Source organism: Acetobacter thailandicus, from assembly GCF_011516655.1.
In the GTDB taxonomy this organism is placed as follows: domain Bacteria; phylum Pseudomonadota; class Alphaproteobacteria; order Acetobacterales; family Acetobacteraceae; genus Acetobacter; species Acetobacter thailandicus.
Map to the genome: position 1 here is coordinate 459,488 of NZ_WOSV01000001.1, position 57,671 is coordinate 517,158.

46 protein-coding genes and 1 tRNA gene are annotated in these 57,671 nt (G+C 49.2%); 23 read left to right on the top strand and 24 right to left on the bottom strand.

All coding sequences use genetic code 11. The annotated features are described in order from the left end of the window. Positions 1–49 precede the first annotated feature (49 nt). Positions 50–1,846 (top strand): allophanate hydrolase, encoded by a 1,797-nt coding sequence (gene atzF / locus GOB58_RS02115; RefSeq protein WP_173559186.1) that lies wholly within the window; start codon positions 50–52, stop codon positions 1,844–1,846. A gap of 637 nt (positions 1,847–2,483) precedes the next feature. Then, positions 2,484–3,890, top strand: coding sequence for an OprO/OprP family phosphate-selective porin (locus GOB58_RS02120; RefSeq protein WP_173559187.1), 1,407 nt, complete (start codon positions 2,484–2,486; stop codon positions 3,888–3,890). A 114-nt stretch (positions 3,891–4,004) separates the two neighbouring features. Here the strand turns inward: GOB58_RS02120 and GOB58_RS02125 are convergent, their stop codons facing one another. The 7 genes from GOB58_RS02125 to GOB58_RS02155 form a co-directional block, all read right to left on the bottom strand. After that, positions 4,005–5,543 carry an efflux transporter outer membrane subunit gene (locus GOB58_RS02125; protein ID WP_173559188.1) on the bottom strand — a complete coding sequence of 513 codons (1,539 nt, stop codon included), beginning with the start codon at positions 5,541–5,543 and terminating at the stop codon, positions 4,005–4,007. Positions 5,544–5,565: 22 nt separating this feature from the next. Continuing rightward, a complete protein-coding gene (locus GOB58_RS02130; RefSeq protein WP_173559189.1) occupies positions 5,566–8,907 on the bottom strand; it encodes an efflux RND transporter permease subunit in 3,342 nt (1,113 codons plus the stop codon). Further along, positions 8,908–12,075, bottom strand: coding sequence for an efflux RND transporter permease subunit (locus tag GOB58_RS02135; protein WP_173559190.1), 3,168 nt, complete (start codon positions 12,073–12,075; stop codon positions 8,908–8,910). Continuing rightward, a complete protein-coding gene (locus GOB58_RS02140; RefSeq protein ID WP_173559191.1) occupies positions 12,072–13,265 on the bottom strand; it encodes an efflux RND transporter periplasmic adaptor subunit in 1,194 nt (397 codons plus the stop codon). The genes GOB58_RS02135 and GOB58_RS02140 overlap by 4 nt, the downstream gene beginning before the upstream one ends. A gap of 23 nt (positions 13,266–13,288) precedes the next feature. After that, entirely contained in the window at positions 13,289–14,665 is a 1,377-nt protein-coding gene (locus GOB58_RS02145) for an ATP-binding protein (protein WP_173559192.1), read from the bottom strand. Positions 14,666–14,672: 7 nt separating this feature from the next. Further along, positions 14,673–15,431: a response regulator transcription factor gene (locus GOB58_RS02150; RefSeq protein ID WP_086635666.1), complete on the bottom strand. Its 759-nt coding sequence runs from the start codon at positions 15,429–15,431 to the stop codon at positions 14,673–14,675. 136 nt (positions 15,432–15,567) lie between these two features. Continuing rightward, positions 15,568–16,473 carry a GntR family transcriptional regulator gene (locus GOB58_RS02155; RefSeq protein ID WP_086635667.1) on the bottom strand — a complete coding sequence of 302 codons (906 nt, stop codon included), beginning with the start codon at positions 16,471–16,473 and terminating at the stop codon, positions 15,568–15,570. 535 nt (positions 16,474–17,008) lie between these two features. Between GOB58_RS02155 and GOB58_RS02160 the strand changes: the two genes are divergently transcribed. From GOB58_RS02160 to nfsB, 5 genes are all read left to right on the top strand, one after another. Continuing rightward, complete coding sequence (locus tag GOB58_RS02160) at positions 17,009–17,299, top strand: putative quinol monooxygenase (protein WP_086553782.1); 291 nt, start codon at positions 17,009–17,011, stop codon at positions 17,297–17,299. A gap of 53 nt (positions 17,300–17,352) precedes the next feature. Then, positions 17,353–18,522 (top strand): L-dopachrome tautomerase-related protein, encoded by a 1,170-nt coding sequence (locus GOB58_RS02165; protein WP_173559193.1) that lies wholly within the window; start codon positions 17,353–17,355, stop codon positions 18,520–18,522. 135 nt (positions 18,523–18,657) lie between these two features. Further along, complete coding sequence (gene galE / locus GOB58_RS02170) at positions 18,658–19,644, top strand: UDP-glucose 4-epimerase GalE (RefSeq protein ID WP_173559194.1); 987 nt, start codon at positions 18,658–18,660, stop codon at positions 19,642–19,644. A gap of 150 nt (positions 19,645–19,794) precedes the next feature. Beyond that, positions 19,795–20,970: an MFS transporter gene (locus tag GOB58_RS02175; RefSeq protein ID WP_173559195.1), complete on the top strand. Its 1,176-nt coding sequence runs from the start codon at positions 19,795–19,797 to the stop codon at positions 20,968–20,970. A 47-nt stretch (positions 20,971–21,017) separates the two neighbouring features. Further along, positions 21,018–21,668 carry an oxygen-insensitive NAD(P)H nitroreductase gene (gene nfsB, locus GOB58_RS02180; protein ID WP_086553786.1) on the top strand — a complete coding sequence of 217 codons (651 nt, stop codon included), beginning with the start codon at positions 21,018–21,020 and terminating at the stop codon, positions 21,666–21,668. A gap of 48 nt (positions 21,669–21,716) precedes the next feature. Here the strand turns inward: nfsB and GOB58_RS02185 are convergent, their stop codons facing one another. Further along, positions 21,717–24,560: a glycosyltransferase gene (locus tag GOB58_RS02185; RefSeq protein WP_242005183.1), complete on the bottom strand. Its 2,844-nt coding sequence runs from the start codon at positions 24,558–24,560 to the stop codon at positions 21,717–21,719. A 478-nt stretch (positions 24,561–25,038) separates the two neighbouring features. On the opposite strand from GOB58_RS02185, the gene GOB58_RS02190 reads away from it, so the two are divergent. Both GOB58_RS02190 and GOB58_RS02195 read left to right on the top strand, forming a co-directional pair. Beyond that, positions 25,039–26,451, top strand: coding sequence for a beta strand repeat-containing protein (locus GOB58_RS02190; RefSeq protein ID WP_173559197.1), 1,413 nt, complete (start codon positions 25,039–25,041; stop codon positions 26,449–26,451). 108 nt (positions 26,452–26,559) lie between these two features. Continuing rightward, on the top strand, positions 26,560–29,310 hold the full coding sequence (locus GOB58_RS02195; protein ID WP_173559198.1) for a glycosyltransferase: 2,751 nt from the start codon (positions 26,560–26,562) through the stop codon (positions 29,308–29,310). 3 nt (positions 29,311–29,313) lie between these two features. Here the strand turns inward: GOB58_RS02195 and GOB58_RS02200 are convergent, their stop codons facing one another. From GOB58_RS02200 to GOB58_RS02215, 4 genes are all read right to left on the bottom strand, one after another. Then, the gene (locus tag GOB58_RS02200) at positions 29,314–29,574 is read right to left on the bottom strand and encodes a hypothetical protein (RefSeq protein ID WP_173559199.1); all 261 of its coding nucleotides are present in this window, start codon (positions 29,572–29,574) and stop codon (positions 29,314–29,316) included. Then, positions 29,571–31,247 carry a PepSY-associated TM helix domain-containing protein gene (locus GOB58_RS02205; protein WP_173559200.1) on the bottom strand — a complete coding sequence of 559 codons (1,677 nt, stop codon included), beginning with the start codon at positions 31,245–31,247 and terminating at the stop codon, positions 29,571–29,573. The genes GOB58_RS02200 and GOB58_RS02205 overlap by 4 nt, the downstream gene beginning before the upstream one ends. Beyond that, positions 31,241–33,457 (bottom strand): TonB-dependent siderophore receptor, encoded by a 2,217-nt coding sequence (locus tag GOB58_RS02210; RefSeq protein WP_242005184.1) that lies wholly within the window; start codon positions 33,455–33,457, stop codon positions 31,241–31,243. Before GOB58_RS02210 ends, GOB58_RS02205 begins: the two co-directional genes overlap by 7 nt. A gap of 119 nt (positions 33,458–33,576) precedes the next feature. Next, a complete protein-coding gene (locus tag GOB58_RS02215) occupies positions 33,577–34,464 on the bottom strand; it encodes a rhamnan synthesis F family protein (protein ID WP_173559201.1) in 888 nt (295 codons plus the stop codon). Positions 34,465–34,626: 162 nt separating this feature from the next. Between GOB58_RS02215 and GOB58_RS02220 the strand changes: the two genes are divergently transcribed. Beyond that, entirely contained in the window at positions 34,627–34,896 is a 270-nt protein-coding gene (locus tag GOB58_RS02220; RefSeq protein ID WP_086553793.1) for an HU family DNA-binding protein, read from the top strand. A 152-nt stretch (positions 34,897–35,048) separates the two neighbouring features. Here the strand turns inward: GOB58_RS02220 and GOB58_RS02225 are convergent, their stop codons facing one another. The 6 genes from GOB58_RS02225 to GOB58_RS02250 all read right to left on the bottom strand — a co-directional run bounded on the left by GOB58_RS02225 (position 35,049) and on the right by GOB58_RS02250 (position 38,944). Continuing rightward, on the bottom strand, positions 35,049–36,302 hold the full coding sequence (locus GOB58_RS02225) for an MFS transporter (protein WP_173559202.1): 1,254 nt from the start codon (positions 36,300–36,302) through the stop codon (positions 35,049–35,051). Between the two features lie 161 nt (positions 36,303–36,463). Then, a tRNA-Gln gene (locus GOB58_RS02230) sits at positions 36,464–36,538 on the bottom strand. A 52-nt stretch (positions 36,539–36,590) separates the two neighbouring features. Next, positions 36,591–37,247, bottom strand: coding sequence for a TetR family transcriptional regulator (locus tag GOB58_RS02235; RefSeq protein ID WP_086636079.1), 657 nt, complete (start codon positions 37,245–37,247; stop codon positions 36,591–36,593). Positions 37,248–37,288: 41 nt separating this feature from the next. After that, positions 37,289–38,107: a pyrroline-5-carboxylate reductase gene (gene proC / locus GOB58_RS02240; protein WP_173559203.1), complete on the bottom strand. Its 819-nt coding sequence runs from the start codon at positions 38,105–38,107 to the stop codon at positions 37,289–37,291. 1 nt (position 38,108) lies between these two features. Then, positions 38,109–38,609 carry a type III secretion system chaperone family protein gene (locus GOB58_RS02245; protein WP_086553797.1) on the bottom strand — a complete coding sequence of 167 codons (501 nt, stop codon included), beginning with the start codon at positions 38,607–38,609 and terminating at the stop codon, positions 38,109–38,111. Positions 38,610–38,683: 74 nt separating this feature from the next. Further along, positions 38,684–38,944 carry an accessory factor UbiK family protein gene (locus GOB58_RS02250; RefSeq protein ID WP_086553798.1) on the bottom strand — a complete coding sequence of 87 codons (261 nt, stop codon included), beginning with the start codon at positions 38,942–38,944 and terminating at the stop codon, positions 38,684–38,686. Positions 38,945–39,208: 264 nt separating this feature from the next. Here GOB58_RS02250 and GOB58_RS02255 point away from each other — a divergent pair, with 264 nt between their 5' ends. Then, positions 39,209–39,385 carry a hypothetical protein gene (locus GOB58_RS02255; RefSeq protein ID WP_173559204.1) on the top strand — a complete coding sequence of 59 codons (177 nt, stop codon included), beginning with the start codon at positions 39,209–39,211 and terminating at the stop codon, positions 39,383–39,385. Continuing rightward, a complete protein-coding gene (locus GOB58_RS02260; RefSeq protein ID WP_086553799.1) occupies positions 39,382–40,290 on the top strand; it encodes a DnaJ C-terminal domain-containing protein in 909 nt (302 codons plus the stop codon). Before GOB58_RS02255 ends, GOB58_RS02260 begins: the two co-directional genes overlap by 4 nt. 3 nt (positions 40,291–40,293) lie before the next feature. Here the strand turns inward: GOB58_RS02260 and GOB58_RS02265 are convergent, their stop codons facing one another. After that, on the bottom strand, positions 40,294–40,710 hold the full coding sequence (locus tag GOB58_RS02265) for a hypothetical protein (RefSeq protein WP_086553800.1): 417 nt from the start codon (positions 40,708–40,710) through the stop codon (positions 40,294–40,296). Positions 40,711–40,882: 172 nt separating this feature from the next. Here GOB58_RS02265 and GOB58_RS02270 point away from each other — a divergent pair, with 172 nt between their 5' ends. Then, positions 40,883–41,131, top strand: a complete 249-nt coding sequence (locus tag GOB58_RS02270; RefSeq protein WP_173559205.1) for a hypothetical protein — start codon at positions 40,883–40,885, stop codon at positions 41,129–41,131. 2 nt (positions 41,132–41,133) lie between these two features. Here GOB58_RS02270 and GOB58_RS02275 read toward each other — a convergent pair whose 3' ends face one another. From GOB58_RS02275 to GOB58_RS02295, 5 genes are all read right to left on the bottom strand, one after another. Further along, a complete protein-coding gene (locus tag GOB58_RS02275; protein WP_173559206.1) occupies positions 41,134–41,880 on the bottom strand; it encodes a 2OG-Fe dioxygenase family protein in 747 nt (248 codons plus the stop codon). Positions 41,881–41,882: 2 nt separating this feature from the next. After that, positions 41,883–44,285 (bottom strand): mechanosensitive ion channel family protein, encoded by a 2,403-nt coding sequence (locus tag GOB58_RS02280; protein ID WP_407651728.1) that lies wholly within the window; start codon positions 44,283–44,285, stop codon positions 41,883–41,885. Between the two features lie 197 nt (positions 44,286–44,482). Then, positions 44,483–45,121 (bottom strand): RDD family protein, encoded by a 639-nt coding sequence (locus tag GOB58_RS02285; protein WP_173559208.1) that lies wholly within the window; start codon positions 45,119–45,121, stop codon positions 44,483–44,485. A 47-nt stretch (positions 45,122–45,168) separates the two neighbouring features. Next, a complete protein-coding gene (gene argJ, locus GOB58_RS02290) occupies positions 45,169–46,413 on the bottom strand; it encodes a bifunctional glutamate N-acetyltransferase/amino-acid acetyltransferase ArgJ (RefSeq protein ID WP_173559209.1) in 1,245 nt (414 codons plus the stop codon). A 79-nt stretch (positions 46,414–46,492) separates the two neighbouring features. Then, on the bottom strand, positions 46,493–47,440 hold the full coding sequence (locus GOB58_RS02295) for a peptidylprolyl isomerase (protein WP_086553805.1): 948 nt from the start codon (positions 47,438–47,440) through the stop codon (positions 46,493–46,495). Between the two features lie 244 nt (positions 47,441–47,684). On the opposite strand from GOB58_RS02295, the gene secA reads away from it, so the two are divergent. The 10 genes from secA (at position 47,685) to tolB (ending at position 57,480) form a co-directional block, all read left to right on the top strand. Further along, the gene (gene secA / locus GOB58_RS02300) at positions 47,685–50,390 is read left to right on the top strand and encodes a preprotein translocase subunit SecA (RefSeq protein ID WP_086553806.1); all 2,706 of its coding nucleotides are present in this window, start codon (positions 47,685–47,687) and stop codon (positions 50,388–50,390) included. A 38-nt stretch (positions 50,391–50,428) separates the two neighbouring features. Further along, complete coding sequence (locus GOB58_RS02305; RefSeq protein WP_086553807.1) at positions 50,429–51,178, top strand: YebC/PmpR family DNA-binding transcriptional regulator; 750 nt, start codon at positions 50,429–50,431, stop codon at positions 51,176–51,178. 2 nt (positions 51,179–51,180) lie between these two features. Then, a complete protein-coding gene (gene ruvC, locus GOB58_RS02310) occupies positions 51,181–51,687 on the top strand; it encodes a crossover junction endodeoxyribonuclease RuvC (RefSeq protein WP_086553808.1) in 507 nt (168 codons plus the stop codon). Beyond that, positions 51,684–52,298, top strand: coding sequence for a Holliday junction branch migration protein RuvA (ruvA, locus tag GOB58_RS02315; protein WP_173559210.1), 615 nt, complete (start codon positions 51,684–51,686; stop codon positions 52,296–52,298). The genes ruvC and ruvA overlap by 4 nt, the downstream gene beginning before the upstream one ends. Further along, positions 52,295–53,374, top strand: coding sequence for a Holliday junction branch migration DNA helicase RuvB (gene ruvB, locus GOB58_RS02320; protein ID WP_086553810.1), 1,080 nt, complete (start codon positions 52,295–52,297; stop codon positions 53,372–53,374). The genes ruvA and ruvB overlap by 4 nt, the downstream gene beginning before the upstream one ends. Then, positions 53,371–53,784 (top strand): YbgC/FadM family acyl-CoA thioesterase, encoded by a 414-nt coding sequence (locus tag GOB58_RS02325; protein WP_194299586.1) that lies wholly within the window; start codon positions 53,371–53,373, stop codon positions 53,782–53,784. The genes ruvB and GOB58_RS02325 overlap by 4 nt, the downstream gene beginning before the upstream one ends. A 125-nt stretch (positions 53,785–53,909) precedes the next feature. Continuing rightward, on the top strand, positions 53,910–54,629 hold the full coding sequence (gene tolQ / locus GOB58_RS02330) for a protein TolQ (RefSeq protein WP_086553812.1): 720 nt from the start codon (positions 53,910–53,912) through the stop codon (positions 54,627–54,629). A gap of 2 nt (positions 54,630–54,631) precedes the next feature. Beyond that, complete coding sequence (gene tolR, locus GOB58_RS02335) at positions 54,632–55,066, top strand: protein TolR (RefSeq protein WP_086553813.1); 435 nt, start codon at positions 54,632–54,634, stop codon at positions 55,064–55,066. Positions 55,067–55,094: 28 nt separating this feature from the next. Next, positions 55,095–56,087 carry an energy transducer TonB gene (locus GOB58_RS02340; protein ID WP_173559211.1) on the top strand — a complete coding sequence of 331 codons (993 nt, stop codon included), beginning with the start codon at positions 55,095–55,097 and terminating at the stop codon, positions 56,085–56,087. Between the two features lie 25 nt (positions 56,088–56,112). Next, positions 56,113–57,480: a Tol-Pal system beta propeller repeat protein TolB gene (gene tolB, locus GOB58_RS02345; RefSeq protein WP_173559212.1), complete on the top strand. Its 1,368-nt coding sequence runs from the start codon at positions 56,113–56,115 to the stop codon at positions 57,478–57,480. Positions 57,481–57,671 lie beyond the last annotated feature (191 nt).

A 57,671-nucleotide genomic window follows, 5' to 3' on the forward strand; every position in this document is an offset into this window, starting at 1 on the left:
CCGCATAATAATTTATTTCTTTTGCAGCAGTAATAAGGATATAAAAATCATGTCATTTCCTGCAATGTTACAGATTACGCCCCTTCTTACTGCCTGTCGCAATGGTGCGCTCACCCCGACAGATATTGTGCGTGAGGTGCTGGCGCGTATCGACGCTTATCATGCAGTTGATCCTGCAGTGTGGATTACGCGTGTCTCACCTGAACGTCTTCTTGCAAGAGCCGCTGAGCTTGAGAGTTTATCAGCTGATGATCTGCCGCTTTATGGGGTTCCTTTTGCGGTAAAAGATAATATTGACGTAGCTGGTTTGCCCACGACTGCGGCCTGTCCGGCTTTTGCTTATGAAGCGAAAGAAAGTGCAGAGGTGGTTAGCCGCCTTGAGGCTGCCGGGGCTATAGTAGTAGGCAAAACCAACCTTGATCAGTTTGCGACTGGTCTTGTCGGGATGCGCTCGCCTTACGGGCAGCCTCATAGTGTCTTTAGTGCAGAGCATGTGTCAGGAGGCTCAAGCTCAGGCTCAGCCGTTGCTGTTGCAGCCGGTCTGGTATCTTTCGCTCTGGGCACTGATACGGCAGGTTCAGGACGAGTACCTGCTGCTTTTAACAACATTGTCGGGCTTAAGCCGTCACGCGGCGCACTGAGCAATTATGGTCTGGTGCCTGCCTGCGCTTCAATCGATTGCATTTCTGTTTTTGCAGCATCGACAGCTGATGCCTGGTGTGTTGAACAGTGTGCCGCTGCTCCTGATGCTCGCTCGCCTTACTCACGCGCTCTGGCTCCGCGTGCTTTGCCAGCAGGGCCCTTTCGTTTTGGTGTACTGCGTGAGCAGGATCGTTTTTTTGACGGTAATACATATAATGCTGCTTTGTATGAGCAGGCGATTTCTCAGCTTAAAAAAATGGGTGGTATTGAAGTTGAGATTGATTTCACACCGCTTAAAGAAACAGCAGAGCTTCTTTACAGTGGCCCGTTTGTCGTTGAGCGTTTAGCTGCGGTTAAAGAATTTTATAAAAATAACCGACAGGATATGGACCCTGTCGTTGGTAAAATTATTGACGGTGCCGCTCATTATTCAGCTACTGATGTGTTTGATGGTATTTATCGCCAGCACCAGCTTAAACAAATTGCAGACCGGATGTGGAAGCAGTTTGATGTAATGGTCGTGCCAACAGCGCCACGCATTGTAACAAAAAAGGAAGTGATTGATCAGCCTGTTGTAGCGAACAGTATGCTTGGCACCTACACTAATTTTGTAAATCTGCTTGATATGGCAGCCTGTGCGGTGCCGGCAGGTTTTTCACCTGATGGTATGCCTTTTGGTGTAACATTTATTGCACCTGCTCTGACGGATTGTGATCTGGCATCTCTTGCCGGGCGTTTTCATAAAGAGGCTCAGCATACAACGGGTTTGTCCGGCACACATTTAATGACAGCTGACGACAATGCCGCACAGCCTGCACCTGGTAATATTCTGGTTGCTGTTGTTGGTGCGCATCTGAAGGGCTTTCCCTTGCACTGGCAGCTTGAGCAGGAGCAGGCGGTGCTGAAAGCGACGACACGCACTGCGGCAGATTATCGTTTATTTGCTTTGCCCAATGCGACGCCTCCTAAACCGGGTCTGGTGCGTGAGAGGGGCTTTTCAGGGCCTGGTCTTGAAGTCGAGGTTTACGAGCTTTCAGCCGGAGGTTTTGGTCGTTTTGTTGCTGGTCTGCCTCAGCCAATGGCGATTGGTAAAATTTCACTGGCTGATGGCAGTGAGGTTTGCGGCTTTTTGTGTAGTGAGGCGATAGCACGTAGTGGAAAAGAAATTACTGCGAGTGGTGGCTGGCGTTACGCTAAAATTTAATATGTTTTTGCGTTGTTTCAGAACTTGCCTCGAGAAGTTCTGAAACAACATAATTTTTATATTTTATATTTTATATTTTGTTTTTTATATTATTTTTATGATTATCTTTTTGAATTTTTCATGATACAGAAAGTAAAAATAAATTTTTTCACTTTTAAATTCTTTCTTATATATTTCTCATATGCAGAATCGTTTAGTGTAATCTTTTAACGTCTTTCTCCTTATTCTATATTACAAAATTATAAAAAAATGTAATATATTTGTCAGTAAGAGTTTGTAACTTAATGATATTATTGAGATAAATAAAAATATTTCCTGAAAGTTATTTTATCACAAGCGATTGATATAAGAGCGAAATGATTGACATGAAATCACTTTGCAATTCAGCTATTCCAGAAATGCAACAACTTTTCAGAGGAACATTCTGCTTTGTCTATCAATAAACTGACTCTATCAAAAAATAAATAATATAGTTATGATCAAAAATAATAATAAAAAATTAGTATCGCTAATTGTATTTTCATTTTTTATGGCTGCGCCAGCTTATGCTGGTCAAAGTAAGTATGATGACAAAATATCTCAGTTAATTGCTATTATAAATAAACAGTCACAACAGATTCAGTCTCTTGAAAAGCGCATGGGGCAAATAGAGTCCCGTAAAGTTTATGTTAAAAAAGTAACCTACAATAAAAAGCAGAATGAAGATGCGAGTGTTGTAAGGCGAATAAATTATTCCGGAACACCAGAGGAAAGTATCAGGTTTCATGATCCTTATGCAGAAAGAGCAGAGAGTAATAATTATTTTGAAAAATTATTTGGTTATTCAGCAAGAGATAATAAAAGCACGACACAGGTCAATGGTCTGATCCTGAAGTGGGGAAATGGAATTCCCGCCATTACGACAGAGAATGGTGATTATTCATTCCGTCTGAGAGGCAGGATCCTGGCTGATTATGGGTCTTCTTTTGGTAGTCGTTTTCATAATCTGAATGTTTCCAGAACGATGATGCGTGCTGCGCGTATCGGTGCTGAAGGTCGAATTAAACAACTGTCATGGGTTATCGAGAGTGATTTCTCAAGCAACTCACTTGTTCTGATGAGTGCTTATGCGACATGGACAACAAAAACATTCGGTCACGTTGCTGAATATACGCTTGGGCATAAATTTTCAGAACGTGGCTTTGATGGTTCGACAGGTTCATATAATACCGTCTTTCTGGACCGCGATTTAGTTGCTACGACACTGGTGCCGGTTATGGGGTGGTATGGTCTTGGCGGGGCTTATAAAATATATGGTAATAACTGGCATGTGGCGACACAGATAGCTGGTGATCAGGTTAACAACGTTAACATGAAAAATAATATACGTGACGATATTACTTATTTAGCAAGAGCACATTATATTCCATTCAGAAACAACACATATCTTTTGCACCTGGGGATATGGGGTTACTATGAAGATGTTAAACCGGCACAAAATTTTACGCAGGATATAGAGGCACTTAGTCGTACAAATAATAACTTTAATTTGCAGTTTGGCCCAACAGCTCCTCTTGCACATTCATTTGCCGGGGGGCTGGAACTTTTCGGTATGAGGAAGAGTATGTGGGCTCTTGTTGAGTTCGGTGCACGTCGTATGACATTGCGGCGTACTTCAGGGATAGCTTCGAGTTCGACTGATTTTGCCGGTATGACAGGCACAGTCAGGGCATTTAGTGCTCAGTATGGTGTTTTTCTGACAGGTGAGAAGCCGAACTATATGCCACGTAATGGCGTGTGGGGTCTGCCACATGTCCTGCATCCGGTGATTGATGGTGGTATGGGTGCGTGGGAGCTGGCTTTCCGCTGGGACTGGGCAAATTCGTCTCATGTTTTCTCAGGAGCAGATGCATGGACGTTAACCGCTGGTCTTAACTGGTATCTTATGAGCACAGCGCATCTGATGTTTAACTATACGCACGCTCATGTTTATAATGCGACGGGAGATTACATCGGTAGTAATAGTGGTGATACATTTGGTGCCAGGGTTGCTGTTATATTTTAATCTAATTTTTTTAATAGTTCATAACTATAATATATAAAAATTATATATTATATATCCCTCTTGGGTAAAAAATAAATCTGTCAGAGAGAACTTTCTGACAGATTTTTTATTAAGTTATTTCTGGAGACTATTTTCAATAAATGCTGGAACCAGAGGGTTATGACGTTGCAGATAGTTTTTTGACGGAAGTTCGTCGATATTCCAGCCACCCCCCATATCAGCAATCAGCTTAACACTGGCAAGTAAACGATTTTGCTGAATTTGTAAGGCTGTTTGCTGACTACTGAGCGCACTACGCTGGCTTGTAAGTACGGTTGTATAAATAGCAGTACCATATTTATACTGACTGACAGAGACATCAGCTGCGTGAATAGCTGACTGCACAGCATGTTTCTGCTCTTCAGCCTGTTGTTTTAATATCCTCAGACTGGATAACTGATCTTCCGTATCCTGAAGGGCCGTAAGAACAGTTTGTCTGTAAGTTGCGACAGCACTGTCATAATCTGCATTGGCTTCTTCAACAGCTGCTGTGCGTGCACCACCGGCAAAAATAGTTTGTGAAGCCGATGCACCAAGAGACCATATGCGGTTGCTAACCTGAATGAGTGACTGAACAGGGTTGCCGCTGTATCCATAAGCGGCGGACAAGGAAAGCTGAGGATAGAAGGCGCCAATTGCAACACCAATCTCAGCATTATACTGTTCCATGGCTCTTTCAGCCGATGCAATATCAGGACGACGTTGCAGTAAAGATGCTGGTATAGAAACAGGAATTTCCGGAATGGAAGCAGGAAGAGTGTTTCGTGACAGCGAAAGTTCGGCTGGAGGTCTGCCTATAAGCACAGCAATGGCATGTTCATATTCTGAACGTGTAACGTCTGTTGCTGTTGCATTGGCGCGCGCAGCATCCAGCTGGTTCTGAGCCTGCCATACATCATTACCGTTCATTGTGCCGCCCTGGTGCTGAGCCTGTACAATAGCAAGTGTGTGCTCGTATAACGTGATATTACGTTCAAGTAGTGCTTTGAGTGAGTCCTGGTAGCGCAACTCAAAATAATCCTGAGCCAGCTGTGACTGGTAAGAGAGGCGTGCATTAGCCAGATCAGCAGCACTTGCCTGTGCGGCTGTAACCTGTTCCTGGATCTGACGGCGGATTTTACCCCAGATATCAACGGTCCAGTCTGCTGACAACTGTGCGGCGTAGGTATTGCGTGTTCTGCCTGTGCTGTATTGTGTTCCGCTTGTTGATGTTGCTGTGCCCCCCTGACTGTTTCGTGAAAAATTAAGCCCTCCAGTAAGGGTTGGGTAAAGGTTGGCCTGAGCAGCCATGACAAGAGCCTGAGCATTGCGATACTGGGCTTCGTATTTTTTAAGATTCTGGTTGGAGATTGAAACCTGTGATTCCAGTTCATTCAGAACCGGATCGTTATAAATTGTCCACCAGGTACCCTTGGGAATAGCAGCCATATCCGGCTGCGCTTTTGACCATCCAGGTGCCGGCTGTGTTTCTTTGAATTTTGCAGAAAGCACAGCTTTGGGGCGTTTATAATTCGGCCCGACCAGAATACAGCCTGATAAAATTGTGGGGGTAATCAGCGCAGCCATTGTCTTGAGCAGAGACCGACCGGAAAGTGAAGAGCGGGAGAGTGTCATGGCAACAATATTCCGAAAGAGGTCAGGAGCGACGGATACGTATGGAACGAAGAGGTTTCAGGATAGCATGTACAACAGCGGGAATAGCTTTGCGTCCCCACATGCCAAGTCTGTCCAGGTAAATATACACAACCGGAGTGGTGAAAAGTGTTAGTACCTGACTAAGTGCAAGGCCACCAATGATAGCAATGCCAAGAGGTCGGCGTAGTTCTATGCCATAACCATTCCCCAGTACGAGCGGTACTGCACCAAGAGCTGCGGCTAGTGTTGTCATGAGGATAGGGCGAAAGCGCAGCATGCAGGCCTGATAAATAGCATCATGAGCCGAGAGGCCATGTTCACGCTCTTCAGTGATTGCAAAATCTACGAGCATAATAGCATTTTTCTTAACTATACCTATCAGAAGAATAACGCCGATAAGTCCGATAAGATCAAATTCCTGTCCGCTCAGATAAAGTGCAAGCAGGGCTCCTGCGCCGGCAGAGGGCAGGGTGGATAGAATGGTAATCGGGTGGACATAACTTTCATATAAAATGCCCAGAACAACATAAACAGCGAGCAGTGCTGCGAGAATAATTAAAGGCTCGTTACTGCTTTCCTGCTGCAGGCGAGCCGTTGTTCCTGCAAATCCACCATGGACAGAGGATGGTATTTTCAGATTTGCCATATCATCGGCAATAATACGTGCCGCATCATTTATAGATGCTCCTGCAGTCAGGTTGAAAGATAACGTTGCAGCAATGGCCTGTCCCTGATGATTAATGTTCACTGGTGTGGTGCCGCGTGACATATGAGCAATAGCGGATAGTGGTACCATAGTTTCAGCATTAGAAGAGACAGCTGAGCCATTTGATGCACCACTTCCTCCAGCGAGGCTGTTAGCAATCTGGTTTTTAAAAGACTGGCTGTTTTGTGCAGATGTTGCATCATCGACATCAGATGATGATGAAGATGTAGTTGTTGTACCAGATGAGCGGATTGTATTACTTTGCGTGCTGCCGCTTGCGGTGCCACCTGCTGTGCTAACCCATGTCATTTGCAGCATATCTGCATTTTTCCAGAACTCTGGCTTAACATTCATAACAACACGATACTGGTTAAGCGCATTATAAATAACTGATGCAGCCCGCTGACCATAGGCATCATAAAGTGTGTTAGCTACAAGTTGTGCTGTCAGACTGGTTCTGGCTGTACTGTCACGGTTAATATTAACATTTTCAGCCAGACCTTTTTGCTGAATATCTGTCGAAATATCAGCTAATTCAGAATGCTTTTGTAAAGCCTGCTGAAGCAGGGGCATCCAGTGATAGAGAGTGGCGGCATCATCGCTCTCAAGTGTGTACTGATAGGCCGCATTGCCTGAGCGTGGGCCACCAGGCAGCAAACTTGGCACACTGGAAAGAAACTTTGCTCCTGCAATATTATCTGTACGTTGCCTGAGGTCAGCAACCGTTTTATCAACTGATACTTTGCGTTGATCTTTCTCTTTCAGTTCAATAAAAATCATAGCCTGGTTAGCTGAGTCACGACCACCCAGGAAGCCGACAACACTATTAACTTCTTTGTTGCTCAGTATACGATTTTCAACGTCCTTAACTTTACCTATCATGCTTTTAAAAGAAATAGACTGATCGGCGACCAGATGAGCCATCAGTGATCCTGTATCACTTTCAGGAAAAAGACCTTTGGGCATAATAATAAAAAGTATACCCATAATAACAATAGTTGCCGGAAGTGAGAGAAGTACGAGAACAGGATGTTTAAGCGAGCGGTCAAGCATGTGACCATAACTGTCATGAAGAAGGTTAAAACCATTTTCCAGAAAAGCAGAAATTTTGTTTAGCCAGTTTTTGTTTCTGATACTTTCTTCATGATCCATTTCCTCTTTTGATTTGAGCATAAAGGAACACATCATGGGGGTAAGGGTGAGTGACAGCACCATTGACACCATGACGGTAATTGAAATGGTCATAGCAAATTCATGGAGCAGGCCGCCAAGCATGCCCCCAAGCATCGTAATGGGAAAGAAAACGGCAACCAGTGAGAGTGAAACTGAAAAAACAGTAAAAGCGACCTCTTCTGCCCCTTTCAGAACAGCTTCTTTGTGTGGCATGCCATTTTCGATATGACGACTGATATTTTCAAGTACAACAATGGCATCATCCACAACAAATCCTGTCGCAATGGTCAGAGCCATCAGAGAGAGACTGTCGAGGGAGTATCCCATCAGTTTCATTACGCCAAAAGTCGTTATGAGAGATGAGGGAATAACAACAGCAGGGATCATAGTTGTACGTGGTGATCGTAGGAAAAGCAGAACTACAGCGATAACCAGAATAACAGAAAGAACAAGAGTGCGCTGTGTGTCTTCAAGTGCAGCACGAATGGTGACAGAACGATCGCTGCAGACATGTAGCTCTACATCAGCAGACAAAGCTGAGTGTAATAGTGGAAATTTTGCACGGATCTCATTAATTGTTTTGACAACATTTGTACCGGATCGTGGAAAAACGATGGCCAGAACAGCAGGTGTCTGATTATAAAATCCACCTGTTTCGACATTTTCTACACTGTCTGTTACATCTGCAACATCAATAAGGTGAACCGGGCGGTTGCTACGGTAGGCAACGATCAGACCTTTCAGGTCTTTTGCTCCATGTACCTGGTCGTTTGTCTGCAGAATAAGGCGCTGTTTACCACGAGTGATAAATCCCTTGGGAGTATTCGCGTTAGCTGATGCCAGGGCTGCACGGATATCTTCAAACCCGATTCCATATTTGTAGAGTTTGAGAGGGTTCATCTCAACGCGAACGGCAGGCAGAGCACTGCCACCAAGCTGAATGTCACCAACACCGCTTACTGAATCAAGATGCTGAGCCAGCACATTTGTGGCTTCATCATAAAGTTGTGCTGGTGTACGGGTTTTTGATGTCAGTGCCATAACGAGGATAGGCATGCCTGATGTATTGGCAATGCGGTATGATGGATCCTGTCGCAGGGTTGTTGGCAGGTCTGTACGGGCTGCACGAATGGCGGCCTGCACATCTCTGGCGGCACTGTTGACATTACGTGATGAAACAAACTGGAGTGAGATACTGACCTGCCCTGTGACGGAGCGTGAAGTCATCGCATTCAGCCCTGAAATCGTCCCAAGATGCCGTTCAAGAGGTTCCGCAATAGTGCTCGCCAGTTCCTCAGGTGTCCCGCCTGATTGCTGAGCGGAGACCTGAATCATGGGCATATCAATGGCTGGCAGGCTTGCAACCGGCAGCATTGTATACCCAATGAGACCGGCCAGTATCATACCAATAACGATAAGTGTTGTGCCTACCGGGCGTTTGACACACAAAGCAACAGGAGACATTTATAATTCTCCTGAAGAGCTGGATGCAGATTTTTTGTGCCTTTGCTGCCATGAAACGACACGCTGGCGCATATATTCCATTTTCAGGTAAATAACCGGGGTGGTGAATAGTGTCAGAAGCTGACTGACCAGCAGTCCACCGACAATAGCATAACCCAGCGGGCGGCGTAGTTCAGAGCCAACCCCGGTGCCAAGGGCCAGTGGCACAGCGCCGAGCATAGCTGCCAGAGTTGTCATCAGAATAGGACGAAAGCGTAGCATCGCTGCCTGAATAATTGATGCTTCAGGTGATTGTTTTTCAATACGCTCGGCTTCAAGAGCAAAGTCGATCATCATGATCGCGTTTTTCTTGACGATACCAATCAGCAGAACAATGCCGATAACCCCCATAATATCCAGTCCTGCTCCTGTGATCCATAGCATCAGAAGAGCACCGACAGCAGCTGAGGGTAGTGTTGACAGAATTGTCAGTGGATGAATGAAGCTTTCATATAAAACACCCAGAACAATATATACAGCGGCGAGGGCAGCAAGAATTAACCACATTTCGCTCGACATGCTACTTTCAAAAACCTGTGCGGTTCCCTGAAAGGATGTCCGCATGGTATCAGGAAGATGTAAGGCAGAACGTGTTTTGTCGATAGCTGTTACGGCATCTCCCAGTGAGTATCCCGGCGTGACATTAAACGAAATTGTTGCTGCAGGAAATTGCGCTACATGGGTAATGAGCAGAGGTGCTGTTGATGACGTGATTTTTGCAACTGAGCCTAATGGTACGAGCCCCGATGTCGGGTCACGTTCAGGGCCGGTTGTGTCGCTCCCGCGTGATGCGCTTCCTGCCATATAAAGCTGGTCAAGTGCTGAAGGATTTTTTTGTAACTCAGGCAGTGCTTCAAGAATAACACGGTACTGATTTGCCTGCGTGTAAATAGTTGTAATCTGACGCTGCCCGAATGAGTCATATAACAGGTTATCAACCGTCTGCGGTGTAATTGAAAAGCGTGCACCGGTAGAGCGGTTAAGTGTGACGTCAGCGGCCAGTCCTTTTGCCTGAAGGTCAGATGTTACATCAGAAAGAGAGGGAGCTTTTTGCAGCGCACTGATCAGCTGAGGTACCCATGATGTCAGACGGTCTACGCTGGTGTCTTCAATCAGAAACTGATAGCGCGTCGCTGATACGGTTGTGTTCAGTGTAAGGTCCTGCACAGGCTGCACATATAGTCGTGTGCCTGGTATCTGCTGGGCTTCTTCCTGCAGGCGCAAGGCAATTTCACTGGCTGTCAGCGTTCTCTTATTATGTGCTTTGAGGTTAATTTCAAAACGTCCGCGGCTCAGTGTTGTGTTATCACCATCTACTCCGATATAGGAAGAGAGACTTACTACATCGGGGTCTTTAAGCAATGTGGCTCCAAGTTTGCTTTGCAGCACTTTCATTTCATCGAAAGAGATAGAGCCATCCATTACTGAAATGCCCTGTAAAACACCGGTATCCTGTTCAGGGAAGAGTCCTTTAGGGATGGTTATAACAAGAGCTGCAGTTGCAATCAGCGTTATACCGAAACAGAGCATTGTAAGTGTCTGATGGCGTAACACCAGGTGAAGACCCTTGCCGTAAGCTTCTATGACGCGGGTAATAAAGTGGTCAGTGGCTGTTGCCCATTTGGGTTTTTCTCCACTGTGATCATGATCTTTTAACAGGCGTGCGCAAAGCATAGGTACCAGTGTCAGTGATACAGCTGCCGAAATAATAATTGTCACAGCCAGAGTTACTGAAAACTCGTAAAAAAGCCGGCCAATGACATCGCTCATGAACAGCAGAGGAATGAGCACGGCGATCAGTGAGACCGTCAGAGAGATAATGGTAAAACCAATTTCACCAGAACCCTCAACAGCCGCTTTATAGCGGCTTTCTCCTTTTTCAACATAGCGTGCGATGTTTTCAATCATAACAATCGCATCGTCAACGACAAAGCCTGTTGCGATAGTGAGAGACATGAGGGAAAGGTTGTCGAGAGAGAACCCGGCCAGATGCATTACGGCAAGTGTGCCGATAATTGACAATGGTACAGAAAGGGCCGGAATAACAGTAGCTGACGGGTCGTGTAAAAAAACAAAAATAACGGCAACTACCAGAATCAGAGAGAGGATAAGTTCAAACTCAACGTCAGCAACTGAAGCCTGAATAGTGGTTGTACGGTCTGTCAGTATCTTGATTTTTACACCCGCGGGGAGTTCGGTTTCAAGTTGTGGCAGTCTTTGTTTAATGGCATTGACTGTACTCAGGATATTGGCTGAAGGCTGACGCCTGATGTTGAGAATAATTGCAGGGTCTGTGTCAGACCAGCCTGCCAGTTCATCATCTTCTGCCCCTTCTGATACCGTAGCAATATCACGTATCCGTACAGGGCCCTTGCTGGTAGCGGACCAGCCTATAACCTGGTTGAGAAGCTGCTCAGTGTCTGATATCTGCCCCTGGAAATTTATGGTTCGGTTCTGATATTCACCGTTAAAACTGCCTGTGGGCGTATTTACATTAATATTATTAATGGTTGTACGCAGCGTATCGATATCAATACCGTATGATGTCATTTTAGGAATATTGACGCTCACGCGGTAAGCTTTTTTATTCCCACCGGAGAGAGAGACTTCTCCGACGCCTGATATCTGGCTGATTTTTTGTTCAAGACGCGTGGCAACGTAATCCTGCACTTCAGGGAGAGGAAGGGTCGCTGAAGTTACACCAAGAATAAGAATGGGCGTATCAGCCGGGTTAACTTTTGAATAAATTGGTGGTGCAGGCAGGGCAGATGGTAACAGGGAGTTGGCTGAATTGATTGCAGCCTGAACTTCCTGTTCAGCGACGTCGAGTGATGTTGAAAGTGAAAAACGCAGTGTCACTACGGATGCGCCGGCAGATGACTGTGAGGTCATCTGGTCAAGGCCGGGCATTTGCCCCATTTCACCTTCGAGAGGTGCTGTTACTGATGTCATCATGACATCAGCACTTGCCCCCGGGTAGAAAGTGCGTACCACAATTGTCGGGTAGTCTACCTCAGGTAACGCTGAGACAGGCAGGAAGCGGTAACTGATAAAACCGGCCAGAAGAATAGCTATAGAAAGCAGGGTGGTCGCAACTGGCCGGTCGATGAAAACCCGTGAGAAATTCATTGTCCGTTTCCGCTGGCTTTTGCTGGTGAGTTAGCCGGAATACTGATCCGTGAGCCGTTTCTCAGATGGTCGACACCTGAGATAACAACTTTGTCCCCTTCTTTGAGACCATCTGTTATGACAACGGTGGTATCCTGACTGGTGCCAAGCTTTACATTTTGTACATGCACGGTGTTGTTTGCATCCGTGAGGTATACGTAAGAACCATCTGGCCCGGTTTGTACGGCAGTCTCTGGCATAAGCAGAACATTGTGCTCTGTTCTGATAATCAGGTGTGCATTGACAAACTGGTTGGGGAAAAGGTTTTCATCAGCGTTGGGCAACAGGGCGCGTAATTTGACGGTACCTGTTGAAGTGTCGAGTTCACTGTCGAGACTACTGACCGTGCCATCAGCCAGCTTTTCGGCATTCTCGCTATCCCATATTTGTACAGGCAAAGTTTTCTCTTTGCGCAGGGTTTTCCATACCGTGCTGAGCTTATCCTGTGGTACGGTAAAAATAACAGAGATAGGCGACATCTGTGCCAGTGTTGCCAGCCCGTTAGTTTGTCCGGCGGCGACATAATTGCCCCGGTCAACAGCACGGATACCAATGCGACCTGAAACAGGAGCGTAGATATGGCAATATTCAATATCGAGTTTATAGGTTTGAATTAGTCCTTCATCAGCCTGTACAGTACCTTCCAGCTGTTCAACTTTGTACTTCTGGTCCTGGGCTGTCTGTGTATCAATAGCATCATGTTTTTGCAGTTTCAGGTACCGTGTATAATCCATACGGGCCTGTGCCAGCTGTGCCTGATCAGCAATGAGCTGACCCTGATATTGTTTTAGCTGCGCTTCATAAGGGCGAGGGTCAATTAATTCCAGCAAATCGCCTTCTTTGACTTCCTGTCCTTCTGTATAAAGAACTTTCATAAGGTAGCCCGAAACGCGGGTCTGTACTGTGACATTTGTAATGGGGATAACCGTGCCTAGTTCTGTAAAGATAACAGGCATATCTCCGCGTGTGACAGCGGCAACAGCAACGGGTGTAGTCTGATCTGCAGTAAGATGCGTTGTGGTGTGACGGGTTGAGAAACGCCACAGCCCTGCACCTGCAATGATAATAACAGCACCTATCAGCAGCATTTTTTTAGATGATGAGCGTTTTGTCTGTGTTTCAGACGTTTTGGGGTGAATCGGATCTGACATGATACTATCCTAAAATCGTCTGTTTAGTGGTGTGGAAGAGAAGTTAACTGTGGTCGATGGGAAGAGATACTGTGCCCGCTGACAGGAAGGGTGATTTGCACAAGAAGCCCTTCTGGTAAATTATCAAGCAGCGCCATAGTGCCTTTGTGCCGGTCAATAATCTGCCTGACGATTGAAAGGCCCAGACCAAGCCCGGCAGGAGATGAACGAGCCTGGTCCATACGTGTAAATGGCAGTTGCATGGCCTCTTTACTTTCTGCGGGAATTCCCGGGCCATTATCGCTGATGCTGATAATGGCTTTTTGCTCTGACGCCTGCAAAATCACGGTGACATCACCACCATATCTCAGGCCATTTTCGATCAGGTTGTTCAGAGCGCGTGAGAGGGCAACGGGCTGGCAGCAGCATACCACCTGGTCGCCCGGAGTGTAGAAGACAGGCTTTCCCGTATCTGAAAAAGCGGTGCACAGACTTTCGATAAGAGAGTCAAGATCGGTAGTTTCTTCAGGTTCTTCGTCATTCTGGCCGCGCAGAAAAGACAAAGCACCATTGAGCATATGGGTCATCAGACTGACATCACGGCGCAATGCATCGGCTTTAAGAGTGCTTTCTCCAAGTTCTACCCGCATTGCCATGCGGGTGAGGGGGGTTCGCAGGTCGTGTCCAATTGTCATGAGCATACGTGTGCGTTCTTCAACATGCTGCACAATACGTGTTTGCATACGGTTATAGGCCATTGCCAGGCTTTGAATTTCTGCCGGACCATTTTCGTCAAGCGGTGTCGGGCTGATGTCATAACCAAAGGTATCGACGCGTTCAGCCAGGTCGCTCAGAGGTCGGTTAATGCGCCGGACCGACCAGAAAGACAAAGTGATGACCATCAGGGTAAGAGATGAGAAAGCAACGATTAATGGCATTGCTACATGCAGAACATGAGGCCAGTAAGAGTTCATTCTGTTATTAATAAGTGCAATATACCGTCCACGGTCAAAGCTGACATAACTTACTGTTGTACCCGGGTCATCAGTGCTGCAGGTTTTGACGCTGACAAGTGTGTCAGCATGTCGGCTTTGTAGTATGCGGCGTAAGCCTTCAGTGGAGAAAGCACTGGCTTTTTCCTGACATGGAACATTTTCATTGACGAAAAAACTGAGGTCAGGATTGGAAATTTTTCTGGCAAAAACAGGTTGCTCAGCCTCAGGCATACTTTCTATAGCAGTAAAGCCTGTTTCAAGGGCCATAGTGCTCGCCCATGGGCCATAGGGTACAGGAGGCACATAAGGCCTGAAAATAGTCAGAAGACAGGCGATGATGAACAATGTTGTCAGCATACAGATGATAAGAATAGCCGACATCTGAGTGGAAATACGACGTGGCCAGAGTGTGTAACGGACTGTCATGAGAAGGCTAGCCTTCTGAGCGCTGTGTTTGAGGCTGAAAAATATAGCCTTCACCACGGACTGTACGAATAAGCTCGAGCTGGCCACCTTCTTCTGAAAGTTTTCGTCTTAATCTGCTAATAATCAGATCAATGGCACGAGGTTCAAGTTCATCAGCATCCCCTTTCAGAGCTTCAACCAGCATGGCGCGGCTCATAAGTATTTCAGGGTTGAGACAAAATTCCTGTAGTAATTTAGTTTCAGCACCCGTCAGAGTAATCCGCACACCCTTTTGACTATAAAGTATGCTTTTGCGTGGCAAAAAAAGCCATGTACCAAAACGATACTCCTGAGGCAGGCCGGTATTCTGATTGCGTCGAAAAACAGCCCGAATACGTGCCTCAAGCTCACTTGGGTCAAAAGGTTTGGCAATATAGTCGTCAGCACCAAGGTTAAGGCCGGTGATACGGTCGCTGACTTCTGAAAGAGCACTGATAATTAATAAGGGGAGATTAGTTTTTTCTTTAATGTAACGACACAATGTTCTGCCGTCTTCCTTGGGAAGCATGAGGTCAAGAAGAATGAGATCAACAGGATCTCTTGCAAAAATAAGCTCGATGCCTTCCATGTCGGTCGCTGCTGAGGTGACGTACCCTTTTTGCGACAGATATTGTTCGAGCAGTAATCTGATTTCGTCATCATCTTCAACGATCAGAATATGTGGCTGCCGCGTTGCATGGTGAACAATGTTTTCTTTAAGGTTATAAAGTGATTGCGGTTCAGGCACGCAGCAGACCCCTGCATATGAAAGTGGGATAGTGCTGAGGATATTGAACGCAAATAGTGCAGCAGGAAAGAGTGTTGTCTGATTTATGTCAGAATGAAAAAAAACAATTTTAAATATTTTGGTTTTTATGAGGTTATTATTTTTCTTTTGCTATACTCATGAGGGAGTGAGATTTGAAAATCATACCTTTTGTAATGTGATTTTTAAGTAATGTTGCGCCTGCTTTGATATTTTTATTTAAAAGGGCATTTATAACGGCAATATGCTCCAGGCAGACACGTTGTATAAATTTATGATCAGGAGGTAGTCCGTACTCCATAAGGCGTCGTAGCTGGTTAGCGCGTTTCAGAGCGCGTATAAAAAAACGGTTGCCAGTCATTGTGGCCAGAGTTTCATGAAACTCTGCATCAATCTGAAAAAATTCTATAGAACTGAGGAATTTGTAGCCTTCATTTTTAACAAACTCCTGTTTTTCTTTGAGGCGTAGCAGAATAAGATCATCGGGGTAAAAGTCTTCACTGCGCATAAAAGCGGGTTCTAACGTTGCCCTGAAAAGGTAATTTTCTTTATAGGCATCGACGTTATCTATCAGTGTCTGAAATGCCCATCCATTGCCTGACCTGCGCTCCGCCCAGCCTTCGGATGCTATTCTTGTGAGTACATGCAGCATCCTGGCGCGCGATATATTGTAACGGCGCACCAGTTCACTCATACTGACTGTATCAGGTAAGGTATGTTTCAGGCGATCAAGGGCTATTTTCTGGTATATATCATTTTCGTCTGCTGCAGATATATCATTTTTTTCTTCAAAAGGATTTATTTCCGGGTTTTTAACATAAAAGCCCTTCTGTGGTCTTCGTTCCAGAAAATCTGCTTCTGCAAGATAAATAAGAGCGCCTCTGACAGGGGTCCGTGAGGTGACCAGAATGTCGCTCAGGGCATCTTCAGTCAGATGATGGCCTGTTTGCCAGCTTTCCATACGAACAAGTGAGACGATTTTTTCAGCCAGTCGGATCTGAAGTGCTGAAGGAGTATTACCCATAAGTTAGAACCATCAGAAAGAAAATGAGATGATATTTATCTCTGCAAGAACCTTATTCGGTTGATATATCACATAAATTTTTTTTCTGCATCTAAATGAAAAATATATTTCAGAAAGGTATTTTTATGAAAAATTTATATATAGAAATAACTTTTTGACTATTAATAAAAATCAATGTTTGTGTTGTGTTTATATTGCTTCACAAAAAAAAATCTTCATCAGATCACGCACTCGTTATTTTTTATACAAAACAGATCATAATTTTGTTATTGCAGCGTCAAATTTCTATAATGTGAGCTGCTCGCGTTGTTATTTTTCCCGGAAAAATATGGTCTGTTATCTGAAAGAGGCATTCCTGCAATGCGTATCTTCTGGCGCACCATGTCGGTTATTAAAGTATTTTTTCAGGTATAGTAATGCGTTAAAATTTTCGAAAATTTTTATACAGAAGTAAGATGTGCCGCTGTTTTGTATTCTTTTAGCCGAGGTATTATAGTTCTTCAGTGTCGTTATGAGCTGAGAAGGAAAGTACCTTATGTCACAAATTGATGTTGTTGCACTTGTCAAAGCAAAACCAGGTAAGGGTGCTGCTGTTGCTGCGGCGATGAAGGCATGCATTGTTCCTTCGCGGGCAGAAAGCACAAACCATCTTTATGTGCCGCATCAGGACCTTGATGACCCGGATTCATTTGTTTTTATCGAAAAGTGGGATAGCCGTGAAGCACTTCAGGCCCACCTTGAAACGCCTCATTTTAAAGAGCTTGCACAGACACTTGAGCCACTTCTGGCTGCCCCGATTGATGTGAAGATTCTTCGGCCGCTCTGAAGGCTGATCTTTTCGTTTATGCACAGCAACGAGTTTAAGGTGAGGTTGGACGAATGAAGAAGCACTATCAGGCTCTGCTTGTTGCTGTGAGCATGGCGGCTGTAAGTTCTCAGGCTCTGGCTGCCGCTGATTCTGCCAGTTCGGACACTCATGTGAGCGTTGCGGCAGACACACTGCCTGCAGGGCAGATGGAGATTATTGCCGCTTTGCCTGAGCCTGGTCCTTCAGGTATCGCGGTGACTGAGGGAGGAAGGGTGTTCCTCACTTTTCCCCGTCACGCCACGGATCATGACAAACCTTCGCTGGGAGAGTTGCGTGACGGAAAAATTATTGCCTGGCCTGATGAGAATATAACGCGCGAGACGTCTCTGCCCGTTACGCAGCGGCTGGTGTCGCCTCATGGCCTGACACTGGATACAAAAGGCCGGTTATGGCTGATCGATGACGGAAAAGTTGCTGGTCACCCGATAGAGCCGGGTGCGGCAAAAATTGTTGGATTTGATGTAAAAACAGGTAAAGAGATAGCGAATATCCCTCTTCACGCGCCGGCTATGTTGCCCGACAGTCATATGAATGACCTGCGGGTTGACCTGACACATGGTAAAGCCGGTACCGTTTATATAGCAGATTCTTCTTTCGGAACCTCCCCCGGTCTGGTGATTGTTGATATTGCAACCGGTAAGCAACGGCGTGTGCTGACGCATCACCCGTCTGTTCTGGCAGAACCAGGCTTCGAGGCAGTTCTCGAAGGGCGTGTGCGGTGTTATGACCCGCATCACCCTGGTTTTCCCATCGGGGGCATTGATAGCATTACCCTGAGTAATGATAGCAAAACGCTTTATTACTCCCCTCTTACAAGTCGCAGGTTGTATAGTTTGCCAACTGCATTGCTGGCTGACCCCGCCGCTACGGATGATAAACTTGCGTCAGCAGTTACTGATCTGGGTGAAAAGGTGATGACAGACGGGCTGGCGACGGATGCCTGGAATCGTATTTATCTGACCGCGGGAGAGCATGATTCGATCATGCGCAGAAGTCCGGATGGACAAATTGACGTTATTGCCCGCGATCCTCGTATTATCTGGCCTGATGGTATTTTTGCGACCAGGACACATGTTTATTATGTACTCGGCCAGTGGAACCGCCTGCCCGGGTTTAATGACGGGCATAATTTACGCAAACCACCTTATCTGATTGCTCGTACACCGATTACACCTCCCTGAAACGGGGGATTACATGCTACGGACTGTTTAATAGTTATTTACAGCATGACTCTGTAAGATCCTGCCTTCGTTTCGTAAGAGGGAGGCGGGGCAGAGGTAAGAGGCATGTTGTTCAATCAGATAAAGGATGAACGGATGCGTTATCTTGTAACCGGTGGTGCTGGTTTTGTTGGCAGTCATGCGGTTCTGGCACTTCTTGATGCTGGCCATGATGTGACGGTGCTCGATAATCTTAGTACCGGCCACCGTGGTGCGTTGCCTGATGATGTTGAGTTCCATCATACTGATCTGCTTGATGCTGATGCGACAGAAAAAGTTGTTTCCAGCCGCTCATGGGCGGGTGTGTTGCATTTTGCAGCTCTTTCCCTGGTCGGGGAAAGTATGACAGATCCTTTGCGTTATTTTCGCCAGAATTATCTTACGGCGTTAAACCTTATTCAGGCTTGTGTGAAAAACGACGTCAGCAAGCTGGTGTTTTCTTCAACTGCAGCTCTTTTTGGCGGGCCTGAACGTTCGGCTCCTATTCCTGAAACAGCAGATGTACAGCCCGGTTCACCCTATGGTGAAAGCAAATATATGATTGAGCGGGTGCTGCACTGGGCCGGTAATATTTATGGCCTGCACAGTGCCTGCCTGCGTTATTTTAATGCTGCAGGTGCTGACAGTCAGGGGCGTGCGGGGGAAGATCACAGGCCGGAAACTCACCTTATTCCCCTGACAATTGACGCGGCTCTGGGCCGCAGACCGGCACTGAAACTATTTGGTACAGATTATCCGACGCGGGATGGTTCGTGTGTACGTGACTATGTGCATGTGACTGATCTGGCTGATGCCCATCTGCGCGCTCTTGATCAGATTAACGAGCGGAGTGTGGCGTATAATATTGGCAACGGCCAGGGTTACTCTAACCTTGAAGTGATTCAGTCTGTCGAGCGTGTGAGCGGCAGAAAGGTGCCCTGGGAGCCAGCTCCGCGCCGTCAGGGAGATCCGGCGATGCTGGTTGCTGATTCACAGACACTGCGCGAGGAAACTGGCTGGACCCCGCGTTTTGCTGAAATTGACCAGATTGTTGAAACGGCATTACGCTGGCGAGTGGCACATCCTGAAGGGTATAATAGTTAATTAAGCTATTGTGCCGCATGCGCTGTTAACTGATTATTATATATTCTCTGAGATTTTATAACGGGCTATGTCATGCTTCAGAGTATGACATAGCCTGCAGAGGCCTGCGTGTCTCTCACCCTCCCTGACAGAGGATTAGAAATATTTTATATGCCTGAAAAACAAATTTCTTCAGCGTTTGCTCTGTTTGCTTTGGCATGTGGGGCTTTTGCTATTGGTGTGACAGAATTCACCCCCATGGGCCTGCTGCCTGTTCTGGCGGCTGGTGTGCATGTCAGTATTCCAACAGCAGGAGGGCTGGTCAGTGCTTACGCTTTTGGGGTTATGGGCGGTGCGCCGGTTATCACATTGCTGCTTGCACGTTACCCGCGTAAATATTCTCTTATCGGGCTGATGTTACTTTATGTTGTAGGCAATCTGACATCTTCTGTCAGTGCAACTTACACACAGCTTCTGCTGGCTCGTGTGCTGACCAGCATGGCTCATGGTGCTTTTTTTGGCCTTGGGGCGGTTGAGGCTGCCAGCCTTGTCCCCGCAAACCGCAGGGCCAGTGCTGTTGCCAGTATGTTCATGGGCCTGACAGTTGCCAACATTTTCGGTGTGCCTGCGGCTACGTGGATGGGGGATACCCTGGGGTGGCGTATGGCATTTGTTGCTATTTCTGTCCTTGGGCTTGTTGCAGCCGCGGCATGTCTGGTTGCCTTGCCTTTTGCGGAGGCCGGTCCACGCCCTGATGCAGCAGCCGAACTTAAAGTGATGACCCGGCCTAATGTGCTGATGGCTCTGGGCGTGACGGTCGTCGGAGCCGGAGCAATGTTTGAGCTTTATACCTATATTGTACCGATGCTTGAACAGATTACTAAAGCAGGGCCTGGGCTTATAACTGTAGCCCTGATGCTGATTGGTGTTGGGTTTAGTATAGGTAATGCTATTGGTGGCCGTGCAGCTGATAAATCACTTGTTGGTACATTGCTGGTGGTGTTCCCTGTTCTTGGTCTGATTATGCTGGCTTTTCCTTTTGCTGCGCGTACGCCTGTCGGTGCACTGGTGGGGGTACTTGTCTGGGGTGTTGCCAGTTTTGCTATGATGCCAGCATTGCAGATGCGCACCATGACAGCAGCGCATGCAGCTCCTGGTCTGGCTTCATCGGTGAATATTGGTGCGTTTAACCTGGGCAATGCTCTGGGTGCAGCGCTGGGCGGGGCTGTACTGTCATGGGGCTATGGCTACAGTATGGTTTCTGCTGCAGGTCTGGGTTTAGGTCTTCTCGGGGCTGTGATGGTATTATTGTCTTATAAAGGACGTCTTGCCCCCGAAGCGTCTTAAATAGCGGCAGAGTCACAACACTTTGTTCAACAAAGGTGAATAGTTTCATGGATCTTATTAAAACTCTTCAGACGCGTTATACTACGAAGTCCTATGACGCCAAACGCCGTATTCCTGATGACATTGCACATCAGCTGTTTGAAGCTTTGCGTTTAAGTCCGTCTTCAGTAAACAGCCAGCCATGGCACTTTATTGTGGCTGATGATGCCGCAGGCAAAGCACGGGTTGCTAAAGCAACGTCAGAGCGTTTTGATTTTAATACGAACAAAATTCTTAATGCCTCTCATGTTGTGGTTTTGTGCTCACGTTCTTCTCTGCCTGCGTCTTATCTTGAGACTGTTCTTGAGCAGGAGCAGGCTGACGGGCGTTATGCTGATAAGGCTGCACGTGAAGCTGTTGCCGGTGGCCGCGCTTTCTTTGTTGGTGTGCATGAGAAAGCAGGTGACGTGCAGACCTGGGCTATGAAGCAGACTTATATAGCACAGGGCTTTTTGCTGTTGTCAGCAGGTTTGCTGGGTGTTGATGCAACCCCTGTTGAAGGTTTTGATGCGGAAATCGTTGATAAAGAGTTTGGCCTGGCAGAAAAAGGGCTGACCGCAACTGTCATCGTTGCTCTGGGCTATCATGCCGAAGCTGACTTTAATGCAAAGCTGCCAAAGTCACGTCTGCCTTATGGAAGCGTTTTCTCAAAGGCATAAGGTTTTTTAGACGAGAGCGTGTAGCGCGCTCTCGTCCGGTTTATCATTTTAGCGGGTTGTCCGGGTTTCTTTCTGCACGAGGCTGATCCACGGGTGGCGTTTTTCAAGCAGTGCAACAACTTTCTTTTTATGCTCAGCCTTCTCAGTCACACTTGTGGTCATTGACCCGGAGTGTACCCGATATTCAGCCAGTATCTGTTTAACATGCGTGCCCTGCAGGCCCATTTCGGCCATTGAACACCAGAGGTCGTAGTCTTCCCAGCCCATAGCATCGCGCTGAACATAATAGCCGCCACAGGCTGCCCAGGCCCATTTGCCAATAAGAGCCATAGCGTCAATGTAATTGCCTGATTTTAGTCGCATGGGGGTGTAGTCAGCTTCTCCCAGTAAGGTGTGTACTGCAGGTGAACCAAACTGTTGCTGTATCGGGTAAGCGTAGGCTGTCACTGGTGTCATTGTAGCCAGAAGTGTTGTGCAGGCTTCGGGTAGAAGGCGATTATCGGCATCAAGTGGTAGAAAATAGTGACTTTCAGCCCAGGAAACACCGCAGTTTCGCGCGCCTCCCAGCCCGACATTGTAAGACGTTTTGAGTAAGATAAGGCGGTTAAAGCGTTCTGAATGGCGCTTCATCCACTCCCTGGTCAGAGTGACGGAGGAATCTGATGAACCATCATCCACAACAATCAGGTCAAGGTTTTCTATAGTCTGAGAGCGGACAGACTCGAGTGCTTCCAGAAGAAAGTCCTCATAGTTGTAGCTGGTGATGATGACCGTTATATCGGATGTGATCAGAGCATCTTTCTCATAAAGTAAAGTACAGGGCGGAATATCAGGCAGGTTGCGGGCAGGGCAGGTGCCACGTGCAAGCTGTATTTCGGCCTCCTGGGTTGCTGCTTCTTCATTTTCCAGGCTGTGAAAAATGCTTTTAAGAAGTTTTGCCTGTTTTTGCGGGCCAAAGTGCCACAGACAACTATGATAGGCATTGCGTGCCAGTGTTGCACGCAGCTCAGCATTTTCGATAAGCTGAGACAGGGCGTCATGCCACTCTTCAGGGGTCTCTGCCAGCATGCCGGTTTTGCCGTGTTCTATGCACTCACGGTAAGGGTGTGTGGGAGAGACGACGGAGGGCACACCTGCCAGTGCAGCCTCAAAAAACTTCAGTTCGCTTTTTGCGTTACAGTAGATATTTTCAGCTTCAAGAGGGGCAATCGCAATGTCAAAGCGTGCCAGTTCAGCTGGCAGATCAGGAAAATCGACGAGATCGCGCCACTCAATCTGGCTGGCTACCTGGCTGAGTTCGGGAAATTCATTGATGATGACGGTTGGGCTGAGTGTATCTTTGTGACGAAAAAGCACCAGGCGCAGATGCGGGATCGTTTTCATCAGTGCGGTAAGAGTTGGTACGATGCGTAAAAAATCCCGCTGATGCGTAGGTGTGCCAGCGGGGTATCCGATACGAATGATGTCTGTTTCAGCAAAAGCACGTTTTTTGCGCGCTGCCAGCCGGCTTAGTGTCAGTGCTGCTGTGTCGTAGGTGTTAGGTACCGTATAGCCCAGCGGACGATGTGCGCGCATCAGCTGACTTAGAAAGTTTGTCGGTGCAAAGCACAGGTCAGCGTTAACCATGGTGCGCCAGTTGTCGTGAAAGAAAACTTCCAGTCGCTCTTCTGAGACGCCAATGGTGCGGATGCCATCTATAATATCGGTACGGGCCAGAGAAGGCATAAAGGTGATGTCATCAGTGTCAAATATAATTTTAACATTATACTCGTGTGCGACCTGAATAATGGTTTTTACGTGGTCGCTGAATTCAACCCGCCATAAAACAATCGCATCAGCCCACTTCAGATCATCCGGGTTAACCTCGGCGCATGGTTTCCAGCGGCCCTGGTATCCGGCCATCGTTGTCGCTGCTGCATTACGTATGCAGCGATACCATACACCTGGAGAATCTGGCTCTCCGGCAATAAATAAAATATGCGAGCACGGATGATGAGCCGCAGCCGTATGATGTGATGCACGGGTTTCGGTTTGCTCGAGCTCCGGGGTTTCGGTCTGATATGATGATTTCAGGGCTGGGGAGCGGAGAGGAAGAAGGAGTTTGCGAACGGCCCTTGAGAGTGGGTTGATTTTTGTTTTTTCGTTTATGCGATGAGCTGATAATATTTCAGGGATTTTTTCTTCTTTTTTAATTGAGTCTTTGTGTATTGATATTTTTTTTATAATTTCTTTGTTTTCATTTATAAGTATTTTATTTTTAATTTTAAACTCTTTATTGTCATTTTCTATTTCTGTTAATTTATTTTCTATTAATTTATTTTTCCAGTAATCTGAAAAAAAATAGCATTTATTTGTAAATGAAATTTTATTTTTACGTTCTTCGCCTGTGAGTGAGTTTTCGTTCTTAAAAAGAAGAGTTTTGCTCAGAATACATGATGTTCTGGTAAGCAGGCCGAGTCCTTTGCCATAGTCATAGGTAAAGGAGGGGAAGGAGTACTTAAGTAAATGCCATGTTTCCGATGCGCCAGGTAAAGTTATTCCCTCAATTATAATAAGTGCATCATCAGTCAGTGTATTGACCCAGTTTAAGAATGCTGCCGGAGAGAGCAGACCATGCATTCCACAGAAATAGACAGGGCGGCGTAGTTCGGGAGAGTGTTCGTACGATGTCCACTCTTTTATATACAGAGGGTTATTTCTGGCCTGTGTTGTGCTGCGAAGAGTTTCTCTGCTTGTTTCGTCTGTATGGATGAGAACCAGATTCTCAGGTTGAGCAGCATCAAGAATCCAATGAATTAATGGCAAAAAAACAGCACTGTCATCATGTCCGGGCACCAGGTTCACATGTAAAAAAAAAGAATTAAAACCAGTGTTGCTTATATCTGACAGCATATTATTTGCCTGAGTGGAAAGATCCTGCATTGGGTAAAAGATGCACCTGATTGGTTAATAGAGTTTGTAATTAGTGGGTTTTTTCGCTGGTTAGTAAAGTACATGACATATAATTAATAATTTATTTATAAAAAAATAAAAAATAAAAAATGATAAAAATAAGCTTTTCATATGTTTTTTTGGTTTTTTATAGAGGTTATCCTGTAATGAATAGAGGTTTGATGAGAGTATTAGAGAGATTTGTTTGGATTTTTTTTATGTAAAGAAAAAGCAATCATTATATTTTTTTGGCTTGATTTTCTTTGTGACGATGTTCATATTTCATGAAACGATTTTAAATTTCTTATTAATGCTTGCTTTTTGTTTTTTGCTTGTTCTACAAGCAGGCAAGATATAAATTAACCAGAGTCATAGCTTGTGGGATTTCGAAGTCTCCTTAGTTTCTGTGACATGATGCTTTGAGAGTGAGGGTAAACATATGGCGATTATCACCGTTACCGGTGCGTCAGGAAGCAGTGTTCAGGTTACCGTTGATGGTTCTCAGCAGTCATCGCTTGTTCAGCACGCTTCGAGTGTTGCTGCGCAGTTAAGTGGCGATCTTGCAAACCTTGATATACGTGATCTGACCTCCGGTTCTGATAGTTTTAGCAATCAGCGAGGGTACGGCGTCATTACGGCTGCCGGTTCTTATCAGGTCAGTGGTAATGCTTCCTGGCTGACCGTCGGTGGTATCAGCGATACCCTGGCAGGTGCTGTTTCAGTCGATGCCACGGGCGTGACCCATGCCCTGACCGTTCTTGGCGGAGCCGGGGGGATTAATTTCACCGCTGGGTCTCAGGGTGGTCAGTTTACGGCTGGTGCCGGCAATAATACCTTTAATGGTAACTCTTCTGGCGGTAACTGGGATATCAGAACAGGTGACGGTAACGATACCATCAACTCTGGTAATGGCGATAACACCATCAATGCTGGTGGCGGTGCGAACCAGATTATCCTGGGTAGCGGCGTAAACAGTGTTATCTCTGAAGGTCAGGATACGATTACAGCGTCTTCCGGCACACAGAGCATTACGCTGAACGGAGCAAGTTCTACCGTTGATGTTGGTGATAATTCGCTGGTTACCAGCAATGCACCACTGGGTGGCGAGAACATTACTGTTGGCAGCAACAGTACAGTTTATGGCAGCAACAGCACCATCTCTGGTGCAAAAGGCGACACGATCAGCCTTTCTGGTTCAACCGGTACTGTTTTCGGTGGCAATCAGGGTACAATTGGTGCTGGTCAGGGTAACTTCGTTGTTAACCAGGCTGATAACGCGAATGTCAACATCGCTGGTGACCTGATATTCCGTGGTGGTACGGGCGAAACGACGATCTCTGCTGGTAAGAGCACGGTCTTTGGTGCCGATGGTCTTGATGTTACCATGGATGCGACCTCAGCAAGTTCGCTGTTTGTTGCTACCGTAGGTAACGAAACACTGAATGCTGCATCTTCAGTATTTGGTATCCATGCCTTTGGTGCTGATTCTGGCACAACGCAGCAGACTATGATCGGTGGTACCGGTGCTGATACGCTTGTAGCAGGCACAGGTAATGCGACACTGACCGGTGGTTCTGGTGCAGCTAACGTATTTGGTTTCCGTAATGGTGTGGCTGGTGCCGACTATACGATTACCGATTTCGGTAGTGCTGCTGGTAACCAGGTCCTGCTGGTTGATTATGATAAATACTATGGTGGCAGCAACTCTTCTGCTTTCCAGAAAGTACTGGATAACGCTGAGCACAGCACAAAAAATGGTGTTGCAAGCACGACCATTACGCTGGCTGATAACAGCAAAATTACGTTTGATGGCGTCAGCTCTCTGACAGCAAAAGACTTCACAGGTTTCTGATCTCTGATCATTTCCTTTTTGTTGATCTTTTAAGAAGCCGGGTTTTTTACCCGGCTTTTTTTTTGACAAGTGCGTTAAGTTCTCCAGCAGCATAAAAGAGAACAGAGTATGAATGATCCAGAGAAAATACCCGCTGATGAGAAAGAGGAGCTTGCAGCGCTTGTTGAGAGCTATCGGGCTGGTAGTGCTTTACAAGGCCTGCGCGAGGCGGAGCTGCGTCAGCGTTTTGCAGAAACTGAAGCTCTTCTTACGGCTCAGCAGCAGACCCTGTCCTGGAAAATAACTTTTCCTTTACGCGCAGTCAGGCATATTTCGCGTGGGTATTTGCCGAGTGGACATAAAATATCTGATGTCAGAGCTAAAATTCAGGATGTTTATCGTAAAGATGGTGCCCGTGGTGTTTTGCATAAAATAACGCCTCATCTTCAGCGCTCAGCGCAGTCATTTCTGGGCAGAGGAGGCAGAAATACAGCGCCAAAAGCTGAGACAATTAGCCAGGTGGCAGACCGGATTCTGCTTCCCGTAAAGCAGGATGTGCTGCAAGGGTTTCGGCCCTCTTTTTTGATTATTGCAGAGCTGAGTTTGCGGCAGTGTGCCAAATATCGCGTGTGGCAAAAGAAAGAAGAGCTTGAAGCTCTCGGCTGGCATGTAGCTGTTTTTGACTGGCGTAAAAATCAGGAGATTCTGTCAGCTCTTCAGAGCTGTACGAATGTTATTTTTTACAGAGTGCCGGCATTTGAAGCCGTTCTTTCACTTTTTGCAGAGGTCAAACGTCTCAATCTTCCTTCATGGTGGGATGTAGATGACCTGATTTTTTCTGAAGAGCATTATAAGAATAATAAAAATCTTGATCATCTGACACAACATGAACGCCTGGTCGTGATGAATGGTGTGTCGCTCTATCGTAATTGCATGAAGGCCTGCGATCAGGCCATTGCTTCGACTCGGGTTCTTGCACAGTTAATGCGTGAGGCAGGGGTCGAGCGTGTCAGCGTTATTGAAAATGCTCTTGACCGACAAACTCTAGATATTGCTGATCAGCTCAGAGCTGAAAGAGAGACTTTAAAGCAGTCACGTCATAAGGAAGAGGTCCGGATTGTTTATGGTTCAGGCACAAAAACGCATGATGCTGATTTTCGTGTTGCTGCAGCTGGCATTGTCGGAGCTATGCAGGTTGATCCCAGGCTGACACTGCATATTATGGGCGACCTGACTTTGCCGCCTGAATGTGATGCAGTAAAGGACCGTATTTTCAGGCATACAGGGCGCGACTACATAGCATATATGCGCTTTTTATTTGATGCCGATATAACGATTGCTCCACTTGATTCATCAGTTTTCAACGACTGTAAAAGTAATATTAAATTTCTTGAGGCCGCTGTTCTTGAAGTGCCTGCAGTCTGCTCTCCTTCTGATACGTTTGCGCAGGTTGTCCGGCACGGTCAGAATGGTTTTCTGGCTTCAACACCTGCAGAGTGGTCTGCTTCTTTACTGGCTCTGGCGGGCGACGCAGCTCTTCGTGGGCAGATTGGTCAGGCAGCCCGGCAGTACGCACTGGAGCACTATCACCCTGTTAACGTGGTGAAAGATCAGGTTGTACCAGTCTTTGGCTATCCGCCGGTGCAGGCCAGAACAGACTTATCAGTTATGGCGGTGAATATTTATTTTGATCCGCGTTCTTTTGGCGGAGCAACGTTTATTGCAGAGCAGATGGTAAAGCATCTGCGGGTGCGTGACATCACTGTGAGTGTATTTACGTCATGCCCTGACCTGGCTGGGCGTGAAGGCGGTGTTGTACGTTATCAGGCGGCAGGCAGCCCGGTTATGAGCGTACCGGTGCCTGATGATTTTGAAAAAATTGCCGGGCTTGATAACCCGCATGCGACGGAGGCTTTCAGGTACTGGTTACAGACCATGAAGCCTGACATTGTGCATTTTCATGCCATTCAGCGTCTTGGTGTCGGCCTGACGCGTGCCTGTGTTGAAGAAGGTGTTCCTTACGTTATTACGCTGCATGATTCCTGGTGGCTTTGTGATCGCCAGTTTATGGTGACTGAAAAAGGGCAGTTCTGTTTTCAGGAGAAGATAGACCTGCAGGTTTGCCAGAACTGTGAAATCGAAGCGTCGCATCTGCAAAGTCGTGCTGCTTTGATGAGGAGCGCTCTTGATAGTGCAGCACTCCTGCTTACACCGGGAGAAACGCACCGGCAGCTGTTTCTGGCCAATGGTATTGCAGCTGATAAAGTGGTGGTGAACCCCAATGGCTTTACCTGGCCTGAACAGCCAAGAACCCCTCGTAAAAAGGGTACAGCCCTGCGTTTTGGTTATGTTGGCGGGGCTGAAGACCTGAAAGGTTATGCTCTGATTCGCCAGGCTTTCGAGCAGATTAACATGTCAGACTGGGTGCTGTATGTTGTTGATAATAAGCTCAGCCTTGGTATTCAGTCAGTATATGCTGAGACATGGAAGGTAAAAGGGCTGGTTGTTACTGTTCCGTCTTACACGCAGACAACCATGGATGCATTTTATGACAGCATTGATGTGCTTCTTTTCCCTTCTCAGTGTAAAGAAAGTTATGGGTTGTCAGTGCGTGAGGCTCTTGCGCGGGATGTATGGGTGGTTACGACCACACCAGGCGGTCAGGCTGAAGCCATTACTGAGGGTGAAAACGGTAATATGATACCGATCGGAGCTGGTCCCGAGGCTTTAGCTGCAGTGGTGAGAGAGCTTCTGAATACGTCAGAACGGTTTGATGACTATACTAATCCGTTTAAAGATGACCTGGTAACGTTTGAACAGCAGGCGCATCAGCTTGAAGCACTTTTGCGGCAGGTTGTTATGGGTATAAGGCGGCAATAGCCTTCAGGTTTTGATGTGCTGGTGGCTGCCGCGTAAAGCTGCGATTGCCACCACGCACAGGCCTGCCATTTCAGCCCATGTCACAAGTGCTGCCAGTGCGGAGTGATAGTGACTGAGCAGGCAGCAAAATGAAAAAAACAGACAGAGTATGCTGATGCTTCGCAGTTGAAAGCGGTGTTTTAACATGTCAGCCCGCCTGGTAATAAAGGCAGGCAGGCAGAGCCCTGCTCCGGTACTGAGCAGAGAGAGTAAAATTACGCTCACGGGGTGCGGCCTTTGTGCAGTATGGCTGCAATAAAGGCTGCGGCCAGAGTGAGTGAGACGAGTATAAAGCTGGTTCCGATTGCGCCGGGTACTGTCATGCTGAGTATAGCGATAGTCAGTAGTATTATGCTCATCAGCCCACATAATAAGCGCCAGGAGAGGCGTGCTGGCAGACATGCACATATAAAAACCAGCACAGCCCACAGAATAAACATGCTTTGTACTTCATATTCTGCACGGCTGGCCCATGAAACAGGAAGAAGTCTGTTAATAATAAAATAGCTGCTCAGGGCAACAGGTCCGCCTGTAATGATGGCGGGGTTGAGCCGTGCGATGATCGTGTACATACCCCCCTGCCGTTTAGGATGGCTGACCCAAAGACAGAGCCCGCTGGCGATAACAACAGCCAGCAACAGGCCGGAGAGGAAGTAGAGCCAGCGGGTAAAGGTATCAGCAAAATGCGCAACATGAAGGCCGTAAAGTACGGAAAAAAGAGAGATCACTGAGCGGTGCTCGTGCGTATCAGAAAGAACTTCACCGTTCTTACCTTCGATACGCAACACGTGAGAGTTATTGCCAATGCTACCCTGGTCATCACCTGAAAAAACTATTAGCGAGGCGCTGTCCATCGGGTTGTAAATATAAATCTGGGCAGGCGTAAAATCAGGATTATTCTGCCTGAGCTTTTGCATTAACGGGGCAATGGCCGTTAGCCTGGCTGGCATGCCGGTTAATGGTAAGGGCGCACTGCCTGGCTGGAGTTCACCTGCAAAGCTGTTGATATCATTATGATAAACGGTTTGCACGCTCCACGGAAACAGCAGTGTGGCAAGTGTCACTGCACCTGAAAGAGCGATAACCAGGTGGAAAGGCAGGGCGGCGACGCCTCCGACATTATGAGCATCCAGCCAGCTTCGTCTGCCTTTGGCGGGGCGAAAGGTAAAAAAATCAATAAAGATGCGCCGGTGTATAATAACGCCGCTTAGCAGAGTCAGAACGAGGGCTAAGGCGGCTATAGCGGCAAGCAGGCGCCCCCAGGGGTAGGGGAGCTGAAGTTCAAAGTGAAAGCGATAAAAAAAATCGCCGCCCAGCGTATCACGAATAACATCCGGGGCGCCGGTCAGAGGGTCGAGAGCGCGTTGCATAAAAGTGCCATCGGGTGCCTGCCATACAGCCCAGACAAAAGGGGCGCGTAGTCCATCAGGGCCAGGGAAGAGCGTAAGATACCAGGCTGATGATGTAGCTGCGTGTGCAGAAAGCCAGTTAACAGCGGTTTGTAAGGCCTGTGCAGGTGTAGCGATGCGCCCTTGCAGTTCTGGGCGCATCCATATCCCTATTTCAGGTCGGAAAACGCTGAGCGTGCCAGAGAGTACGATAATGTAGATGATCCAGCCTGTAACAATGCCAGCCCAGTTGTGCAGCCATGCCATAGCTTTACGAAATGGTACGTGGCCAGCCGGGCCATAGCAAAAAAATCCAGCCATAACAGCCACAGGCCACAATACCAGCGAGCTCATTGTTCCGATGAGTGCCCGGTCAGCTCTGTGCAGCGGCAGAGCCCAGGCCAGAACAGCCCCCCCAAGGGCTGCCAGTGCATAGCCTGTGAGTAAAATCCCAAAACTGCGGAGCACAGCCTTAAGGCGCGCACCGCTGGATAATGGGTGTTTTACCATGAAAAGCCGATACTGGCCTGCGCATTACGGCGTTCGCCATAGTAGCAGAATGCCTGACCGTATGACGCATAAGCGAGACAGTTTGAAACATAATGTTTGTCAAACAGGTTGCGCACACTGGCTGAGGCAGTCCATCCCCGCAGGGACGGAGACAGGTTTGACAGATCGTAGCGTAATGAGCCGTCAAACAGAGCATATTGCGGCACCCAGACACTCCCGTAATCAGCTTGTCCACCGTAAGCTTTGGCAGTGTATCGCATCCCACCGCCAAAGCCGAACCCTTTAAGCGGGCCTGATGGCATGGTGTAGAATGCAAACAGAGAGGCATTGCCTTTGCCAGACTGAATAAGGGGTTTACCTGTCGAGTCGTCATGCACGCGCTGAACGCTCACAGCGGCCTCGAGCATCAGATTTTTATAGACATCAGCATGGGCTTCAAACTCAAAGCCATCTGAGTGTACTTTGCCACTTTCAATGCCGTAGGGCAGATTGCCGACAGCAACAAGGACATTGGACTGCTCGATATGGAACCCCGCAGCTGTCAGCAGAATGGGTGTGCCGGGGATCTGGTATTTCACACCACCTTCAAGCTGTTTGCCCAGTGTTGGGTTGGCCTGGCTCAGGGTTTTGCCACCGTCCTTTGAGGTAAAGCCTGACTGTGGCTGGAAAGAGGTTGAGTAGCTGATATAAGGGGCAAGGCCAAATTTGAAATGGTAAAGGGCAGAAGCACGCCAGGTAATTTGTGAAGGGTTTTGTCTGGTGTCTGAACCGGCAAGATATTCTTTCTGGTCAGAGCGGTACCAGTCATTCCGCAGGCTGCCATTCAGCACCAGCCCGTGCCAGCGAATCTCATCCTGTGCGTATATTCCTATCTGGTGCGAGTTTGTCAGGTAGCGTGCACCCACCGTCTGAGCCGGAAATGCCATATGATAATCAGGGTGCAGAGCGTTGAGTGAAGGTGCATCACCCTGCGTGTAGGTTTCGGTAGCGCGCTGCCACATGTAGTCAAAGCCTGTCATAAGGGTGTGCTTAAGCGGGCCGGTGCGTACATGTCCTTTAAACTGGCTGTCATAGGCCATATTATAGGTGTGTTCTTTGGTACCATAGGCATAGCGGGGCAGGGTGTAACCGTCGGCTTCCCAGTATCCGGCATCGTATGTACTGCGGTTGATTACACGGATATCGTCATAGCGCCCGCGTGAGGAAAAACTCCAGTCATCGTTAAAGCGATGATTGAAGAAATAGGAAAATGCGCCCTGACGGCGATTGAATTTTTCGAATGAAACATCGCCATCATAAAAATTGCGAGGCAGATAGCCAAATGAGGCGCGTTTGAGTGAACCAACCAGAGGCACACCACCATAGGTGCCGCCTTCAGGGTCATACTGATAGTTCCCCAGAATGGTGAGTGTTGTTGGTCCGTTACCACCAAATGTAAAGGTCGGGCTGATAGAAAAACGGCGGCTGCCTGTGCGGGCCAGCTGCGTGTGCTGACCATTGGCTGTGCCGTAAAGGCGCCAGCGCACTGAGCCGTCATTATTTGCATAACCACCGACATCACTATCAACACGATAAAGGTCAAACATGCCGCCGGTTGCCGTGACATTGCCGTAAGAGCGCTGGTCAGTCGCAAGTTTGCTGGAGAGTGCGGCAAGTCCCCCCGGGCTTGACTGACCGTAGAGTGCTGATGCCGGCCCTTTGAGCATTTCAATACGGTCAAGGCGTGAGGTATCTGTCTGGGCAACCGCGTAGCCTGTCGGGCTGTCCTGCACTTTCAGGCCATCAAGAAAGGTGGGGACTGTAAAGCCGCGCAGCAAAAACTGGTCGTAGCGGGTACCAATGCCACCGCGCAGGTCAGGGGTTATGCCCGCAGCATAGCGCACGGCCTGATTCAGGCTCAGAACACCGCGTATATCCATCTCGTTACGTGTGATGACTGTGATTGACTGAGCCGTATCAATCAGTGGGGTATCACTCTTTGTTGCTGATGAGGCAACAACAGAGGCGCGTCGTCCCTTAACCGTCAGCTGTTCAGACGTGGCGGCCTGAGTATGCTGTGCTTTTGTGGCCTGCGTTGTGATGCGGTGTGGGTGCTTTTTGACGTGATCTGTTGTTGAGCTGCCGGCTGACTGGCTGGCTAAAGACGGAGTCGTCGATGCCAGAAAGCCAAGTGTCAGAAACATAGAGCTGTGACGAATGCCTCTGTGCATCGAAGTGGATTTCCCGGCCTGATAAAGTAAAGACAGGCGGAGATAGCGCTAATGAGAATGATTCTCAATATTAATAATTAATAATTTTTTTTCATGTGTGACGGGTTTGAACGGGTGTTTTAAAAACGAGGGCGATAGCGGTCAGCTTCAGACAGCATTGTGTAAAGCAGACGGCCTTTTCGGTTTGAACGGGTACGGGTCGTACGGGGTGGGGTGCCTGCAAGATATGCGTCGATCCACGCAGGGTTGAAACCATTGCCCGGCAGTATCTCGCGTCGCCAGTCAGACAGGGCCGGAATATGATAAGGGTTATCTCTGAGGAGCTCCTGCTTTATAAAAGGCACCAGTCCTGTGCGTAAAAAAGAACGCCAGCGCGCATGGGCCGGGTTAGCAGGAAAAAAACGGGCTAATGGCGCCCTGAGGTCGCTCCATAACGCATCGGGTGTGAAGCCACTATCGGTAAGGGCGACAGAAAGCCCCAGTTCGCCATGCCAGATAATTTCTGAGCGGGACATGTTCTCAAATGGCAGATGAAAAATCCGTTTTACTGCAGGCGCCTGCCATGCCTGTTGAGAGAGGCTGACAAACCATGACTGAAGGTGTGGCGTAACAGCGCGTGAGGCGACGAGGCCCCATGCGGGTTTTTGAGAGGCTTTGAATTTTTGTAAAAGAGGAGGCAGCGGTGCAAAGGGCCCGAAAACACTGTCGTTAGCCAGCACAATAAAAGGCACATTATGTGTGGGTATATGGTTCCGCAGATAGCACCATGCGCCAAAATCAAGGCCTTTATTGGGTCTGGTATAGGTCTGTATTCTGTTTTCTGTGCAAAAGGTCAGGCTGTCAGCAGTAATATGCTCTGTGCCGGAAAAACAGACATGCAGCGTTAAACCACACTCCAGCAGGTTTCTGAGATAAAATTTTGTGTAGTCAGGAAGAGCGCCATCGGGGGTATAAGCGGCAAAAAGGCAGAGTGATCCCGGAGGGAGAGGAGGGGGGTAGCATACCATTCTTCACTGTCTTTTCTGGTTTCTGATAAGATATTTTTCGTACTGTTTTCAATGAAGTTATATTTTTTCTGAAAATATGACTACAAGCATAGCGAGAAGTCGGGTAGCATAAGCTATAATTACCAATAAGATAATTTTATCTGTAAGGGAGATATTGTCTCAATGAGCAAAGCATTTATTGCGGCTGTCATTCAGGATTCGATCAATTGCACCGGCGTTGCGGCCAATCAGGCGGCTAACGATCTGCTAGACGCTATTATTGAAGAACTTAAAAATGAAGGTGGGTTTACTCTGCCGTCTTTTGGGACTTTTACAGTGCGTAAGACCAAGGCGCGTAAGGCTCTTAACCCACGCACAGGTGAGCAGGTTAAAGTAAAAGCTGGTAAGACCGTGCGCTTTAAGGCCAGCCCGAACCTTAAAAAAGTTGTATAATACCCTGATCGCAGAGCAGAAAAACTGTTGGCACTGTATTCGGTTTTTCTCCTGATCCGGGTGTAACCTGCAGGTAAAACTCTCTGAAAGCGGAGTATATTTCGTGTGTTCTTTTCGAAATATACTCCGTTATTTTTCTTAATTGTTTAGAATTACGTCGTCTTTCTGAGTTCCTGAGGGGTGATGTCATCCAGCCTGTCGAGTTTTCTCAGGCCAGGGAAGAGTGCCATCCATATTGCTGTGATGGCGAGTGTACCAATGCCGCCAATGACGACAGCAGGTACAGCGCCGACCGCACTTGCCAGCATACCGCTTTCAAATTCCCCCAGCTGATTTGATGAGCCGATAAACAGCATGTTTACGGCTGATACCCGCCCGCGCATTTCGTCAGGTGTGCCAAGCTGTACCAGTGAGCTGCGTACCATGACGCTGATGACGTCAGCACCTCCCAGAACTGCGAGTGCAAGCACGGAGAGGGGGATGGACTTCGAGAATCCGAAGAGAATCGTGGCGACACCGAAAACAGCAACGGAGAAAAACATCCATAATCCTGAGTTGTGCCCCATGGGCCGGCGGGCCAGTACAGCAGCAACCAGTAAGGCCCCTATGGCCGGAGCAGCTCTGAGCAGTCCCAGTCCCCATGGGCCGGCATGCAAAATGTCAGTTGCATACAGAGGCAACATAGCTGTGGCCCCTCCCAACAGGACAGCAAACAGATCGAGTGACAGTGCGCCCAGCATGGTCGGGTTTTGCCTGAGGAAGATAATACCGCCAAAAACAGCGGCCAGGCTAACGGGCTGCCGCGGGCGTGAAGGGAAGCTGAGCTTCATGAGTAAAGTAGAGAGAGCCGCTATGCCAAAGCCGATGGCACATAGCGCATAGCATGGCGTTGGCCCCAGGCCGTAAAGCAAGCCTCCGATCGAGGGGCCGGCAATACAGGCAACCTGAAACAGGGAGGATGAGAGTGCTGTTGCGCGAGGAAAGGCCGATACCGGCACGATAGCGGGTATAAAAGTTTGCTGAGCTGGCATTTCAAAGGCGCGGCACATGCCAAAAAGTGCCACCAGCCCGTATATCATGACAGGGGTGACAACGTTTTGAAATGAGGCCAGAGCCATGAATAAAGCGGCCATAGCCTCTGTTATCTGGCAGATGATGACAATGCGACGCCGGTTGTACTGGTCAGCTGCATGGCCTGCCGGAAAGATAAAAGTGACCATGGGCAAAAACTGCGCCAGCCCTACAAAACCAAGGGCAGAGGCCTCGTGTGTAAGAGCGTAAATCTGCCATCCGACGGCGACAGCCTGCACCTGAGAGGAAAAAGCAGAGAGGGTGCGGGCCATAAGGGCTGCTTTCAGTCCCTTGAATGACAGGAGAGGGGCTTTAGCCGCAGGGTGGGAGGTCATTTGAAGGCAACATTCATAGCAGTACAGGCGTAACGGCAACGCGCTGCATCGTGAAAACATATAAGATGTGATTTTTTTACGCGCAGGTCAGCGCAGTGCATGGGAGAATAAAAGCTCTCTCATACAAAAGGTCAAATATCATCGTCGTGATACGGGAAAGATGGCTGGGGCGGGAGGATTCGAACCTCCGCATGGCGGAATCAAAATCCGCTGCCTTACCGCTTGGCTACGCCCCATTGGTGCCGTGGTGTGCCCTTTTAAGACAAACCAGGGCGTTTCGTAAAGATGTCAGTAGTCAGGTTTTTCATTAAAAGAGATATTTTCTGGTTCAGGCAGACCTGATGTCATAAAGTCAGAGCCATGTGAGAGGTCATCATCCGGTGCGGCATCACCTGCAAACAGCTTAAAACGAGCGGCTTTATCAAGTGCCTGATCAAGAGCTGCCATGGTACGGCTCATATCCTCACTGTCGTCTTTTTCCCATACGCGCAGCGTGTGCGTCCATATCCCGATAACAATGTTCGTGTTCACAAACCCTTTGATACCGGTGACAGGAATGCCGGCGGCATCAGTCATCCAGCGCATGCTTTCAAACGTTGCGCCACTCAGGAGGAGTGTCAGTGCCGGGTCAGTCGGCAGGGCATGTAAAACGGCCCGCACACCATCCCGATAGATCTGAAAGACATCGAAACGGCGCATGAGCAGATCAAAAAGTCGCTCTCTGGCTGGGCTGGTGTCGTTGTTATCAGCCAGTGCAGAATCATCAGCCAGCCGGCCAAGGCGCAGCAGCAGTGAGCTGCGTAGTGGAAAGCGTGTGCGTGTTTCAGAAAATGAAAGCTCAGCCTTACGGGCTGCATCGAGCAATGAGACAGAAGCCCAGCCTTTCTCAGCAGCCAGTGCCATAGCGGCGTTCAGGAGGGTCGTGTCAAAATCGTCGGTATCCATCAGAAAGACCTGTCAGATCAAAAATGAAAAAGAAAAAATCTTCAGGATGCCAGCTTTTCTGAGCGTGATACAGCAGCCTGAATGGCTTTGGTCACAGTGTCAGGCCAGGCATCCGGTGCCATGAATACGTTAAGAGCAGCTGCCGTAGTGCCGCCTGGGCTTGTGACACGGGTGCGGAGTTCAGCCGCATCAAGTGTGGAGTGGCTTAGCAGGCATCCGGCTCCGTAAATGGTCTGGCGTGCCAGTTCCCGGGCTGTATGTGGCGGCAGCCCCTGGTCAATACCCGCTTTTTCCAGCAGTTCGGCTAAAAGGAAAACATAAGCCGGGCCACTGCCGGAAACAGCCGTGACAATATCCATCTGGCTTTCCTGCTCAACCCATATTGTTTTACCAACCGCCCCGGCAAGTTTTTCGCAGTCATGTTTCTGCTGCTCAGTCACGTGAGGGCCGGCATAAAGCCCGGTCATGCCAACACCCAGTGCACAGGGTGTATTGGGCATAGCGCGAATAATGGCCGGAGGGTGCCCTGTATGGGCAAAGCTGTGCTGACTCAGGCTTTCGAGAGTGCGGCCAGCCATGAGAGAGAGGACCGGTACACCGGCAAAGTGTCGGGTCAGCTGATGTAGCAAGCTGTCAGACGTCTGCGGTTTGACAGCCATGACAATCACATCGGGTATAAAGTCAGCAGGAAGCTCTTCTGTCTGACGTATGTGCCTGTGTGGGTGAGGCAGCGTCTGATCGTGGCGATCGAGAATAACAGAGGGTCTTAAGCCCTGACTCAACCAGCCTTCCAGCATGGCGGTGCCCATTTTGCCGCACCCTGCCAGCAAAACAGAAGGAAGTAAGCGTGTGTCGTGCATTTCAGGCTTCTCCGGCACAGTTTAGCATCGCAGCCTTGACAGCTTCGGCAGGGTTCTGTCCACCCCACAAGAAAAACTGAAAAGCAGGGTAAAGACGTTCACATTCCGTCAGGGCGATGTCGATCAGGTCTTCAAAAATGTCTATATTCAGCTCAATGCCGCGGAGGAGCAGTGCATGACGAAACAGTAAAATGCCGTCTTCCTGATCCAGACTGAAATGCCCGATCCAGATATGCTCATTTGCCAGCGCAATGAGTTCATACATGCTCTTGCGCTTTGGTACAGAGACTTTCAGATCAAAAGCGCACGTAAAATGGATCGCGCTCAGCTCAGTCGACCATGAGAAAAAAAGTCCATAGGTGCACCATTTTCCCGGCGCTTCAGCTGCCAGCTCTGTGTCTGTGCAGCGGTCAAAATTCCAGTCCAGCCCTGCAGCAATCTGTTCAATCAGATCAAGTGGGTTAAGCGTGCCTGTGGCAGGTGCTGTGTTCAGTGCTGGCATGACTCACTCCTGGTCACTGGGCATACTAAAAGAACAAAATCAGGGTGCTTCAGGTATGACCGTTGCGTTATTGCTTAGCTGCGCTTCAGGTTTTCAATGTGTGTTTCAAGGTCAGCAATACGACGTTCAGCAGCATCAAGACTGATGCGGGTTTGTGTTGCCATCTCACGCACAATGTCAAACTCTTCACGTCTGACAACATGCAGGCTGGCCAGTATTTCACTAACGCGGTTACGTATGATGGCATTCAGCTCTTCACGTGCGCCGGTAAAGGCTGAAAAAGCGCCGCCGGCTATACCGGTCAGGTCATCAAAAAAGCGCGGTCTGTCAGTCATCTCCGGTTCTCCACTTAAAAAACAGCACAGGCAGCAGAAGGGATCTGGCACGGGCTTGTTTTAGTATCTTCTCCGAAGCCTTATAGTCTCTATAGAGGCCGGATGCTATCGGTTCTTTGAATCTTGCAGGTGTACGGGAGATAAAAAGGTAAGTTATCAGTGTTCAGGTTACAGAGATCCTGCTTTCTCCATTGACCGTAGGCGTTACCATTCCCATTATTACTCTTAGTATTATTTTAAATAAAGAGAGAGGATTAGCCGTATATGACTGCGCTATCGGCTGAGGCGTTTTTGAAACCCAGGATTGATGCTCTTGTCAGGGAGGCAGAACTGGCAGGGTACAATCGGGATGTTGCGATTGCCCTGCTGATTAGTCTTCTGGACACAGGTAGTTTTATACAGGATCCGACATCAGTAACAACGCAGGGAAAAGGTCAATGAGTGCGCGTGATCCTTATGAGGTTCTGGGACTTGCAAGAGGAGCCTCCCAGGATGACATTCGCAAAGCTTACCGGCAGAAGGCAAAAAAATATCATCCTGATTTGAACCCGGATGATAAAGTCGCTGAAGAGCAGTTTAAAGCTGTGAATCAGGCTAATGACCTTTTGTCTGACCCTGAAAAGCGCGCTCGTTTTGACCGTGGTGAGCTTGATGCTGACGGGCAGGAAAGAGCTCCTCATGGCTATGGTGGTGGCTTTCAGGGTGGCCGCGGTGGTTTTGGTTATTCAGGAGCAGGCCAGGAGGGGCATTTTTCAGGGGATGATCTGCATGATATTTTTGGCATGTTCTCTGGTGGTCCGCGTGCTCGCCGCAGAGGCCCTCAAAAGGGTGCTGACCGGTCTTACACTCTCAACGTCAGCTTTCTTGAGTCTGTTAACGGGGCCACTTCACGCATCACGTTGCCTGATGGGTCCGTGCTCGATGTAAAAATTCCACCTGGGATTGAAAGTGGTCAGCATCTGCGCCTGCGTGGCAAAGGTGAAGATGGAGTACAGGGCGGACCTAAAGGTGATGCTCTGATTACTGTAATTGTGAACCCTGATGCTACCTATACCCGTAAAGGGAGTGATGTGTATCAGATTTTGCCAGTTGATCTTAAAACAGCCGTGCTGGGGGGGAGCATCATGGTTCCCACGCCAACAGGGTCTGTTAAGATGAACGTGCCTGCCGGTTCTGATACCGGTACCAGACTGCGTTTGCGCGGGCGTGGTGTTCAGGAGCATGGGGCGCGTCCGGCAGGCAATCTTTACGTTACTCTGAATGTGACAATCGGTAAGTCCGATGCTGCCCTGGAGGAGTTTTTAAAGACATGGACTCCGGCTTCAGCTTCGGAGCAGAGTGTTTAATCTTTACTCATCGCGGTAGAGGAACATATTCAGATGTTGTTTCTCACCGCTGCCATCAATACGCAGCATGGCGCTGTTGTCTGATATCAGGGAAAATGTCACGCTCAGGCCGTTTTGTCTGGCAGACCACGCCGAGCCTGACTGACGGGTAAGATGAAACTGGTCCTGTCCGGTTATTTTTGTGAGTGTGTCAGGTAAAATAACTGTCAGGCTGGTTTTGGGGTTTGTCGGGTCTGTCGCCTTCACTGTGACTGAAGGCAGTGACATAGCTGACCAGTGGCCCTCAAAAAAGTGTGTGGCGTAATGATGAGTCATGCTCTGGCTGGCAGGTGTTTCTGCTATGGCAGACGGAGTTGTATATTTGGTGAGAGGTAATACTGCGGCAAGACTTGCGCAGAGCAGGCAGGGTAAGGGTTTCATAAAAATTCTCCGGTACAATATTCTTCTGGGTATGATGAGAGGAATATCGCACAATGCGTCAGGGTTGTGTGTGTGTCGCCTGATCTGAAAATAACAGGGAACTTTGATTCTATTGGTTTTATTTTAATAAAGGGAGGGTGCTGTTATTACAAAAATACAATCTGATACGATTGTGTCTGAACAGTCATCTGATACAAATGTTCACGAAAAGCAGGTAGCGTGCGAGGTTGCCGGGCAGACAAAGGCTGCAATGCGCCCTCTGCCCTCTCCGACTTCCACAGATTCTGTCACAGTATCTTCAAACCATGGAGAGGAGCAAACTCCTCAGCTTAAAGATATTACGCAGGCAGGCGTTGCTGTTCTCTTTGTCATGGGACTGATTTTTGTGAGCCTGCACGCTATTCATTATGCAGGGTATTAATTTTATTCGTGCCGTAATGTGACGACCAGTACGTCTCTGTAAGCCGGGCGGGTCGTATCAAGCGGGGTTATGGCGGTCACACCATGATAAACTCTGCTGTCATTGACGAAAGCTGCGTCCATGGCATTCGTGAGGGTGAAGCTGCCTGCCGGGTTTCGGTTCAGATCATAGATGGTCGTGGTACCGCTGGTGATATTTTCACGGTGCACCATAAGCACACACACCCAGTCTACCCCATCCTGATGCAGCCCTTCAGGTGTCGGCTGTCCTGCGAAGGAGGCATTCGCTTCGATCCGGAACTGATGTACTTCAGCATGCCAGGTTTTCGGGTGCAGGTTTTCGGGTGTCAGATTAGTTGCAATACGACGAAGCACTGCCAGAACAGCCAGTAACGCCGGGTGCGACCCGGCTGCCTGTGTGATGGGTTTAAACAGACGCTCAATACCACCATTAAGCGTATTATAGTCTCTGCTCTGGTAATGTGGCTGGTGTGCTTTGCGTATAATCGCATTCTCTGACACAGAGTAGGTTGCATAGCGCCGGCGTCTGTAGCGACCGTTGTCGGCCATATAGCGATCAACGCCAAGGTTGTTCCAGCTTGTGGCAAAGCTTTCCCAGTTCTTCAGGCCATATTCTTCCAGCAAAGGGCGCATGGCGACGGCCTGCTCGTAAGCAAAGCCGTATTTTTGTAATGCGCCTTCAAGCGAGTCCAGGCAGGTTTTTTCTGAAAATTCAGAAGGCGCCGACATGCTTAGTTTTTTCCTTCAGGTTTTTGGTGGCCGGTTTCATCCGGCGTGTGCACTGGTGTGTCGGTGTTAGTGGCTGGAAGAGTGCCCGCCCGGGGGGTAAAGGCATCAGGGAAAGCATCAACAGCCAGGTGCATCGCTGTGTCAGGCGGCGTGGTGTAGTAAGAGGTGGGCGTATAGAACTGCACGTCCTCGTCAGCCATGAGTTTTGCCAGACGCCGGTAAAATTCACGCTGCACTTTCCATTTCATCATGGGAGCTGTGCGGATCGTACCAAGTAAAACAGCACCATTGCTGTCAGAGCAGTCAACGCCAAGGTCATTATAGTCAGAGAAGATAATGCTTTTGAAAGCATCTTCTGTACGCATTTCTTTAATGACACCAGCCATAATTGCGGCAACCCGTGTTGAATCTTCGGCCAGTGTCAGTGTCTGGCGGACAATGATCTGGTTAAAGCCCTTACCGGTATTTGCAATGGATGTCACAGATGAGAACGGAATAATATGCAGGTCACCATCAAATGATCTCACACGCAATGTGCGGATTGAGAGATGTTCAACCGTACCTGATACACCACTGGCAGTTACCCAGTCGCCAACCTGAATGGCGTTTTCGGCGAGCATGAAAAAGCCGGTGATAACGTCTTTCCACAGACTTTGAGAACCAAATGACAGACCAACGCCCAGAATACCGGCACCGGTAAGCAGCGGTGTAACATTAATGCCGATCTGAGAGAGTGTCGTGACAGCCACGATAATTACGATAATGACCAGCAGGACAGTTCGAATAATAGGCAGGACTGTGCGCAGGCGGGTCGCGCGGGAAGATTGCTGCTGTGCGGTGTAGCGGTCGATCTGCTTGTTGAGCAGACCATTAATGAGCTCCCATGCCAGAGAAGCGACAGTGAGGCCAATAGTCAGCATAAGGATAGCGCTGAGCAGGCGTGAACCTACGGTGCTCTGGGTAAAGAAGTAAACGCCTGGGATGCCCCAGCTTTGAGCAAGAAAGACGCAGGTCGCAAAGACAATAAAGAAGGTCAGAATACGCCGTACAAACGGATAATAGTAATCAGCACGTTTCTGGAGGCCCGGATGAGAGGCTTCCATTTCGGCAGAAATGTGGAAGAGGCGGTCCTGACCACCGTAAATTAATACGGCAGCAAGCCTTGAAAGTGCGAGGCACAGAAGTGTCATCAGCAGACCATGGAGAATCCACTGATATCCGCCCTTCAGGTGAGCTGCCCAGATGAACCACAGGGCGATATCGAGGAAGAGGACCGGAATCCACCAGAAATTTGCCAGCGTACCAATAAAAGACCAGAAGGCTCGTTTCTTTTTTTCTGCTGATGGCTGGAGAGTGGCTGCAACAATATTACGCACGCGCCAGATAAACGCGGCAATAATCAGATGCATAACCAGAATAACGCCACGCAGCATCGCCTGCTCGCCACGTGCAGGCAGATCGAACTCACTTCCCAGTGTGGAAAGGCAGATAATCAGAGCCGGTACAGCAACCAGAGCCATCCACCAGCGGGTTAGCATGTGAGCTGTCGTGCTGCTGACAGGGATAAGGCGGATGGCAGGGGAACGCGGAGCGAGAGCAGTTTCAAGAAGCAGATATAATACACGGGCAAGGATGTATGCCGTGACCAGAGTAAACGTTACCGTACGCCCCTGAGAGGAAACCGTCAGAAAAATACCGCCCAGGTAGCCGGTCAGCAGAGCAGCAAGAACGGGCACCATTTTAAGCAGCAGGTGCATAAGGGTGTAAGGTGTGCGGGAGAGGTAGCTAAGGACCTGGTCGCGGTGTTTCTGATCCTTCGCCCGGGTGTCTGCACCGTCTGTCCCGGTTGCTTCAGCGGCATATTCAGCGGCAGCTTTTTCCCGTTTTTGATTCTGCTGCTTTTCAGCCATCTTAGTGAAAGAAATAAGACGTTTTCTTAAGAAGATGCTGATAAAATGCTCAAGAACAATTGCTGCAATAGCGATAAAACCAGCGCGGCTAAAAGCATCAATTAAGGTTTTTCTGGTATCAGAGTGACTGATCTCAGAGTGAAACCACGAGCCAACAAAGCCAAGGTCTTCGAATAGTCCGACAAAATTATATGTGTACTGTTTTAATGTTTGAGAGACAGAGCTTAGTTCTGAGTTAATATTGTGGCTGTTTATGACCGGGGTTATTACGCCGCCGGCAGAAGCCGGGGCCGCAGCTGGCGGCAACCCTTTGGCCATTAAAGACAGGGTGTGTGTAAAATCTTCACGTTTGCGGGGGTCATTAAGGACAGACAAAAGCTGTTCAGCATCCTGACGGCTTAACGTCGCGGCTGGTGGTGTGTCAGCTGCACAGGCAGCAGTTGCACCTATAATATGTGGTATAAAACCAGCCAGAAGGAGAGCTGCTACAATCATTGTGAGAGCAGCCCGTCGCAGTGACGATAACAATCTGGAATGGATGGAAACGTATGTCTGGCTTACTGCCGCCATGGCGTACCTGTCCTTTTTTCATCTTAAACAGAAAAATGACGCTGTCACGTTATGCAGAAGATGTGAAGCGTACAGAGATAAAGTGCGTTAGGGTAAAAGCAGGGCAGACTCTGAGATCTGCTCTATGAGTGCTGAGTGAAAATAACGTCCTGCTCGCGTCTGCGGCGTATCACCAGCGTATCTGCTATTATGTCATGAAGCCCTTGTTTACGTGGTGTCAGCCCGACCATGATAACGCCGATAAAAAACAGCGGGAAAGAAAGAAATGTTTTCACAAAAAAGCGAAGGGCCGCCCGTAAAACAGAAACCTGTTTTCCTGCAGTTGTTACAACTTCAATGCGACATAATTTCATACCAGGCGTGCCACGGTAAGGAGACGCTTCGAAGAGTATACAGTAGCAGGCGATGAGAAGAAACATGACAAGAGAAAACTGATGCAGGCCTGCGGTCTGAAGGTGGGGCACCAGAATGGTGGCACCATCCGACATAAAGCTGGCAACATTTGTAACGCTTGGCTCGTCACTTTCAGTGCCAGGCAGGGAGAGCTCGTGCCATTGTATTATGGCACTTGGTTTCAGAGCCAGTCCGACAAAAAAACCAATAATATTTAAAAAAACGTAATCAAGTGTAAATGCGAAGACACGCCACCAGAAACCGGCATAGACCCAGATAGTATGCTCTTGCGTGTTTTGCGTCATTATCGGGGCTGCCTGCCCCGTTGAGGCCGGAGAATTCCAGCCAGGAGGAAGATCGGAAGTCATGTCATCGTTCCTTGCAGGCGGTGTATTGCACTGACGTGATGTCTGCCTTAGCTGCGGTATGACCCGTTAATGTCGATATAGCCATGCGTCAGATCACAGCTCCATATCCGTGCAGAGCCATTGCCAAGGCCCAGAGAGACCTCGATCTCTATTTCCTGACCTTTCATGTGGTTCACAACGGGGGTTTCATCATAACCGGCAACAACGGTGCCATTGTGGGCAATGCACACACCACCGATGGAAACAGAGAGGGTATCACGGTCAGCTGGTTCACCGCATTTGCCCACGGCCATAACAACACGACCCCAGTTGGCATCTTCGCCGGCAATGGCTGTTTTGACCAGAGGGGAGTTGCCAATGGCCATAGCGACGCGCCAGGCAGAGTCGTCAGATACTGCGCCTGAGACCTGAATGGTGATCAGCTTGGTTACGCCTTCACCATCACGAATAACCAGCAGAGCCAGTTCTTTGAGTACGGAGTGTAAAGCGGCTTTGAACGCGCCCAGTATGGGGGCATCAGTGGTCGTATTTTCGTCTATGGCTGCATTTTCTGCTGTGCCGGTGGCAAAGAGCAGCGCCATATCGGAGGTCGAGGTGTCAGAATCGACAGTGATACAGTTGAATGTGGTTTTAATTTCTTCTGACAGAAGGCGTTGTAGCACAGGGGCCGGAATAGCCGCATCTGTGGTGATAAAACCCAGCATTGTTGCCATATCGGGAGCAATCATGCCGCTCCCTTTAGCGATTCCCTGAAGGGTGACAGTCGCACCGTTAAGTGTTGCTGTGCGGATTGCCGCTTTAGGAAAGGTATCGGTTGTCATAATGCCGCGGGCAGCGGCTTCCCAGCCGGTTTCACTCAGAGAGGCATGAAGTGCCGGCAGAGCAGCAGTAATGCGCTCATGCGGCAGAATTTCGCCAATGACTCCGGTTGAGGCCAGATAAACATTGCGCGGGGAGCAGCCGGCGAGCTGTGCTGCGGCATCAGCTGTGACGGTACAGGTCTCGCGCCCCGCTTTCCCGGTAAAGACATTGGCATTGCCGGCATTAACGACAAGCACTCTTGCCTCACCATCAGGCAGGATATCGCGGCACCAGTCTACAGGAGCCCCAGGGCACTTTGATTTTGTAAAGACACCGGCAACGGTTGTACCGGCGATGAATTCTGCAAGGACAAGGTCTGTGCGGTTCTGATAACGAATTCCGGCTGCTGCTGCGCCAAGGCGCACTCCTCGAATGCTGCCAAGCTCAGGAAGAGGCCGTGCAAGAGGGGAGACCGGAAGCGCTGGCGCCATGATGCGATGTCCTTACGAGATACAGAAAATATCAGCGTCAGCCATACCGCGGTATGGCTGACGTAAAAATGCGCTTATTTTATTGTTTAGCTGGTGCAGCAGCTGCTGGCGCAGGTGCATCAGGAAGAGGTTTGCCTGTGGCAGGGTCAAATCGTACAATTTTAACCTGTTTGGTTGCAGCTTCTACAGCTTCACGCACGTATTCCTGCACCAGAGCCTGGCGAATTTTATTTTTTACGCTATCGAGCGTCGGGATAGGATCAGTGCGGGTGTCAAGCACCTGAATGACATGATATCCGTACTCGCTCTTAACTGGTACAGAGCTGATTTCCCCTTTTTTCATAGCAAATGCAGCATTGGAGAATGGGGCAATCATATCGCCTTTTTTAAACCAGCCGAGGTCTCCACCGTTCTGCTTTGCGCTGCCGGTGTCTTTAGAGAGCTGGGCTGCCAGCTGTGCGAAGTCAGCGCCGCCTTTCAGCTTTTTGATAATATCATTAGCTTCGGCTTCAGTTTTAACCAGAATATGACGGGCGTGCACTTCCTGCTCAGGTGGCTTGCCGGCATAGTTTTTCTGGTAATAGGCTTCTATATTAGCTTCTGTCAGGCGGGGTGTAACCTGCTGAGAAAGCCATGCGTTCTGCAGGGCGTTAGCCGCAGCTGTCTGCATTGCTTTTTCTACGTCAGGCTGCTTTTCCAGACCTTCTTTTTTGGCAACGATCTGGATGGCTTTCTGATCAGCCAGCTGATTCAGCAGCATGGGGAAAACCATGTTCTGTGGCAGCTGCTGTACCTGAGGTGGCAGATTTTTCAATGCGCTCTGCATATCAGCAAGAGTAATTTTCTGACCATTTACTGTTGCTACGACAGCTGCAGGGTTCAGCGGCTGGGCCGGAGCTGCACCAGCCTGAGGGGCGGCTGCAGGTGCAGGAGAGGTTGCCGGTGCAGCATAGCTACGGACTGACAGAGTGGTCGAAGCCAGCAGAGCTGTTGCAGCAAGAGCAAAAGCCTGAGTGTGAAACCGCATATCAATACCTTAGGATGTGGAGTAGTTTGTAACTATATCTATGGAGCACCCTGGTCAGACCTGCAAGTCCTCTGCCTGGTGTGTCTGACATTAAGAAAGTCGGTGCTTGGTTGACCACAGGCTGCCCTGACCCTATTTTATAGAGCGATTTATATTGTAACAGTGTGTTTTGTTCATTTTTTTCTGGTCTGGTTCTGGATAGAAGAAAATCCTGGCTGCGGCCGTGATTTGTGGAAAGGTTTTTATGCTAGCAAGCTTCGTACGCGCCCTGTTCGGCACATCTAATGACCGGACGCTTAAGGTGTTCCAGCGTCGCGTGCCGGAAATTAATGCCTTTGAACCGCAGATCCAGGCTCTGAGTGATGCCGGTCTTGCTGCTAAAACGACAGAATTTCGCGAGCGTCTGGCTCAGGGTGCAACTCTTGATAAGCTTCTGCCTGAAGCTTTTGCTGTTGCACGTGAGGCCTCCCGCCGTGTGCTGGGTATGCGTCATTTTGATGTGCAGCTTATTGGCGGCATGGTGCTGCATTCTGGTCGTATTGCTGAGATGCGTACGGGTGAAGGCAAAACACTTGTTGCAACGCTGGCTGTGTACCTCAGCGCGCTTGAGGGTAAAGGCGTGCATGTTGTAACCGTCAATGATTATCTGGCCTCGCGTGATGCGGCCGAGATGAGCCAGCTTTACAGCTTCCTTGGGCTGACGACCGGCGTTATCGTTCCTAATATGCCGGATGACGCACGTCGTGCAGCTTATGCGGCTGACATTACATACGGTACGAACAACGAGTTCGGTTTTGATTATCTGCGCGATAATATGAAATATCGCCAGGAAGAAATGGTTCAGCGTCCGTTTAACCACGTCATCATTGACGAGGTTGACTCCATTCTGATCGACGAAGCCCGTACTCCGCTGATTATTTCCGGTCCTGCCGAAGACAGCTCTGATTTGTACCGCTCAGTTGATGCGGTTGTGGCTGAGCTGGTTAAAGACCCCGAGACGTATGATAAGGATGAAAAATTCCGCAACGTCATTCTGACCGATAAAGGGTCGGAAAAAGTTGAAGAACTGCTCCGTCAGGCTGGTGTGCAGGATGAAGGCAGCCTGTATGATATGCACCACGTCGCTGTTGTGCATCATGTGCAGCAGTCTTTGCGGGCGCATACGCTGTTTACGCGTGACGTTGATTACATCGTGCAGCAGGGTAAAGTTGTTATTATTGACGAGTTTACCGGCCGTATGATGGAAGGGCGCCGTTATTCTGATGGCCTGCATCAGGCGCTCGAGGCTAAAGAGCACGTTGAGGTGCAGCAGGAAAATCAGACACTGGCCTCAATTACGTTTCAGAACTTCTTCCGTCTTTATCCCAGACTGTCTGGTATGACCGGAACAGCAATGACAGAAGCTGATGAATTTGCAGAAATTTATAAGCTTGATGTTGTCGAAATTCCGACTAATCGTCCGATTGCCAGAAAGGACGAGGACGACGAAATTTATCTGACGGAAGCTGAGAAATTCGCAGCAGTTACTAAACTTGTGCGCGAAGTGCACAAACGCGGGCAGCCTATTCTGGTTGGCACAACGTCGATTGAAAAAAGTGAGGAGCTTTCAGCGCTCCTGCGTCGCGAGAAGATCCCTCACAACGTGCTTAATGCCCGCTTTCATGAGATGGAAGCAAAAATTGTGGCACAGGCCGGCGCGCCAGGTGCCATTACTATTGCAACAAATATGGCTGGCCGTGGCACTGATATTAAGCTGGGTGGTAACACCGATATGCTTATTGCTCAGCGCCTTGTTGGGGTGACAGACGAAGCTCAGCGTGAAGCTATTGAGAACGATGTGCGTGCTCAGGTTGCGCGCGATCATGAGATTGTCAGTAAGGCCGGAGGGCTTTACGTGATTGGCACCGAGCGTCACGAAAGCCGCCGTATTGATAACCAGCTGCGTGGTCGTGCCGGTCGTCAGGGTGACCCGGGTAATTCACGCTTCTTTATTTCGCTTCAGGATGACCTGATGCGTATCTTTGGCTCTGATCGCATGGGCTCCATGTTCCAGAAAATGGGCATGAAAGAGGGGGAGGCTATTGTTCACCCCTGGTTGAGTAAGGCCCTTGAAAGAGCTCAGAAAAAAGTTGAGGGCCGCAATTTTGATATGCGGAAAAATACCCTCAAATATGATGATGTGATGAATGACCAGCGTAAGGAAGTTTACGCGCATCGTCGTGAATATATGGCAATGGAAGACGTCTCTTCTATTATGCAGGAGGCTCTTGAGGAGGTCACCGATCATCTCGTTGCCCGTCATATCCCTGAGAAATCTTTTGCCGAGCAGTGGGATGTTGATGGTCTGACTGCCGCTTTAAAAAAAGATATGGCCCTCGATCTGCCTGTTGCTGAGTGGGCAAAAGAGGATGGTATGGATGGTGAGCAGGTTGCTGAGCGCATTATCCAGGCCGCTATGCAGGCGCAGGCTGCCCGTGCAGCCAATATGGGCCCGCAGCTTATGCGTATGGTCGAAAAACAGGTGCTTATGACGACTTATGATGCGGTCTGGAAAGAGCATTTGCATGCTCTCGACCAGCTGCGTCAGGGTATAGGCCTGCGTGCTTACGGTCAGAAAGATCCTCTTAACGAATATAAGCATGAAGCATTTCAGCTGTTCACCCTGATGCTTAGTGAAATGCATCAGCGTATTGTCTCGCTGATGTCGCATGTTCAGGTTGCACCGCCTGAGCTGGATGCGCAGTCTGTTCTTATGGGTGAGGCTGCACCTGTAGCTGGTATTGAACACCATGCTGAGGCTGCACCCGAGCCTGGTGCGCTTTCTTTTGAAGAAGCGCCTGCTGCGGCTGTTTCGACTGACCCTGCAGCATGGGGTGAAACATCGCGTAATGCCCTTTGCCCTTGTGGGTCAGGGGCTAAATATAAGCACTGTCACGGGCGGATTGCCTGAATCAGACAGAACTATTGAAAGAATATAGGTAAAAGAAGATGGCGGGTCATTCCCAGTTTAAGAACATTATGCACCGCAAAGGTGCGCAGGACGCCAGAAGGGCTAAGCAGTTTGCTAAGGTTATTCGTGAGCTGACTGTGGCTGCCCGTTCGGGTATTCCTGACCCTGCGTCTAACCCGCGTCTGCGTGCGGCTATTTCTGCCGCCCGTAGTGTGAATATGCCTAAAGATAACGTCGATCGTGCCATTAAAAAGGCAACTGGTGCCGGTGGCGGCGATGATTACGTTGAAGTGCGTTACGAAGGGTATGGCCCGTCAGGTGTTGCTGTTATTGTCGAAGGGCTGACCGATAACCGCAATCGTACAGCGTCTGAGGTCAGAGCCGCATTCTCAAAATACGGCGGATCTCTGGGCGAAGTAAACTCAGTGTCATTTATGTTTCGCAGGCTTGGTGTGATCATGTATCCGTCATCTGCGGCATCTGAAGATGATATGCTTGAAGCCGCGATCGAAGCTGGCGCAGAAAACGTCGTTTCTTCCGAAGCAGGTCACGAAATAACCTGCGAGGTCGAGTCGCTTTTTGCTGTGCGTGATTCGCTTGAGCCAAAATTTGGTGAGCCAGAGAGCGCAAAACTTGACTGGCGCCCTGAAAACTCAGTGATGCTTGACGAAGAAAAAGCTACTTCTGTGTTCAAGCTGCTTGATGTTCTGGAAGACAATGATGACGTGCAGAGCGTGTACGCCAACTTTGAACTGCCGGATGACCTTGCCGAAAAACTGTCTGCCTGAGGGTGGTACGTCTGCTCGGTATTGACCCCGGCCTGCGCTTTATGGGCTGGGGTGTAATCGACGTTGAGGGTAATCGCATCAGGCATGTTGAAAACGGTGTCATCGCGACGAACAGTGCCGACAGCGTTCCTGAGCGCCTTAAAGTGCTTCATGACAATTTGCTTCTTCTGATCAACCGGCTGAACCCGGCTGAGGCGGCGGTTGAAGAAACTTATGTAAACCGCAATGGCAGTTCTACGCTTAAGCTCGGCTATGCCCGTGGTGTTGCGTTGCTGGTGCCTGCTCTGGCGGGTCTGCATGTGGCAGAGTATGGTGCGCTGTCGGTTAAAAAATCTGTCGTGGGCACCGGTTCTGCTAGTAAAGACCAGGTTGAAATGATGATCGGGCGTTTGTTGCCTGGGGTTAAAATGGTGCGCGCTGATGCGGCTGATGCTCTGGCCGTTGCGATTTGCCATGCACACCACCGGGCCAGTGCGAATCATATTGCAGCGGGAGTGCGCATGGCATGATTGCTTTTCTGTCTGGCCTGATTATTCAGCAGGATACGGCTTCCTGCGTCATTGATGTGAATGGTGTGGGTTATCTGGTTGCGGCTTCGGCCCGCACCCTGGCAGTTTTGCCTGATCCGCCCGTTAAAGTGCAGCTGCTGGTTGAGACTGTCGTTCGTGAAGACGCTATTCTGCTGTATGGTTTCAGAGAGAATGCCGAGCGCGAATGGTTTCGTCTGCTTACAAGCGTGCAGGGAGTCGGGGCCAAAGTGGCTCTTGCTATTTTGTCGATTCTCTCTCCTGGTGAACTGGTAACTGCACTGAGCACGGCAGATAAAGCCAGTCTGACCCGGGCTGCTGGTGTGGGTGGCAGGCTTGCAGAGCGCATTCTTACTGAGCTGCGTGATAAAGCAGGCAAAATGCCGGGCGGCGGTGATGCAGTCGCTGTGCCAGGACAGGCACCTGCTGAAGGTGCTGGTACGATCGAATCTGATGCATTGCTGGCTTTGACCGGCCTTGGTTTCCGCCGCTCAGAATCCGTGCCAGTAGTCAGACGGCTACTTGCCGGACGCGGTGCAGAGGCGACACTTGATGGTATATTACGTGATGCTCTGAAGGAGCTTGCATCGTGAAGCAGGATGAAGGCTTTTCAGAGCGCGAAGTGCATGCCGGCCGCCAGGAAGAAGATGCCGGTGAAGCAGCGTTTCGTCCACAAAGTCTTTCCGACTTTACCGGGCAGAAAACCAGTCGTGAGAACTTATCGGTTTTTATCCAGGCTGCCCGTCAGCGTGGTGAGGCTCTAGACCATGTTTTGCTGCATGGCCCGCCAGGCCTTGGTAAAACAACGCTTGCGCAGATTGTCTCGCGTGAGCTTGGGGTGGGCTTTCGTGCAACATCCGGGCCGGTTATTCAGCGTGCGGGCGATCTCGCCGCAATTCTGACTAACCTTCAGGCGCGTGATGTTTTGTTTATTGACGAAATTCATCGTCTTCAGCCTGCCATTGAAGAAATTCTCTACCCTGCGATGGAGGATTTTCAGCTCGATCTGATTATTGGAGAGGGGCCGGCAGCCCGCTCAGTACGAATCGATTTGCCGCCTTTCACTCTGGTTGCAGCAACAACGCGTGCTGGTTTGCTGGCAACACCGCTGCGGGACCGCTTTGGTATTCCTTTGCGGCTGGTTTTTTATACGACAGAGGAGTTGTGCCAGATTGTTGCCCGCGGAGCTGGTAAGCTGGGTGTGGCATTAAGCTCTGAGGCTGTTGAGGAAATTGCCCGTCGTGCCCGTGGTACGCCACGTATTGCAGGGCGTTTGCTGCGCCGTGTGCGTGATTTTGCGGCTGTTGCCTCCTCGGACGGTAAGCCTGTAAGTCGCGAGGTCGCTGATATGGCCCTGCGTCGCCTTGAGGTTGATGCACTGGGTCTGGATGCAATGGACAGACGTTACCTGCGCCGCATTGCTGATTATCATCATGGCGGGCCTGTAGGTGTTGAAACACTTGCCGCAGCTCTTGCTGAAGCGCGCGATACTCTCGAGGATGTGATTGAGCCTTATCTTATTCAGGAAGGGCTGGTTATGCGGACCAGCCGTGGCCGTATGCTGGGTGAGCGAGGCTGGCTGCATCTGGGCCTGACACCGCCGGCACGTCCGGAGGGGAGTTTCTCAGATCAGATGGATTTGCTTTCAGATAGCGGGAGTAAGGCATGACAGGTCATACAATAGATTTTCGTGTCTATTATGAAGATACCGATGCCGGAGGTATTGTGTATCATGCCCGCTACCTCGCCTTTGCCGAGCGAGCGCGCACAGAGGCCATTCGCAGCCTGGGAATACCGGTTATAGCGCTTTCTGAGCAGTTCGGCCTTGCGTTTGTTGTGCGTGACCTTACCATCAGCTACCGTATGCCACTCAGGCTTGATGATGTTTTTACTGTTTCAACACGCCTGCTTGAACTTAATGCGGCGAGCTGCACACTTGAGCAGATTATTAGCAAGTCCGGTAAGCTGGTCGCCAGTCTGAATGTTGTTCTGGTGTGTATTCATGAAGAAAAAGGACTTCCTGCCAGATTTCCGCCTTTATGGAATGCTTTGCTGAGTAAATTATCAGCAGATATGTAAAGCCCCTCTTCATCTTGTGTTATGAAGGCAGTAGAAGCGAGGGGTTAGGTTTGCGACCGGAACAGCTGCGAGTCGCAGACTAAAAAACAGCGCGTATAACTGAGTACTAGAGGCAGGAGGCATTTTTGGATCGTGCAGTTGATGCGGCGAATCTCGGTACAGCCGCAGCCGGAGATTTGTCCGTTTGGGGGCTGTTTATTAATGCCTCTCCGGTTGTTAAGCTGGTTATGCTTGGGCTGCTGCTGTGCAGCATCATTGTCTGGGCAATTATTTTCGATAAAATTGTGACCCTGCGGCGCATTAATAAGGCTGCTTCTGCATTTGAAGATCGTTTCTGGTCTGGCGGCAGTCTTGATGATTTATACGAAAGTGATGGTGCAAAGCCTGCCCACCCTCTGGCTGCTGTTTTCGGTGCAGCTATGGGCGAGTGGCGCCGTTCTGCCCGCATCCCCGGGGTAGATCTTGTTCGTGGTGGCGTGAAAGAGCGGGTTGACCGCGCTATTATGATTACCGTTACCCGTGAGATGGACCGTCTGCGCCGCTGGGTTATTTTTCTTGCTACAGTCGGTCCGGTAGCTCCGTTTGTCGGGCTGTTTGGCACAGTATGGGGTATTATGCACTCTTTCAGTGCGATCGCTGCGCTGCATAATACAAACCTGAGTGTTGTCGCCCCTGGTATTTCTGAAGCCCTGTTTGCTACGGCTATTGGCCTGCTTACTGCTGTGCCGGCTTATGTGGCGTACAACGTTGTCAGCAACAGTCTTGACCTGTTTCAGGATCGTCTTGAAGGATTTGGCACAGAGTTTGCAGCCATTCTTTCTCGTCAGTCTGAAGAAAGGGGCTGAGCATGGGTATGTCATCAGGCGGTGGCGGCGGGCGGCGCAGACGTCGTCCGATGGCCGAGATTAACGTGACACCGCTGGTGGATGTCATGCTGGTGCTGCTGATCGTGTTTATGGTCACGTCACCCATGATGACCAGCGGTGTGAATGTAGATTTGCCAAAGACTGATGCAAAGCCGGTTAACTCTGATACGAAGCCTATTACAGTTTCTATCAGGGCTGATGGTTCGCTGTATCTGGGAGAGACCGCAGTGTCACCTGATCAGCTGGTTGCGCAGCTTAAGGCTGCATCGAACAATGATGCAGAACATCGAATTTTCGTGCGTGGCGATACGCATATTGACTACGGGCGTGTCATGCAGGTTATGGGTCAGATTACAGAAGGTGGTTTTACTCACGTGGCTTTGCTGGCGCAGCAACCCGCCAGCAGTGGCCACTAGCTCTTTCTGACGAAGAGGGAGCTGCATAATGTCGGCGCCGTATCGTTCTGATCAGCGTTTGCTCAGGCGGTCACTTTATGTGTCAGGGGGAGTGCATGTTGCGGTCCTTCTGGCTCTGATCATCTCTGTTCCTCCTGTTCCTCCTCCTGAAGAGCCACCGACTGTGGTGGAAATGCAGTTTGAGGGAGCCGAGTCAGGTGGAGCGTCTGCTAAGGCAGATAAGCCTGATACCTCACCGGCTCCGGCACCCGCTCCTGAGGAAAAACAGGCTCCTCCTTCTCCGGAGCCCCCTAAACCTGTGCCTGAGGAGGAATCACCACCACCACCTCCTCCTCCACAGCCTGTTCCGCCGCCTTCTGTGCCAGAGCCTGAGAAGCTGCCTGATACGCCCCTGCCGCCTAAAGCGCAGGAGCCATCGCCTGAGGCTGTCAAAACGCCGCCTTCTCCGCCCGCACCGCCAAAACCGATGCAGAAAGTTGTGCCGCCGTCTCCTATCACGCAGCCCGCTGAGGAACTGCCGGATGCGGTGATACCGTCGCATATTACGCAACCCAACAAGGCGAAGAAAACACAGCAGGATTCTCACTCGCTGCTTGAAACGCTTGAGGCCTTTCGTGCTGAGCAGCCGCAAACGCACCCGCCAAAAGCACGGGCAAATCCGACGCAGGGAGGATCACCGCACGGGGGAGGCACACCTGACGGTGATATTACCCGCAGCATGAGCTCTGGTGAGCAAAAAGCCATAGGCTCTGCTGTGCGGCGTTGTTATACTGAAGACACCGCGGCCAGAAATTATGCGACTTTTGTGGCGCATCTGGTGGTGACAGTTGATGCGGACGGTGAGGCACGTATTGTTACATTTGCGCCTGAAACACAGGCGCGGATGAATGCTGACGCGTCATATCGTGCGCTGGCTGAAAGGGCGCGCTCTGCTGTGCTAAGCCCGACCTGTTCAAAACTGCCTATTCCTAAAAAACTACTGGGACAGACACGGCAGCTGAAATTTGTTTTCAGACCCTGACCAGATTCAACAGAGGATAAGAGTAATGCTGACGAATACCAGGCCGCTTATTTCAGATCAGGAAGCCGATGCTCTGAAAGGATTTATGTTTGAGCGGCGTGCGGTTCTTGGTGCTGGTCTGGCCGCAGGGGGTTTGCTGATAACACCACTTGCAGCCCAGGCAGCATCATCGGCAGAGCCCGCAGCAGAAATTACCGTTGATCAGGCGCGTACAGCTCCGATTCCTATTCTTATTGCTAATCTCGGGGGAGGGATCGGGTCACAGATTACAGGCGTCCTGACGAATGACCTGAGCGGCACAGGTCTGTTTAAAGTGATACCTGGTGGCGATATGTCTGGTACGCCTGACTTTGCTGCGGCAAAGGCTACAGGTGCGCGGGCTATGGTGACAGGCAGTGTTTCTGGCAGCGGTTCTGTACGTGTTGAGATGCGTCTGTGGGATGTACTGACCGGCAAACAGCTTCAGGGAACAGCCTATACAACATCCCCTGATAACTGGCGCCGCATTGCTCACATTATCGGTGACGTAATTTATAAGCGGATGCTTGGTGAGGAAGGGTATTTTGATACCCGTATTGCATTTATTGCGCGTTCTGGCACGCGGGCGCATCAGAGAACCCGCCTGGCAATTATGGATCAGGATGGTGCAAATGCCCGCATGCTTACCGCAGGCAACTGGCTGACGCTGACACCACGCTTTAACCCGGTTAAAGACCAGATTGCTTTCATGTCTTATGCTAATAACCGCCCGCGTGTGTATCTGTTTGACCTCAACTCAGGTCGTCAGCAGATACTGGGCGATTTTGCCGGTATTTCTTTTGCACCGCGCTTTGCACCTGATGGACGGTCCGTTATTCTGTCAGTAACGCGTAATGGCGGGTCTGATATTTTTATTGTTGACCTTGCTTCCGGCGCACGCCGTCAGATCACGTCATCAGGGGCTATTGATACCAGCCCCTGCTTTAGCCCTGATGGTTCACAGGTTGTGTTTAACTCTGACCGCGGTGGCAGTCCCCAGCTTTATATTATGAGCTCATCGGGGGGGAATGTTCACCGAATTTCTTACGGTCATGGCACATACGGTTCACCAGTCTGGTCCCCGCGTGGTGACCTCATTGCATTTACCCGTATTGCAAACGGATCTTTCTCTCTGGGGGTGATGAACCCTGATGGCACTGGTGAGCGGATTATGACAGAAGGCTTTACGGTGGAAGGCCCGACCTTCTGCCCTAATGGTCGTGTGATTGCTTATTGCCGTCAGACTCGTGCCAGTTCAGGTGGTTCAGGCTTTAACTCTCTTCTGGGAAGTGTGGATATCACCGGCTTTAATGATCGTGTTTTGCCAACACCAGGGCAGGCTTCTGATCCGGCCTGGTCTCCTCTTAACGGATAATATTGATTTATATCGTTTTTCTCTGGCTGTGTGCATTAATGCAGCCAGAGAGACGTGTTGCGTGACAGCAGCCGCTCAGCCAGTAAAGAGAAGGTGCAGAGTTAGCCTGAGGAGCTGCCGGAAAGAGGATATAAATATTTTAATATTCAAAACTTTGTCATTTTTTATGTATTGAAATATTTTGAAATCTA

Excerpts from the sequence above, each read along its gene's own strand:
- atzF (WP_173559186.1), top strand. The coding sequence starts at position 50 with ATGTCATTTCCTGCAATGTTACAGATTACGCCCCTTCTTACTGCCTGT.
- GOB58_RS02120 (WP_173559187.1), top strand. The coding sequence starts at position 2,484 with ATGGGGCAAATAGAGTCCCGTAAAGTTTATGTTAAAAAAGTAACCTAC.
- GOB58_RS02125 (WP_173559188.1), bottom strand. The coding sequence starts at position 5,543 with ATGACACTCTCCCGCTCTTCACTTTCCGGTCGGTCTCTGCTCAAGACA.
- GOB58_RS02130 (WP_173559189.1), bottom strand. The coding sequence starts at position 8,907 with ATGTCTCCTGTTGCTTTGTGTGTCAAACGCCCGGTAGGCACAACACTT.
- GOB58_RS02135 (WP_173559190.1), bottom strand. The coding sequence starts at position 12,075 with ATGAATTTCTCACGGGTTTTCATCGACCGGCCAGTTGCGACCACCCTG.
- GOB58_RS02140 (WP_173559191.1), bottom strand. The coding sequence starts at position 13,265 with ATGTCAGATCCGATTCACCCCAAAACGTCTGAAACACAGACAAAACGC.
- GOB58_RS02145 (WP_173559192.1), bottom strand. The coding sequence starts at position 14,665 with ATGACAGTCCGTTACACACTCTGGCCACGTCGTATTTCCACTCAGATG.
- GOB58_RS02155 (WP_086635667.1), bottom strand. The coding sequence starts at position 16,473 with ATGGGTAATACTCCTTCAGCACTTCAGATCCGACTGGCTGAAAAAATC.
- GOB58_RS02160 (WP_086553782.1), top strand. The coding sequence starts at position 17,009 with ATGTCACAAATTGATGTTGTTGCACTTGTCAAAGCAAAACCAGGTAAG.
- GOB58_RS02165 (WP_173559193.1), top strand. The coding sequence starts at position 17,353 with ATGAAGAAGCACTATCAGGCTCTGCTTGTTGCTGTGAGCATGGCGGCT.
- galE (WP_173559194.1), top strand. The coding sequence starts at position 18,658 with ATGCGTTATCTTGTAACCGGTGGTGCTGGTTTTGTTGGCAGTCATGCG.
- GOB58_RS02175 (WP_173559195.1), top strand. The coding sequence starts at position 19,795 with ATGCCTGAAAAACAAATTTCTTCAGCGTTTGCTCTGTTTGCTTTGGCA.
- nfsB (WP_086553786.1), top strand. The coding sequence starts at position 21,018 with ATGGATCTTATTAAAACTCTTCAGACGCGTTATACTACGAAGTCCTAT.
- GOB58_RS02185 (WP_242005183.1), bottom strand. The coding sequence starts at position 24,560 with ATGCTGTCAGATATAAGCAACACTGGTTTTAATTCTTTTTTTTTACAT.
- GOB58_RS02190 (WP_173559197.1), top strand. The coding sequence starts at position 25,039 with ATGGCGATTATCACCGTTACCGGTGCGTCAGGAAGCAGTGTTCAGGTT.
- GOB58_RS02195 (WP_173559198.1), top strand. The coding sequence starts at position 26,560 with ATGAATGATCCAGAGAAAATACCCGCTGATGAGAAAGAGGAGCTTGCA.
- GOB58_RS02205 (WP_173559200.1), bottom strand. The coding sequence starts at position 31,247 with ATGGTAAAACACCCATTATCCAGCGGTGCGCGCCTTAAGGCTGTGCTC.
- GOB58_RS02210 (WP_242005184.1), bottom strand. The coding sequence starts at position 33,457 with ATGCACAGAGGCATTCGTCACAGCTCTATGTTTCTGACACTTGGCTTT.
- GOB58_RS02215 (WP_173559201.1), bottom strand. The coding sequence starts at position 34,464 with ATGGTATGCTACCCCCCTCCTCTCCCTCCGGGATCACTCTGCCTTTTT.
- GOB58_RS02220 (WP_086553793.1), top strand. The coding sequence starts at position 34,627 with ATGAGCAAAGCATTTATTGCGGCTGTCATTCAGGATTCGATCAATTGC.
- GOB58_RS02225 (WP_173559202.1), bottom strand. The coding sequence starts at position 36,302 with ATGACCTCCCACCCTGCGGCTAAAGCCCCTCTCCTGTCATTCAAGGGA.
- GOB58_RS02235 (WP_086636079.1), bottom strand. The coding sequence starts at position 37,247 with ATGGATACCGACGATTTTGACACGACCCTCCTGAACGCCGCTATGGCA.
- proC (WP_173559203.1), bottom strand. The coding sequence starts at position 38,107 with ATGCACGACACACGCTTACTTCCTTCTGTTTTGCTGGCAGGGTGCGGC.
- GOB58_RS02245 (WP_086553797.1), bottom strand. The coding sequence starts at position 38,609 with ATGCCAGCACTGAACACAGCACCTGCCACAGGCACGCTTAACCCACTT.
- GOB58_RS02250 (WP_086553798.1), bottom strand. The coding sequence starts at position 38,944 with ATGACTGACAGACCGCGCTTTTTTGATGACCTGACCGGTATAGCCGGC.
- GOB58_RS02255 (WP_173559204.1), top strand. The coding sequence starts at position 39,209 with ATGACTGCGCTATCGGCTGAGGCGTTTTTGAAACCCAGGATTGATGCT.
- GOB58_RS02260 (WP_086553799.1), top strand. The coding sequence starts at position 39,382 with ATGAGTGCGCGTGATCCTTATGAGGTTCTGGGACTTGCAAGAGGAGCC.
- GOB58_RS02265 (WP_086553800.1), bottom strand. The coding sequence starts at position 40,710 with ATGAAACCCTTACCCTGCCTGCTCTGCGCAAGTCTTGCCGCAGTATTA.
- GOB58_RS02275 (WP_173559206.1), bottom strand. The coding sequence starts at position 41,880 with ATGTCGGCGCCTTCTGAATTTTCAGAAAAAACCTGCCTGGACTCGCTT.
- GOB58_RS02280 (WP_407651728.1), bottom strand. The coding sequence starts at position 44,285 with ATGATTGTAGCAGCTCTCCTTCTGGCTGGTTTTATACCACATATTATA.
- GOB58_RS02285 (WP_173559208.1), bottom strand. The coding sequence starts at position 45,121 with ATGACTTCCGATCTTCCTCCTGGCTGGAATTCTCCGGCCTCAACGGGG.
- argJ (WP_173559209.1), bottom strand. The coding sequence starts at position 46,413 with ATGGCGCCAGCGCTTCCGGTCTCCCCTCTTGCACGGCCTCTTCCTGAG.
- GOB58_RS02295 (WP_086553805.1), bottom strand. The coding sequence starts at position 47,440 with ATGCGGTTTCACACTCAGGCTTTTGCTCTTGCTGCAACAGCTCTGCTG.
- secA (WP_086553806.1), top strand. The coding sequence starts at position 47,685 with ATGCTAGCAAGCTTCGTACGCGCCCTGTTCGGCACATCTAATGACCGG.
- GOB58_RS02305 (WP_086553807.1), top strand. The coding sequence starts at position 50,429 with ATGGCGGGTCATTCCCAGTTTAAGAACATTATGCACCGCAAAGGTGCG.
- ruvA (WP_173559210.1), top strand. The coding sequence starts at position 51,684 with ATGATTGCTTTTCTGTCTGGCCTGATTATTCAGCAGGATACGGCTTCC.
- GOB58_RS02325 (WP_194299586.1), top strand. The coding sequence starts at position 53,371 with ATGACAGGTCATACAATAGATTTTCGTGTCTATTATGAAGATACCGAT.
- tolR (WP_086553813.1), top strand. The coding sequence starts at position 54,632 with ATGGGTATGTCATCAGGCGGTGGCGGCGGGCGGCGCAGACGTCGTCCG.
- GOB58_RS02340 (WP_173559211.1), top strand. The coding sequence starts at position 55,095 with ATGTCGGCGCCGTATCGTTCTGATCAGCGTTTGCTCAGGCGGTCACTT.
- tolB (WP_173559212.1), top strand. The coding sequence starts at position 56,113 with ATGCTGACGAATACCAGGCCGCTTATTTCAGATCAGGAAGCCGATGCT.